Source organism: Microcoleus sp. F10-B2 (genome assembly GCF_036704965.1).
GTDB lineage: Bacteria > Cyanobacteriota > Cyanobacteriia > Cyanobacteriales > Microcoleaceae > Microcoleus.
In genome coordinates, this window is record NZ_JAUBTB010000022.1 from 1 (window position 1) to 57,671 (window position 57,671).

At 46.0% G+C, this 57,671-nt stretch carries 57 protein-coding genes (1 of these 57 running past the window's edge); 32 read left to right on the forward strand and 25 right to left on the reverse strand.

The window, feature by feature from the left end; translation table 11 throughout:
- Nucleotides 1-155 precede the first annotated feature (155 nt).
- From QUA99_RS10950 to QUA99_RS10990, 9 genes are all read right to left on the reverse strand, one after another.
- The gene (locus tag QUA99_RS10950; RefSeq protein ID WP_333235372.1) at nt 156-1,169 is read right to left on the reverse strand and encodes a glycosyltransferase family 2 protein; all 1,014 of its coding nucleotides are present in this window, start codon (nt 1,167-1,169) and stop codon (nt 156-158) included.
- Nucleotides 1,170-1,198: 29 nt separating this feature from the next.
- Nucleotides 1,199-1,780 carry a serine acetyltransferase gene (locus QUA99_RS10955; protein ID WP_333235263.1) on the reverse strand — a complete coding sequence of 194 codons (582 nt, stop codon included), beginning with the start codon at nt 1,778-1,780 and terminating at the stop codon, nt 1,199-1,201.
- Nucleotides 1,781-1,975: 195 nt separating this feature from the next.
- Nucleotides 1,976-2,986 carry a glycosyltransferase family 2 protein gene (locus tag QUA99_RS10960; RefSeq protein ID WP_333235264.1) on the reverse strand — a complete coding sequence of 337 codons (1,011 nt, stop codon included), beginning with the start codon at nt 2,984-2,986 and terminating at the stop codon, nt 1,976-1,978.
- Nucleotides 2,987-3,225: 239 nt separating this feature from the next.
- On the reverse strand, nt 3,226-3,453 hold the full coding sequence (locus tag QUA99_RS10965; RefSeq protein WP_333235265.1) for a hypothetical protein: 228 nt from the start codon (nt 3,451-3,453) through the stop codon (nt 3,226-3,228).
- A gap of 157 nt (nt 3,454-3,610) precedes the next feature.
- Nucleotides 3,611-4,024: a hypothetical protein gene (locus QUA99_RS10970; RefSeq protein ID WP_333235266.1), complete on the reverse strand. Its 414-nt coding sequence runs from the start codon at nt 4,022-4,024 to the stop codon at nt 3,611-3,613.
- Between the two features lie 8 nt (nt 4,025-4,032).
- A complete protein-coding gene (locus tag QUA99_RS10975; protein WP_333235267.1) occupies nt 4,033-4,242 on the reverse strand; it encodes a hypothetical protein in 210 nt (69 codons plus the stop codon).
- 190 nt (nt 4,243-4,432) lie between these two features.
- Entirely contained in the window at nt 4,433-4,672 is a 240-nt protein-coding gene (locus tag QUA99_RS10980) for a hypothetical protein (protein ID WP_333235269.1), read from the reverse strand.
- 62 nt (nt 4,673-4,734) lie between these two features.
- Complete coding sequence (locus QUA99_RS10985) at nt 4,735-5,112, reverse strand: hypothetical protein (protein WP_333235270.1); 378 nt, start codon at nt 5,110-5,112, stop codon at nt 4,735-4,737.
- 5 nt (nt 5,113-5,117) lie between these two features.
- Nucleotides 5,118-5,717, reverse strand: coding sequence for a hypothetical protein (locus tag QUA99_RS10990; protein ID WP_333235272.1), 600 nt, complete (start codon nt 5,715-5,717; stop codon nt 5,118-5,120).
- A gap of 128 nt (nt 5,718-5,845) precedes the next feature.
- Here QUA99_RS10990 and QUA99_RS10995 point away from each other — a divergent pair, with 128 nt between their 5' ends.
- The 7 genes from QUA99_RS10995 to QUA99_RS11025 all read left to right on the forward strand — a co-directional run bounded on the left by QUA99_RS10995 (nt 5,846) and on the right by QUA99_RS11025 (nt 12,476).
- Nucleotides 5,846-6,331 (forward strand): hypothetical protein, encoded by a 486-nt coding sequence (locus tag QUA99_RS10995; RefSeq protein WP_333235273.1) that lies wholly within the window; start codon nt 5,846-5,848, stop codon nt 6,329-6,331.
- 3 nt (nt 6,332-6,334) lie between these two features.
- Nucleotides 6,335-7,747: a hypothetical protein gene (locus tag QUA99_RS11000; RefSeq protein WP_333235274.1), complete on the forward strand. Its 1,413-nt coding sequence runs from the start codon at nt 6,335-6,337 to the stop codon at nt 7,745-7,747.
- A gap of 14 nt (nt 7,748-7,761) precedes the next feature.
- Complete coding sequence (locus tag QUA99_RS11005; RefSeq protein WP_333235275.1) at nt 7,762-9,453, forward strand: hypothetical protein; 1,692 nt, start codon at nt 7,762-7,764, stop codon at nt 9,451-9,453.
- 1 nt (nt 9,454) lies between these two features.
- Nucleotides 9,455-9,724, forward strand: coding sequence for a hypothetical protein (locus QUA99_RS11010; RefSeq protein ID WP_333235276.1), 270 nt, complete (start codon nt 9,455-9,457; stop codon nt 9,722-9,724).
- Nucleotides 9,725-9,726: 2 nt separating this feature from the next.
- Nucleotides 9,727-10,671 (forward strand): hypothetical protein, encoded by a 945-nt coding sequence (locus QUA99_RS11015; RefSeq protein ID WP_333235277.1) that lies wholly within the window; start codon nt 9,727-9,729, stop codon nt 10,669-10,671.
- Nucleotides 10,671-11,558, forward strand: a complete 888-nt coding sequence (locus tag QUA99_RS11020; RefSeq protein ID WP_333235278.1) for a hypothetical protein — start codon at nt 10,671-10,673, stop codon at nt 11,556-11,558. The genes QUA99_RS11015 and QUA99_RS11020 overlap by 1 nt, the downstream gene beginning before the upstream one ends.
- Nucleotides 11,559-11,888: 330 nt before the next feature.
- Nucleotides 11,889-12,476, forward strand: coding sequence for a recombinase family protein (locus QUA99_RS11025; RefSeq protein ID WP_333235279.1), 588 nt, complete (start codon nt 11,889-11,891; stop codon nt 12,474-12,476).
- Here the strand turns inward: QUA99_RS11025 and QUA99_RS11030 are convergent.
- The 8 genes from QUA99_RS11030 to QUA99_RS11065 form a co-directional block, all read right to left on the reverse strand.
- A complete protein-coding gene (locus tag QUA99_RS11030) occupies nt 12,427-13,050 on the reverse strand; it encodes a hypothetical protein (RefSeq protein ID WP_333235280.1) in 624 nt (207 codons plus the stop codon). The two genes, QUA99_RS11025 and QUA99_RS11030, sit on opposite strands and share 50 nt — an antisense overlap.
- Nucleotides 13,043-13,405 (reverse strand): hypothetical protein, encoded by a 363-nt coding sequence (locus QUA99_RS11035; RefSeq protein ID WP_333235282.1) that lies wholly within the window; start codon nt 13,403-13,405, stop codon nt 13,043-13,045. The genes QUA99_RS11030 and QUA99_RS11035 overlap by 8 nt, the downstream gene beginning before the upstream one ends.
- Nucleotides 13,406-13,507: 102 nt before the next feature.
- Nucleotides 13,508-13,765 (reverse strand): hypothetical protein, encoded by a 258-nt coding sequence (locus QUA99_RS11040; protein WP_333235283.1) that lies wholly within the window; start codon nt 13,763-13,765, stop codon nt 13,508-13,510.
- 19 nt (nt 13,766-13,784) lie between these two features.
- Nucleotides 13,785-14,102, reverse strand: a complete 318-nt coding sequence (locus QUA99_RS11045; RefSeq protein ID WP_333235284.1) for a hypothetical protein — start codon at nt 14,100-14,102, stop codon at nt 13,785-13,787.
- Nucleotides 14,103-14,167: 65 nt separating this feature from the next.
- Entirely contained in the window at nt 14,168-14,647 is a 480-nt protein-coding gene (locus tag QUA99_RS11050) for a hypothetical protein (protein ID WP_333235285.1), read from the reverse strand.
- Between the two features lie 91 nt (nt 14,648-14,738).
- Nucleotides 14,739-15,041: an HU family DNA-binding protein gene (locus QUA99_RS11055; RefSeq protein ID WP_333235286.1), complete on the reverse strand. Its 303-nt coding sequence runs from the start codon at nt 15,039-15,041 to the stop codon at nt 14,739-14,741.
- A gap of 47 nt (nt 15,042-15,088) precedes the next feature.
- The gene (locus tag QUA99_RS11060; protein ID WP_333235288.1) at nt 15,089-15,997 is read right to left on the reverse strand and encodes a hypothetical protein; all 909 of its coding nucleotides are present in this window, start codon (nt 15,995-15,997) and stop codon (nt 15,089-15,091) included.
- Between the two features lie 105 nt (nt 15,998-16,102).
- Nucleotides 16,103-16,585, reverse strand: coding sequence for a hypothetical protein (locus tag QUA99_RS11065; RefSeq protein ID WP_333235290.1), 483 nt, complete (start codon nt 16,583-16,585; stop codon nt 16,103-16,105).
- A gap of 148 nt (nt 16,586-16,733) precedes the next feature.
- Between QUA99_RS11065 and QUA99_RS11070 the strand changes: the two genes are divergently transcribed.
- From QUA99_RS11070 to QUA99_RS11110, 9 genes are all read left to right on the forward strand, one after another.
- Complete coding sequence (locus tag QUA99_RS11070) at nt 16,734-18,185, forward strand: hypothetical protein (protein ID WP_333235291.1); 1,452 nt, start codon at nt 16,734-16,736, stop codon at nt 18,183-18,185.
- Between the two features lie 163 nt (nt 18,186-18,348).
- Nucleotides 18,349-18,750 carry a hypothetical protein gene (locus tag QUA99_RS11075; RefSeq protein WP_333235293.1) on the forward strand — a complete coding sequence of 134 codons (402 nt, stop codon included), beginning with the start codon at nt 18,349-18,351 and terminating at the stop codon, nt 18,748-18,750.
- A 5-nt stretch (nt 18,751-18,755) separates the two neighbouring features.
- A complete protein-coding gene (locus tag QUA99_RS11080; RefSeq protein WP_333235294.1) occupies nt 18,756-19,571 on the forward strand; it encodes a hypothetical protein in 816 nt (271 codons plus the stop codon).
- 10 nt (nt 19,572-19,581) lie between these two features.
- Entirely contained in the window at nt 19,582-20,067 is a 486-nt protein-coding gene (locus tag QUA99_RS11085) for a hypothetical protein (RefSeq protein WP_333235295.1), read from the forward strand.
- Between the two features lie 104 nt (nt 20,068-20,171).
- Entirely contained in the window at nt 20,172-20,567 is a 396-nt protein-coding gene (locus QUA99_RS11090; protein WP_333235296.1) for a hypothetical protein, read from the forward strand.
- Nucleotides 20,564-21,076, forward strand: a complete 513-nt coding sequence (locus QUA99_RS11095; RefSeq protein ID WP_333235297.1) for a hypothetical protein — start codon at nt 20,564-20,566, stop codon at nt 21,074-21,076. Before QUA99_RS11090 ends, QUA99_RS11095 begins: the two co-directional genes overlap by 4 nt.
- Complete coding sequence (locus QUA99_RS11100; protein WP_333235298.1) at nt 21,077-21,340, forward strand: hypothetical protein; 264 nt, start codon at nt 21,077-21,079, stop codon at nt 21,338-21,340. It begins immediately after the preceding gene.
- Nucleotides 21,331-21,882: a hypothetical protein gene (locus QUA99_RS11105; RefSeq protein WP_333235299.1), complete on the forward strand. Its 552-nt coding sequence runs from the start codon at nt 21,331-21,333 to the stop codon at nt 21,880-21,882. Before QUA99_RS11100 ends, QUA99_RS11105 begins: the two co-directional genes overlap by 10 nt.
- A gap of 252 nt (nt 21,883-22,134) precedes the next feature.
- A complete protein-coding gene (locus tag QUA99_RS11110) occupies nt 22,135-23,373 on the forward strand; it encodes an IS110 family transposase (RefSeq protein WP_333235300.1) in 1,239 nt (412 codons plus the stop codon).
- Between the two features lie 70 nt (nt 23,374-23,443).
- Here QUA99_RS11110 and QUA99_RS11115 read toward each other — a convergent pair whose 3' ends face one another.
- The 3 genes from QUA99_RS11115 to QUA99_RS11125 form a co-directional block, all read right to left on the reverse strand.
- Nucleotides 23,444-23,764 (reverse strand): glycosyltransferase family 4 protein, encoded by a 321-nt coding sequence (locus QUA99_RS11115; protein ID WP_333235301.1) that lies wholly within the window; start codon nt 23,762-23,764, stop codon nt 23,444-23,446.
- Between the two features lie 93 nt (nt 23,765-23,857).
- Entirely contained in the window at nt 23,858-24,133 is a 276-nt protein-coding gene (locus QUA99_RS11120) for a hypothetical protein (protein WP_333441857.1), read from the reverse strand.
- A gap of 1,316 nt (nt 24,134-25,449) precedes the next feature.
- On the reverse strand, nt 25,450-26,367 hold the full coding sequence (locus tag QUA99_RS11125) for a histone deacetylase (protein ID WP_333235304.1): 918 nt from the start codon (nt 26,365-26,367) through the stop codon (nt 25,450-25,452).
- 77 nt (nt 26,368-26,444) lie between these two features.
- Here QUA99_RS11125 and QUA99_RS11130 point away from each other — a divergent pair, with 77 nt between their 5' ends.
- The 5 genes from QUA99_RS11130 (at nt 26,445) to QUA99_RS11150 (ending at nt 35,517) form a co-directional block, all read left to right on the forward strand.
- Nucleotides 26,445-26,954, forward strand: coding sequence for a hypothetical protein (locus QUA99_RS11130; RefSeq protein ID WP_333235305.1), 510 nt, complete (start codon nt 26,445-26,447; stop codon nt 26,952-26,954).
- A 703-nt stretch (nt 26,955-27,657) separates the two neighbouring features.
- Nucleotides 27,658-32,379, forward strand: a complete 4,722-nt coding sequence (locus tag QUA99_RS11135) for a PAS domain S-box protein (RefSeq protein ID WP_333235306.1) — start codon at nt 27,658-27,660, stop codon at nt 32,377-32,379.
- A complete protein-coding gene (locus QUA99_RS11140; RefSeq protein ID WP_333235307.1) occupies nt 32,327-34,354 on the forward strand; it encodes an adenylate/guanylate cyclase domain-containing protein in 2,028 nt (675 codons plus the stop codon). The genes QUA99_RS11135 and QUA99_RS11140 overlap by 53 nt, the downstream gene beginning before the upstream one ends.
- Nucleotides 34,333-34,536: a hypothetical protein gene (locus QUA99_RS11145; protein ID WP_333235308.1), complete on the forward strand. Its 204-nt coding sequence runs from the start codon at nt 34,333-34,335 to the stop codon at nt 34,534-34,536. Before QUA99_RS11140 ends, QUA99_RS11145 begins: the two co-directional genes overlap by 22 nt.
- A gap of 90 nt (nt 34,537-34,626) precedes the next feature.
- Nucleotides 34,627-35,517 carry an alpha/beta fold hydrolase gene (locus QUA99_RS11150; RefSeq protein ID WP_333235311.1) on the forward strand — a complete coding sequence of 297 codons (891 nt, stop codon included), beginning with the start codon at nt 34,627-34,629 and terminating at the stop codon, nt 35,515-35,517.
- Between the two features lie 307 nt (nt 35,518-35,824).
- Here QUA99_RS11150 and QUA99_RS11155 read toward each other — a convergent pair whose 3' ends face one another.
- The gene (locus QUA99_RS11155; RefSeq protein WP_333235312.1) at nt 35,825-36,706 is read right to left on the reverse strand and encodes a Cof-type HAD-IIB family hydrolase; all 882 of its coding nucleotides are present in this window, start codon (nt 36,704-36,706) and stop codon (nt 35,825-35,827) included.
- A 456-nt stretch (nt 36,707-37,162) separates the two neighbouring features.
- On the opposite strand from QUA99_RS11155, the gene QUA99_RS11160 reads away from it, so the two are divergent.
- The 5 genes from QUA99_RS11160 to clpP all read left to right on the forward strand — a co-directional run bounded on the left by QUA99_RS11160 (nt 37,163) and on the right by clpP (nt 46,851).
- Nucleotides 37,163-42,682: an ATP-binding sensor histidine kinase gene (locus tag QUA99_RS11160; RefSeq protein WP_333235313.1), complete on the forward strand. Its 5,520-nt coding sequence runs from the start codon at nt 37,163-37,165 to the stop codon at nt 42,680-42,682.
- A 60-nt stretch (nt 42,683-42,742) separates the two neighbouring features.
- Nucleotides 42,743-44,155: an adenylate/guanylate cyclase domain-containing protein gene (locus QUA99_RS11165; RefSeq protein WP_333235315.1), complete on the forward strand. Its 1,413-nt coding sequence runs from the start codon at nt 42,743-42,745 to the stop codon at nt 44,153-44,155.
- A gap of 163 nt (nt 44,156-44,318) precedes the next feature.
- Complete coding sequence (locus QUA99_RS11170; RefSeq protein ID WP_333235317.1) at nt 44,319-45,539, forward strand: heparan-alpha-glucosaminide N-acetyltransferase domain-containing protein; 1,221 nt, start codon at nt 44,319-44,321, stop codon at nt 45,537-45,539.
- A gap of 106 nt (nt 45,540-45,645) precedes the next feature.
- A complete protein-coding gene (locus tag QUA99_RS11175; protein WP_333235320.1) occupies nt 45,646-46,032 on the forward strand; it encodes a DUF433 domain-containing protein in 387 nt (128 codons plus the stop codon).
- Between the two features lie 204 nt (nt 46,033-46,236).
- Nucleotides 46,237-46,851, forward strand: a complete 615-nt coding sequence (gene clpP, locus QUA99_RS11180; RefSeq protein ID WP_333235373.1) for an ATP-dependent Clp endopeptidase proteolytic subunit ClpP — start codon at nt 46,237-46,239, stop codon at nt 46,849-46,851.
- A gap of 214 nt (nt 46,852-47,065) precedes the next feature.
- Here clpP and QUA99_RS11185 read toward each other — a convergent pair whose 3' ends face one another.
- Entirely contained in the window at nt 47,066-48,013 is a 948-nt protein-coding gene (locus QUA99_RS11185; protein WP_333235322.1) for a hypothetical protein, read from the reverse strand.
- Between the two features lie 886 nt (nt 48,014-48,899).
- Between QUA99_RS11185 and QUA99_RS11190 the strand changes: the two genes are divergently transcribed.
- The 4 genes from QUA99_RS11190 (at nt 48,900) to QUA99_RS11205 (ending at nt 53,822) form a co-directional block, all read left to right on the forward strand.
- Nucleotides 48,900-51,266 carry a ribonuclease R family protein gene (locus QUA99_RS11190; protein WP_333235375.1) on the forward strand — a complete coding sequence of 789 codons (2,367 nt, stop codon included), beginning with the start codon at nt 48,900-48,902 and terminating at the stop codon, nt 51,264-51,266.
- Between the two features lie 403 nt (nt 51,267-51,669).
- Nucleotides 51,670-52,287: a flavin prenyltransferase UbiX gene (locus QUA99_RS11195; protein ID WP_333235323.1), complete on the forward strand. Its 618-nt coding sequence runs from the start codon at nt 51,670-51,672 to the stop codon at nt 52,285-52,287.
- A gap of 70 nt (nt 52,288-52,357) precedes the next feature.
- Nucleotides 52,358-53,248, forward strand: coding sequence for a LapA family protein (locus QUA99_RS11200; protein ID WP_333235325.1), 891 nt, complete (start codon nt 52,358-52,360; stop codon nt 53,246-53,248).
- A 22-nt stretch (nt 53,249-53,270) separates the two neighbouring features.
- A complete protein-coding gene (locus QUA99_RS11205; RefSeq protein WP_333235326.1) occupies nt 53,271-53,822 on the forward strand; it encodes a shikimate kinase in 552 nt (183 codons plus the stop codon).
- A 542-nt stretch (nt 53,823-54,364) separates the two neighbouring features.
- Here the strand turns inward: QUA99_RS11205 and QUA99_RS11210 are convergent.
- From QUA99_RS11210 to QUA99_RS11220, 3 genes are all read right to left on the reverse strand, one after another.
- Nucleotides 54,365-54,607 carry a hypothetical protein gene (locus QUA99_RS11210; RefSeq protein WP_333235328.1) on the reverse strand — a complete coding sequence of 81 codons (243 nt, stop codon included), beginning with the start codon at nt 54,605-54,607 and terminating at the stop codon, nt 54,365-54,367.
- Between the two features lie 122 nt (nt 54,608-54,729).
- Nucleotides 54,730-55,173 (reverse strand): hypothetical protein, encoded by a 444-nt coding sequence (locus tag QUA99_RS11215; protein WP_333235329.1) that lies wholly within the window; start codon nt 55,171-55,173, stop codon nt 54,730-54,732.
- Between the two features lie 66 nt (nt 55,174-55,239).
- On the reverse strand, nt 55,240-55,644 hold the full coding sequence (locus QUA99_RS11220; RefSeq protein ID WP_006635751.1) for an NIL domain-containing protein: 405 nt from the start codon (nt 55,642-55,644) through the stop codon (nt 55,240-55,242).
- 178 nt (nt 55,645-55,822) lie between these two features.
- Here QUA99_RS11220 and QUA99_RS11225 point away from each other — a divergent pair, with 178 nt between their 5' ends.
- Both QUA99_RS11225 and QUA99_RS11230 read left to right on the forward strand, forming a co-directional pair.
- Nucleotides 55,823-56,425 carry a thioredoxin family protein gene (locus QUA99_RS11225; protein ID WP_333235330.1) on the forward strand — a complete coding sequence of 201 codons (603 nt, stop codon included), beginning with the start codon at nt 55,823-55,825 and terminating at the stop codon, nt 56,423-56,425.
- A 565-nt stretch (nt 56,426-56,990) separates the two neighbouring features.
- Nucleotides 56,991-57,671, forward strand: partial view of an efflux RND transporter permease subunit gene (locus tag QUA99_RS11230; RefSeq protein WP_333235332.1) — the start only. Its footprint extends 2,544 nt past the window's final position; 681 of the gene's 3,225 nt are visible here — the first part of the coding sequence; it begins with the start codon at nt 56,991-56,993; the stop codon falls past the right edge of the window.

The following is a 57,671-nucleotide window of genomic DNA, read 5'->3' on the forward strand; positions in this document are numbered from 1 at the left end:
TGTCGCTCATTTTTCTGTGTAAAAAAAGGTCTCTTATGTTCTTTTACCACATAATGTTACTATTTTGGAGATGTCTAATTAGTAAAACTTTTAATTTTCGATCGCTCATTTGTTTGCTGCTCAGGGGTGGACTTTCTGGGACGTTAGCTGTAATTCTAGCTGGCTGAATTAATAGAGTTGGTGGTTTTGTATTCGATCAGCTTGCTCTGCTGCCCCAGCAATCGGCGCTGGTGAAACTGGATTTGACCTTGTAGCTGGGGAAATTTGGCTAATACACATGACAAAGCGTAGATGGCTGCGTCTTTAGTTGTGAGATGCCGATGCTTTGTGTAATAGTTATAGGTGCGATAGGTTGCTAAGGGGTAGCCACTCAATAGTAACAAGCTCCAGCCTTTTGTCGGCCATGTCATTGCCAAGGCTAAGGCTGGCAAGACTAAGCCCCAAAACCAGGTGCTGCGCGTTTCTTTGACCCAATGGCGCTCTGGTTCGCTGCCGTGCATCCAGGAACCTTCGGCGTAGGCGTAACCCGCTCTTTGAGCCCGCTTCCACCACTGAACAAAAGTGGTCATTTGCGCGTCGTGCAGGGTCATTTCTGCGTCTAAGCGAAAAATTTTCCAACCTTTTTGGCGAAGTCGCAAGCACAGTTCGGGTTCTTCGCCGGCTATTAGTGCGGGATTGAAACCTTCGACTTGCTGAAATGCGGTGGCGCGCATCATGGAGTCGCCACCGCAGGCTTTGGTTTCGCCGATGGGGGTATCCCACTCGATGTCGCACAATTGGTTGTAAATGGTTGCTTTGGGGTATCGTTCGCGCCTCCGCCCGCATACTGCTGCTAAGTCGGGTTTGGCTGCCAGTTCGCTGTAGGCTCGATCGATCCATCCATCAACTACTTCGCAGTCACCGTCCACAAATTGGACAAATTCGATGTCTGGCGCTAGTTCCAGCAAGCGGGCAAAGCCTTCGTTTCTGGCGCGTGCTGCGGTAAACGGTATAGATAAGTCTAGTTCTACTGTATCGGCTCCGATCGATCTGGCTAATTCCAAGCTACCGTCTGTTGAGCCAGAATCGACATAAACCACCAGAGCTACTTGGACTTTCGCTGATAGCAAGCACGATCGGAGGCGATCGCCTTCATTGCGTCCGATCGCCACCAATCCAACTTTGTGCAATTGAGACATAATCAATGCTATCTAATAATTTAAGTATTTTTGTCTTGAATTTTTTTGGTTGCAATCATCTTCGCCGGAATGCCAACGGCAGTTTGACCTGCAGGAATGTCTGATAAAACTACGGCGTTTGCTCCGATATTTACGTCGTCTCCCAGGTGTACTTTTCCGAGGATTTTTGCACCAGCGCCGACGTTAACCCGATCGCCCAATTGAGGAGATTCTAGTGGCTTGTCCAAGTAGCGATTTCCCAGGGTTACGCCTTGGCGGATAATGCAGTCGTCGCCGATCGTGCAATATCCGTGAATAATAATAGCACCTTGATGTTCGATCACCACGCGGCGACCGAGCTTTACAGTGTAAGGCAAATCTATGCCGTAGGTGTTGCGAACTTTTCGGTATAGCGATCTGTAAAGAATGCTCAAAGGAGCGCGAAGTAATTTCGGTTCAACTTGCATTCTCCACACACCAAAGCGCTGAACAGCTACCGCCCTAAATCCCGGCTTCGTCCAATCGCGACCGTGAGCGATCCAATCTTCTTGAATCTGTTGCCACAATCCTAGTGCAGGAGATTCTACTTGATTTTCACTTATTAAGTCCGTCTGCGTTACCATAAGCTTTACTCAACACTCTGTCTGGTTTTATCTGTTTGTTGATACCAACAATAATCTGCTGTTTTTGAGATTTTCAATGTCGGATGCACCTAGTTTATTTTATGAGGAATACCCAGCTTTTTGCTCTTTCAGGGAATGATTTACTGACCGTATTTAACACGGTTGAGCGAGCTGAGACTTGTTTGCAAAAATCCTTTAAAAATTTTTCGATTCTTCTATCGAACCTCCTTTGAAAAATACACTATTGAGCAAGAAATCCTGGAGGTAGTTTGGCGGGTCGTTGTCTGGCTTGCTTTGTACGGCGCGGCGCACCCGGAACGCAGCAAAACCCGAAGCCCAGCAGAGATCGGTTAAGGCGGCGTAGAGAAAGCCATAGTTTTTGATAAAGTAGCGCCGCCGAGAATCAAACCAATACTGGGGCATTCGCTTGCGGGCGGCTTTGGTGTCGGTGACGCCCGAGCTTTGACCGACTAAGTGGACAACGCGACTTTCAGGTACATACCAGCAACTCCAGCCAGCTTTGTTTGCTTGCAGGCAAAAGTCCATTTCTTCGCAGTACATGAAATAAGCTTCATCCATCAAGCCAACCTCTTCAAATACTTCGCGGCGGACGATCATGCTGGCTCCAGCCACCCAATCAGTTTGGCAGATTTCTTGAGAAATCGGAGGGACGGCGACCCTGTTTTTCAATAACTTCGACACAGGGCCAAGACGCCAGCCGAAATCGAGTTCGGTCAAAATGTTGTGAAACCGAAAAGCTGACTCTTGGGGCGTGCCGTCGGGGTTCTCTAAACGGCTGCCGGCGATTCCTGCTTCGGGATGAGAGTCCATGAAATCGACAAGAGCTTTCAATGCGCCGGGGCGAACTACAGTGTCTGGGTTGAGCAGCAGGAAGTAAGGGGGGGGATCGGCCGATTGCAGTACGGGACGGATCAAGGCATTGTTGCCGAAGGCGAAGCCGCCGTTGCGGTCTAGGGGCACGAAGGATGCCCATTCGCTCCAGCCTTCTGCGGCGATGGCTCCGGCAATGTCTGCGACTGAGGTATCGCCTGAAGCGTTGTCGGCAATTGCAACGCGGGTATTTGGGAGCGATCTAATTTCGCCTACTAGAGAGTGCAAGCAGTCGATTGTCAGGCGGGGCGTCCTGTAATTAACAATGACTACGAGTAAGGAGTACGGCTGACTAGACGCACTTGCATTGGACATAAGGGCAATACTCTTTATGAACTTTTTTAGCTCAGCTTGTGGTTTTTGACAAGTCTAGGGCGATCGCTATTTTTATCTCCGCCTCCTACTTTAGCACCAGTCAAGGGACGTGCAGTAGATTTTGCAGTGGAGCATCAAAATTTTCGGCACGGACTGGAACACCCGGCCACCAACCGAACCCTCAACAAGATACAAAAACTAAAATTGAAAGTTGCACTCCCCAAAGCCACGAGCTAAATTCAAACTTTGGATGACTGCAACATCTTCAATAAAAGCTGCCACCGCGAACGGTGCATTTCTTGGTGCGTCATGCTGTGAGCCTGCTGGAGAGATGCCTTGCCCATACTTTGAAGCTGAGGCAAGTTTTGCCCCGACCATTCGATCGAATCTGCTAAGGCTACAGGGTCGTTAGAATGAATCCCCAGAGATAATGCTATTATTTTGGTGGCTGGGAATAAGCGCTGCATACTGCGCGCGGGCTACCAGCCGCCCAGCGTTTCCCTATCAGGGATTGAAAAAAGGGCAGTCTCGCACGCTGGTGCTAATCTTAAAACCCTATCAGGGATTAACAACGCCATATGTAATGTCAATGAAGCTGGATTGTGACACTACATATAGCGCATTTCAATATTTTACAGTTAGCGGCAACGACTTGACGCCCAAATTTGCGATCGACGCGAGCCGATCGCACAAACGCCGCCATCCGAATTCGCGAACAACACCTATGCACCCGGCTGTGCCGGGTACATTAGCATCAAAGTGAATGCCGAGTTCTGCGCGAACGCCTTTATCCGAAACCACAGGATCGGGCGAAATGTGGAAAAAATCGCCCTCCACGCCCCTTGTCTCTAAATAGTAAGGTTCGCTTGGAATTTGATATTTGCCCGCAGGTATCGGCCCTTTCCCCCTTACCCACTCGTCGCCGGGGCGTTGCCAGTCGGCGCAGCCGGAAGTTGCTACGTAGTCAATCGCCTCTCCGGTCGGGTAGAGCAGTTGCAAATTTCCGTAAATGAGCTCTGAAGATTGAGCTAAATTCATTGTAAAAATTAGTTGATGCATTCTATTTTCTGTTTAATTTGTTCAATTAAGCTTTGAATTTCCGAGAGCGATTTTTGACCCGATGCAAAATCTCTAAATTGGGCTAGCATCATCCCTTCGATGTATCCATACTCTTTGCATAAATTTTCAAGGCAATTTAACAATTGAAATTGTGTTGCTTCTTCATTTAAAAGCAAACTAGCTTCGCGGATGGTCATTTTGTGTTACCGATTGTTTTGGGGGCGAAACTAACAAACCTCCTAGTAATGTTAAAATTGGAGCCAAAAAAGGAATAAGCGGCACGGGATTTTCTTTTCCAAAAAGCAAGATTACTCCAGCGCCAACTAGCATGATCACAGATATGTTGAGCGACGCAACAGTGAACCGATAAGAGTATTTGTCCACCTTTTAAAACCCCGTGTTTTCATTGTTGTATTCTTTCAATAAATCCTCTTGAATGTCGTGAATTCCTCCTCTTACGTGATAGCCGTGATGCGTTTTAAGATAATTTTGAATGTCTCTCACTTCGGCGCGTTGGCTTATGTAAAGGCTCCGAAGTACAGTAAGCTTGCGCTGAATATTAGCCAAAAGAGTGAGAACTCCCCGCGTTACGTTCCAAAGGACAATTAAACTAATAATTGATGTCAAGATAGTCCCTAAGAGGGATGCTACGTCAGCAAAATTTTTCACGGCATTAAAATTGTCCTAATTCAATCAATTTGTCCGCTATATTCCCATATAGCTAAATTCCCCGTATCAGCTATATACGTATACAAATCAAAAGAAAGACTGTAAGTAGTTTTTACGTTAAAAATATGCAATTGTGGTTCTCCAATAATGAGCTTTTTGGGAAAACTTACAATTGCATCTTGACCACCGCCAATTACAAGCCCAGTGCTAATTTTTTGTACTAACTGCCCCCCAGATTTTCCCAAATGAAAACCGCTAGGAAAATTTAAAAAGCACAAAATAATTGGGGAACTAAGTAATACTGGACAAATCTGCCGTGGAAATGGATCTAAAGTTTTTGGAATAGATACAAACCAGACTTGATTCCACAAATTAGAGTTAGCTTGTAGTTGGATCATTAAAATTAAGTGGTTACAGTTTTTTTGGCAATCACTCGATTGTTATACAGTAATTCCGCGTAATTGCCTTTTCTTGAACCTAATAGTCCTGTCATCGTGGCATTAGCCATTGCAGTAGCAAAAGCAGTTTTTGCACCTTTTAAAGAAGCATCACTGTTTCCACCAAAAGGTACAGTAACACTGTCGTCAATGTGGTCTACTACTCTTGTTCCCCAAGCAGTTACTTTAACTGTAGGCGTAGCCTTTAATCGTGTAAACCGGATGCGCAAAACTTTGTCGTGATTTCCTTTGAAATCTACCAAACTAGAATTTGCTACTGCTGTAGCTGCCGCAAGGTCTAATCCTAAAATAGGGGCTGGATCGGTAACAAGTGCGCCCGCTTTAGCAGGAATAGGCATTAGCACAAAAAGATTTTCGTCTTCGATGCTTCTGAAATAAGCTTTACCGCCCGGATCTTCTGCTTTATAAGGTTTGGGAGTGGCGGCCAACTTAGTCGCTTCTCGTGCCGCTTCCCGTCGCTTGGCAATTTCAGCTAATCGGTTGAGTTCAAAATAGGTGCGCGGTCTACTCATGTGTTTATTGGATAAAAAATTTTTGTCTGTCAAATCCTACATTATTGTTTTTTCCTTTATTTTGGTAGGGTTTTGCTCGCAATTTAAAATTACAACCCTATAGGGTTGTAGAAATTTTATGTTATGTTGAAAACACCTTACCGCAAAGCTTTTAAGCTATTATGACTACTGTTACAGTTGGAACAAATAGCACTATTAAAGGTGTTACCGCTGAAAAGCAATTTTGTCAGTTGATTGAATATTTCCAAGAATTAGAACTAGCCAACGGCAATACTACTAGCTACGTTAGCGGCAATTACGACAGCGACACTTTGATATTTACAGGCGATTTTACGATGCCTGTTAAATTCACTGGAACGGGTTTGAGTTTTGTCGGGAAAACCGAAAGCTTTTTATCGGGAGCTTTCAATCCTGGGGCGGGCGGTACTTTTACAGCTACCAACGCCTTAGATTATTTCTTGCAGGTACTGGCGCTGATTTTGAACTACCAAAACAGCGACGTTAAAAACCCTAACAAAATCAAAAATGTCAGCGCTTCTATTAACGCTAGCAGCGGCACTGTCAGCGGTAGTTTCACAATGCCTTTTGCGCGAGTTATTACCGATACGGGCGTGACTCTTACACCAGCCGAATATTTACTAACTTAAAAAATGCCCGGTTATACTTTTCCTATTTTGTTTGAACCGCTAAAGGCAAATAATTCGATTCAAACAATCTTTGACACCAATACTTTAGTTGCCCCCATTAAAACTGCGATAGCTGGTTACATCGCGACACTGGATTTGCCTACCGCTGAAACCGCTCATTTATCTTGGGAGAATTGCGGGGCAGAGATTTATCTTGAGCAATTGGTTGCCACTTACCATTTACCTAGTTTGGGGGTGCAGACACCCGCACCGGCTCTCAAACGAAGTAGCACGCTTGCTGACAAAGTTGCCGAAATTTCCTCGCTTAACGGGCAATATCCTAAATGCCAGTTGATGCTTTACGTGCGAAATAGCGCCGCCGACCCGTGGGTTTGGAAGAACACCGAAGTGATTCAAAACTACGGAAACCGCGCAAACACGCTCGATTTAATCCCGTATTTAAGCCAGGGAACATTAGATATTTTTGGCAAAGCAACTCAAGTTGGCATCCAATTTATTAGCGACCCCGTTTTCAAAACTACGCTGCCGGTTGTTGGCGATCGCCTTTCAATCAAGGGAGCGCTGCGGGTTGAAGTCAGCCAGTTTGATTCAAAAAAAAATGATGTGATCCAGCAGTTGCTCGATCGCATAGCAATGCTGGAATTAGCTGTTAACGGACGGCTGATTGATCTGCCGCCAAATACGTTAATTGGTCGAAATACGGGCACTGGTGTTGCCGAAATCATTTCCGCAAATCAATTTGCTACACCAGCAATGATTGAACAAGCCATAACTGATTGGATAGGCACAGCACCTGCAAATTTGAATACTTTAATAGAATTTGCTGCGGCGATTAACAACGACGCTAGTTTTGCTAGCACGGTAACGACAGCTTTGGCAGCCAAAGTAAATATAGCTGGAGACGTAACAATTAACGGCAACAAAACATTTACCAGTATTCCTAGAATTCAAGGCATAACGCCCGGATTCTGGCTGGACGAAACTGACGGGGGAAAAGGTGTTTTTGTTGTGCTTGACGGAGGGTTGTTGCAAATACAGCGAAGGGCTTCTAATTTTGGTGTTTTTGAAGCTACGCTCGGCAGTTTTAATGTAGCAAGCGGCGACTTAAATTTAAACGGATTTACTTCGCTAGGAGGAAGTACCGCTATAAAAACGAAATATGTAACAGGAACAACGGCAAGCACTGGCGGCACGGCTATTGAACTTGTTCACGGATTGAATCCTTCCAAAATAATTTCAGTTGAAACATTAGTTGAATATGTGCCAAATAATTTTATATCTAAAGGATATACGCTTTCTCCGGGATACGAATACGACGTAATCGTAGGCGCGGCAATTAGCGTTCGGTTAACAGCGGACAATTCCGCAAGTATTTTAAGCAAACCGGTGCGCGCTTTTATCATTTACTCTGCATAGATATTGATGTTGACATGAGCAAAATTAGCAACGGGATAACACAAGCAACTGTATCAGCATCAGCGGAGGGCGTCATTTCCGCAGAGGGCAATATTGGAAAAAATAAAAGCAGCGGCTCTATTGATAGCGAAGGAATTTGGGATTTAGGAATCGATTTTAAAGTAGGGGGATTGGGAATTACCAACGATTACGGCGGTGCAATTACCGTGAGCATCGCCGGCCAAAGCATCACTTGGGGTAGGGAAGGGAGAAAGATTCACTACGATTTAGGTGGTTTTGAAGTAATCGTAGAAGCTCGGGATTGCGTGGTTACGGAAACTAAAAAAATTATGGGGATGATAGTCGCTTCGCATACTTATCCAGACCCGGGATGCAAACTGCCAGAGCCGCCAGGATTACCAGAACCTCCAAAATTGCCAGGTCCTATTAATCCGGACGGAATGACAAGTAACAAACTTGCTTATGTACTTATTGAAGGAAACCTTTCAATAATAAGTCCGACGGGATACGCAAATAGCACAAAAAGTAGCACAATTCAAAAAAGTAATACAGTTGCCGAAGAAGTACCGGAAAATGTGCCAGTTTTTACAAATTACCTTCCATTTACAGTCAAATCATTAAAAAGTTTTGAGAACACAAGAGAAGTTTATACGAACGGCGTGTGGCTCCCGGGTACGGCTTCAGGTACTCAATTGCATGGAGTTAATTATTCAAGGCAAAGTCAATTTTTCTGGGCTGATAATATAATCAAAGTTTTTCCCATTAACAATGTTTTAGATTTGGGGATACCTGTTATAACGGGTAACGGCGAACTCGTTCCTTTAGACGTAACTGCGGTTGTGTATTACGGTAAAGAAAATGTGATTGCAAGTTATATTAAATATCGAAATAACGATCCAAACAAAAATTACTCATCAGCCTACACTACGTCGTCCGATCAAGCGATAGTTTCTAAAATAATATACGTTGGCAAGCAACCAAAGCCACAACCATTTTTACAACCGGGAGTACCCCCACACATGAACAACTGCTGCGAAGAAATCCTCGACACGCTTGAGGATTTGAAAGACGTTTTGCACGTTGATTTTTTCAAAAAGAAGAAATTTCCCGTACCCACTTATTTGCTAGCACCGGGCTGCGAGCCGGGCAAAACAACAGACGCCGAAAATTACTATCACCTCTTTCAAAAAATGTTTCAGGCTATCGCCCACAACACGATTGTTAGCCCGCAAATTGATATTCAAGATGCGGATGCCGTTAAAGAAGGCGACCAAAGAATCAATGAGAGATATCTTTCGGCAACTGGCTGGGCAGAAGCCGTAACCAAAATTCTCTACGAAATTCTGGATGATGGAAACATCGGAACAAACATGGATATTCGCACGGGTGTCACCGTGACCCAGTTATTGGTAGCAGTTGCTGATTTATCCTATAAAGTTGATTGCATAATTGACTGCATCGGCGTGACTACCAAACGCACCAAAGGGGAAGTTGAAACATCTTACAATTTAGTAATTGAAGGAGAAAACACTAAGGGTTTTGACCCCAAAAAATCAAATCAACAACTTGATTTGAATAGTGACATTAGTACCGAAAAACTATTGTCTGGGCTGCTGCGGACTCGGAAAAATCCAATAGTAAAAGAGGAAATACACCCTAAATCGCCCACTTTGTTTGAACTTTTGCAAGATTTAAAAAATAAATAATATGGCAATTAATTTGGCAAAACCTAATCAAGCACTTATTAAAGCCGCCATAAAAATGAAAGTGCTGGAAACGGTTGAAAATATGCGAGTCGAGCGCGCGCTTGAACGCGAGAACATCAACCGCGCTGTCGGTGTTGGGAATTTCAAAAACTTTGAGAAAGAATACAACTCCGAGTACGAGCAAAGTCGAAACGGTGTCAAAGACCCTGTTCCGAGCAAGCGGAAATTGAAAAAAGTTTCGAGCAATTTAAACCTTAAAAAATTGATGTAGTTATGGCAACACAAAAACAAGAACAACCGGGAATCACTTTAAATAATACGAGTTTGGCAGTCAAACTTGGTTTGCCTTTAGGTGATTTTTTCAGCGATATCGGTTCCAGCATGAAAGCTTGGCTCGAAAAGGGATTAATTAATCTCAAAAATTTAGCCAAAAACATGATTGAAGGCGCGAAAGAATTAGCCAAAGCTATTTTGCGCGGCGATTGGAACTTATTTAAAAGTTGGTTGAAGGAAAATCCAGTTGCCGTCGCTGCGGGGATGGGTGCGGTGATTTTAATTGGCGGTGTAGTTGTCGGCGGCGTTGTCGCGGGCATTGGTGCAATTGCCGGAGCGATCGGAGTCGGCGGCGCTACTCTTGCAGCCGTTGGCAGCACGGTTCTCGGCGCGGCCGTGAGCTTCGGCACTCAAGTTTGGAATTTCGATTTTAACAAAACTGACGCCGCCATTCTTGCAGAAATTAATGCAGCTTTTGGCGGCTTGGCTAATGTGGCCGGGGAAGCGCTGGGCCGATCGCTTGCGGGGTTCATAGTCAACCGCAAGGAAACCCCGAAATTAAAAATCAACATCAAAGCGACCGCAACGATGTTCTTAGAACTTGACGACAACGGCGACAACGACATTGCAGAGGAAATTTTGGAAAACTTATCGTCTCTTGGGTGGGCTTTTTACCGGTTTGCTCAAAAGGCGTTGTTCGCCCAGGGATACATGAACTTTCGCCGCTGGGCAAAACAGAACGTAAAATCGGGGATTCCCTGGATTGACAGGATGATTGCAAGCTGGGGCGAAGAAGGCGGCAAACCCTGGGTGATCAGCCAGCAAGTCAACGAAGTTGTCGAAGCGATCGAGAAGGAGAATGACGCGCTGGGCAAATTTTTGGAAGGCACGATCGAAGGCTTCGGCGACGGTTTCAAGGAATTTTTAGTATTTGAGTACCGATAATGAGCGCCGAAAGCAAGGTTCGCAACCGACTCAAAAGAGTCAATCCGCCGACTAGAATCGCCGGACAATCAGAACAGAAGATTTCCGAGCACAACTACTTTGCCGTTTACGATCTGGAATTCACGGAGCCAAGCGAGGCCGAACTGAAAGCCGCCGCCGAGAAAGCCGCGCAAGCTAAAAAGAGAAACGGGAAGGAAACTCTCGACACTTTAACGCTGACAATCAGCGGCAACGACTTCGCGATCGCCCTGCAAGCTTCTCTGCTGGATGCTATCCGCGATTTGATTCGCTACGAACTCAAGAAAATTAAGGGCGGCGATTCGGAGGAGGAAAGCGGCAAGCAAGGGGTAGAGCGGGCCGGTCATCCAGAGGTCAAGCTGTGGTTTTTTGAAAAAGCCGCTGACGTAACGCCGGGATATACTCGCCTAAAAGGGGAGATTAGTTTTGATTTGATGAATTTTGTCGATAGTTCAAATCTGGCAAAACAGGGTAAAAGTCAATTGATTAAAGAATCTGACATCAAGAAGCTTTCAGCCCAAATCAAGACTATTTTTACTGAGGCTTTCAAGTGGGAGCGCGGAGAAAAAATGGTTGTGTACCACGACTGGGAACGTGGCTATTCATTGCAGATTTTATGTCCGACAGAAGCCGAAGGGGTGCGAATTGTTAAAGAAGTGTTAAAAATTCAAGGGCATGAATTGCGATCGCAATTCCTAAAACTAAATTTACCCATTGGAACTCCGAAGCCTACAATTCCCATTCCGAAAGATGAAGAGGTACTTGGAAAGAAGCGCAAGCACAAGCGATACCGCCCAAAAAGCACGGTTTACTATTCCTACGCAACGCTGCATTTACCGAGTTACGGGCAGAAAATTGCACTGGCGTAGAAATGCTTATTACCACTATGCTTAAAGGAATAGGCTAAAATGTGAGTAAGTTTACTGGTAACTTTAATGATTGATGATAATGCGACCATTACTGATGATACTGTTATTAACAACGGCGTGAAACTTCAGACAGAAGTTAACGCAAACACTAAGAATTATTTAAGACATGAAGCTATACGCAAGGGTTTGACGATGGGGCAACTGTTAGATGAAATCATAAAAATGTTTTGTCTTGACGTACCAAAAAGCACTTCTTAATTGACACGGCAAATTATTGGAAATTGACCTCGATTTAATCAGGGTTTTAGCAGCCCTGGGCGGGAGGGTTTTTTGATACGGGCGATTATTTACTGTCGGGTTTCGACGGACGATCAGAATTGCGATCGGCAAGAGCGAGATTTGAGAGAATTTGCCGATCGCGCCGGGTATGAGGTTGTGGAAGTTTATCGCGAGACTGCCAGCGGTGTCGCATCCGATCGCCCGGAGCGCAAAAAAATTATGGCGGCGGCTCAGGCAAGAAAGGTTTCGGCGGTGCTCGTGACCGAGGCCTCGCGGTGGAGCCGGAGCACGATCGACTTGCTGGGAACTTTGCAGAGTTTAAATGCTTGGGGAATCAGTCTCGTTACTTTGTCCGGCATCAGCTTAGACCTGAATACGCCGCAGGGCAAACTGATGGCGGCCATACTTTCAGCGATTGCTGAGTTTGAGCGAGATTTGATTCGCGAGCGGGTAAAGAGTGGAATTGCAGCGGCGCGGGCGAAGGGGCGGAAGTTTGGCAGACCGCGAGTGCCGGAAAGTGCGATCGCCTTCGTGCATCAGTTGCGGTCGCAGGGCAAAAGTTACTCGCAAATTGCAGCGGCTTCTGGAGTCAGTCGCACGAAGGTATCGGAGCTTTGCCGCCAGAGTTCCGAAGCATAGTGGCAATTTCGGCGGGGGGGATTCCGGCCGCTAAGAGCGATCGCACTTCGGCAACTTTCGCCTGAGAAATTGGCGAATCGGTATTACCCCCGCGAATGTGAATGTGCCGCATTCGGGAACCATCGCGGTACGAGAATCGGAAATACTCACCGCTGCGGGCCGTCCCGCGAGGGGAGTAAGCCGAGATGGCTCGTGATACAGAATCAATGTCAACAGGCTCGACAGTGTATTCTGTATCAACAGGCTCGACAGTGTATTCTGTATCAGCAAGTGTAGAGGCTGGTGATACAGAATCAACGTTGAGGGGTGGCGGCGCTTCTTCTGTTACGGGCGGGGCGGGTGCTAGTTTAACTTCGTCGGGATAAAGAAAGTCCCACTCGTTTGTAAAAGGATTCCAAAATTGCAGCGAGCCGTCGATCGGGTGTACCCGATTAACCTTGTAAACTTCCCCCCGCTTCACCCATGCAGCGATTGCTGGCTTCCTTCGCAGCATCACGTAGTCACCGGCTTTATAGAGGCTTCCCACTTCAGTCGCGGCGGTGTCAAAGAGTGAAAGTTGAGTGCTGCTAATCATTGGTTTTTTCTACTTCAACAAGTTGCAAGTTCGGAAATATGCAGCGCAGTTTGTTATTGATGTAAGCCAATTCCCAGTCCTCTATCTGGAGTTTCGGCTCACCGGGACAATGAACGCTCGTTTTAGTAAAATCGACTCCCCGCTGCTTGAGGTTTCTCTCGCAAATTTTGATGTATTCGTTAATCAGGCCGGTAAATTCAATAAATGTGTGGCAGTTGGTGGCGATCGCCTCGCGATAGTAGTTGTGCGAGGCAATCTCCATTGCCTCCAATATCTCCTCTGGGGTTTGGGGAGAGTCTGGGAGCTCTTTCCTAGCTCCTCCCAATAGAGCTACTGCTTCTTCCTTGGTCAACATTAATTTTCCTCTAAGTAGTGTCTACGGTTTGTCTACGACCTGTCTACAATTGATTCGCCGCTGCTTCCATCCGGTCTAGGGTTTCTTCTGCTGTTAGTGTCGTTATAGGTCTTGTTGGTTGGGAGGGTCGGCAAGTTCTTCTGTCAATTCCCAGCCCTCCCCTAAAAACTCGCGAGCCAGCGGTGAATCTAGCGATTCACAAAGCTTTTTTGCGGCTGTTTCGGCTATTTTGTCAACGCGGGGAAACCTCTGGATGGCTTTTAAAGATTGAGCGGCAACGATTAGGCAATATATGTCTAGACCGCTCAATGTTACTTGTACGGCTTCAATCTTTTGGAGTTCGGCGAGAGCACATTTCACGTCGCGTTTTTTCACAATTTCAAAGCGAGAAATTTTCAGGAGGGGATGTCTCAAGAGGGAAGCCTTCAGGGGGGAAGTTTTTACTGCTGCTCAACCCCCAGCCGCGCTCAATGGCCGAAAATGTAACGGGGCAATGAACAAACAATCTTTGCAGTTTGAGGGCCGCAATTTTAGCGCAACACAGCAGCGGGGCTAATTCCTCGCAGTTTAGGCTGGAGCCGTGCAACGCTTGCACCGCTAGGATAAGAGCGTTCGCCTCGTGGCCGTCAAAAGAAATTTGCAAGTTCTTAAGGTTTTCTAGCTCGCGTGAAACTTCATCTACGTCAAAATATTCCATGTCTATTTACTGTCTAGTGGTTGTCTAGCAGCCGATCGCCCGAAAGCGACCGATCGGCAAATTGTCTACATATCGAACACTTCAAAACCTTCAGCCTCAAACAATTTTTTTACCTTCTCAAACATGGCGGCGCCGCTGGCAAGAACTTCAGGAGGAATGTCCTCGCCGCTAACAATTTCCGCGACTTTGTAACCGGTGCAGCGGCAGCCAAGATTTTGAAGAAATCTCTCGCAAAATTTTTCGCACTGTTGCCAAGGCTCTTCTTCAGTTCCCTCTGGTACGAGAATGTCGGCTTCTGGATTCCAGCCAAGTTCCAGCACTTTGTACGTTTCTGAATCCGGATTGAATAGATTTTGCAATTGCCGTGCAGTGTTGATCGCAATCTTGGTAAAATCGTCGTCCACAGTACCTGGATGACGAGTTGCCAGTTGGATATGGCTAATAATTGCGATCGCAGCCAGCGGTGGAAGCTCTACGGTCGCTGGCGGCAAATCCTGCATCGCGTTCATTTCGTCGGCGTATTTCTTAAGGTCGGGGTGTTTCATTATTTCTTGTCTAGTGGTTGTATAGCCGATCGCCCTTCACGACCGATCGGCAAACTGTCTACAAACTGCCTACAAACTGTCTACAAATTGTCTACGCCGCGCTTTCCCTGCTTTCCCGGCTTAGAGCAACAGCATCTTTGAATCCCTTGCCTGCTGAAAATGCCGGAACTACAGTCGCCGGGATATCCATCGTCTCTCCGGTTTTGGGGTTGCGGCCCTCGCGAGCTTGTCGGTCGCGGGCTTCAAAAGTTCCGAAACCGACTAAAGTTACTTTTTCGCCGCTGGCTACACCTTCGACGATTGAGTCGAGGAAGGCGCGGATTACTAAAGCCGCTTGCTTCTTGGTGGTTACAGCTTTGTGCGCTGCTGCGTTTTCCAGGTCTCCTAGGTTCATAAGTGCGATCGCCTTTTAGTAATTAGTTATTAGTCATTAGTAGCGCATCAGCACCCAGTCAGGTAAGCGTGCCGCCCCTTGATTGTCAGTCCTAGTAATTTCGCTAACTTCGCCGATCGAGCGTGTATCAATTCGCCTCTTAAGAAAATGGAAATTTTTTTTAATTCTGCTTTGGATCTCTTGTAGTCAGATAGAGGGATTTTTTCATTCTCAGCAGACGGATAATGATTCCAGCAGCCGCTGGCGTGTTTGACAGCTATCATCAATTCCCCTCTGTGTTCTATAGAATCACCTACATCTTTCCCTTTGTAAATCATCAGAGATTTTCCAGCATAAATAACATTGTTGTTTCCAAAAGCGAGCCCTATTTCTATCGTTGTTTCTCCCATCGCCATGATGGGCTGCTTTTCTTCATGAGAGAACAAGGTCAAACTGTCCTTAAGGGAGAGGGAGTGGGCGAGTTTTTCTACAACAAATAAGGTTATGCCTTTTAAGCGGCGCAACCAAGAATGCACTAGAGGGTCTGCAAGATTTACTCGACCTAATATAGGTTGTGCCATACTCCAGTGATTGTCCCATAATTCCTTCGCTTCTGCTCTGGAGATAGTACGGGTTTCGATCTCGTTAGCAAAATTACTCATGCTCGCCCAGAGCAGAAAAAGCCCTTGAGATTTCTCTAGAGTTTCAAGAAACTTGTGATTAAAAATCGGAACGAATTGACTACACAGCTCAACTGCTTCATAAGGCGACTTTCCGTGATGGTTGATTAGGATATTTGTGGTTTGTACCGCTTCCTCGGATAAGAAACAAGTAAAATCTTCTCCCAATGACGGCACCGGCATACCTAATTGCTGAAGCTCTCCTTCTAGTTCCTGAATGGTGGTGAGTCTGTTTGAAGTTCGGGGCATCGACCCAAAATAGGGGTCGAGCTGCTTCCTGCGTTTGGCTTCACCCATGATTTCTCCTTCTTTGTGCGATCGCCTTTTAGTAATTAGTCATTAGTCATTAGTCATTAGTAACGCAAAACCAGCACCCGACGGCGATGCTGGCTTCTGTTGCGGTTATTCTGCGAGGTTTTCCCCGCTGTGGCTGGATGATTCTCGTTGTTGCTGCTCTATTAACTGCTGCTGCTGCGCTAACTGCTGCTGTATTAACTGCTGTTGCTGTAGCAGCATCTCTTGCTGGCGCCGCATCTCTTGGTACTGTTCTTCCTGCTGTTCTTTGAGCTTAATTAAGTTCTTGAGCTTCTCTTCATACTCTTTGACCTCCTCCCGATACCAGACGATGCACTCGTTCGATTTGACCAACTGCTTGCGAGTGTCATCTATTAGTTGGTCAAGAACTCCCCCAAAGGGGTGGCAATCTCCACCTCGCGCCGCGCTATCTTCTCGATTAAGTCCGATGAACTCACTCCGAACTCCTCCGCTATCTGCCGAAAGAGTTTCGCCGCTGTCGGCGTGATAGTGAAAGTCCTGCTCGTTCTCAGTTCCCCGTACTCTAAGTGTTTCGCCTTTCTGGATTTGACCATGCTCTTGGTGATTCATAACGTCTTCCTTAAAAGATTACCAAAATCACACTTGTGATGTTGGCAATATTACAAGTGTGATTCTATGATAGGCGAAAGTTCACACTTGTAAAAGAGTGCACTGCATACCCTTAATGTTGCCGGGTGGGATTCCACCCTTTCCCCCTATGCACTACACGCTCGAAGAACTGAAACAGAAGAGTTTGACGGAATTGAAGGAAATCGGGCATCAGCTCAGCGTGTTCCCCGACAGCGACAGGCGGTACCGGCAAAACTGGATCGATGCCATTGCCGGCACCCAACCCCCGCTGCTGCAACTGCTGGAAGCTTCCCCGGTGGAAGTGGAACCAGTCCAGGAGGCGATCGAAGTTCAAGCCACCGAGCCGATCGAAGTTCAACGCCAGGAGACACGTTTCAACCTTGATATCTGTTGGGTAGTGGACGCTGAGGATCGCTTTGTTGGTTTTCTCCCGGTTCCCGCTGATGAGTATCTCAGTGGGCGTAGAAGTTTTGCGGCTAGACCTGGCGATCGAGTTGTCGAGCCTGGCTCAGTGATTATCAAGCCGATCGAAGTTCAAGCCACCGAGCCGATCGAAACTCCCCCCGGTGTCGAGTCCAAATTCGGCCGCATCGTTTATCCCAAAGTGACCGTTAAGCCGATCGCACAAAATGCAGAAACTAGACCCGAACTCGCCAGAACAGAAAGTGCTGATGTATGTAACGGGCGCTCTCATCCCGCCGAATCAGTTCGAGATAGCAATAGCGCTGAAACTGAAGCACTGGGAAGCGAAAAAGGCGATCGAGTTCTGGCAGTGGCAGGGAATCATCAAGCAGGTCGAGGGGGAGTTTTACTCCATCAGCCAACTGAACTAGCGGCCTTCAACGATGAAAAACCTCCGAACCGTGGCGACGGTAAAGGGCGGCTCGAAAGTGAGCCAAGAATGAGCCAAAGTGCGATCGCACAAGCGGCCGAAAATTCCCCCGGTGTCAAAGTTGATCGGAATCCGATCTTGACCGGCATCGCTCTGTCTGATAGGTTTCTCGCCACCTACCCGCCCTACTTCGGCGAAATTCACTACAAGGCAGAGGCAGACACCGGGCAACTGAATTTGCTCGAACCGGACATCGCAGACGAACCGCCAGACCCGGATGATTTTGAATCCCTCGATGCGTTCCGCGAGGCGATGGCTTGCTGGGACGCAGAAAACCCTGAACCGCTTACTGTATCTATGGATTCGATGTGCGAGTGGGCACCGTGCTCCGACGACTGGTACGAGCCGGAAGCCGGAATTATGCCGATAAAAGCTTCCTCCATGCGAGAAAGTTCCAGCACTTTGGAATTTTCTATTCCCACATTTGACGCTTGGTGCGATCGCGCAAACCGACAAAACGACCGCGACGAACCGCCCGACACAGGGAATTTTGCCCGATTGCCGGGGCCCAAACCGCCCAAATTTCCTCCAAGGGCGATCGGGTCGGCGGACACTGCCAAAAAGTGCTTAAACGCAAACCGGCATACTACATCCACCACAATTGCAGCCCAAACGCCTATTACCTGCACAGTCGCCGCTGGCAGCAGTCGGCTAGGGCGAGATCCTCCAGGAGGTGATGCCATGTAATCAGCTATTTGCTTTGTGCAAGCGTTTTTCCATATCACCCCTTCTGAATCTGAACAGCGCGATCGTCTTAGGAGACGTTAGGGCGATCGCTTCCTCACTCCCTCTTTATGTCACCGTCATGTGACTGAACTTTTTAAAACATCAACTAACAGGTATCAAATCAATGACTACTCTCAAGATTTCTATTCCCGTTTACAAAAAAAACGAGTGGGACAACCTCTCCAAAAAAGGAAAAGTTGAAGTTTTCAGTGAAGTAGACAATCTTTCCGAAGGCTACGAATCATTGAAAGTTCAGATTGACGAACTGCTCGCCGAACTCAATGCCCAAAACCGTTTAGCAGAAAGTGCGCGCGCCTTAGAAGTAGAAATAGAGCACCAGAGTTACAAATTGAAGTCGCTGCTCAAAGATATTGAAAAAGCAACCGAACATTACGAAAGTTTGAAGCTTTTTTTGCAAGCGCTAGGAGTCGATCCGATCGCACAGAGACTGACGTTTGACAAGCGTTTTTTACCGCAAGAATCTTCTTTAGCTGAAGTCAAAGTTATCAGTCAATCCGAGTTTTAATTACCATGCAACTCACTCTAAACTCTGATTTCTCAGACGAGTGGTGCGAACCCCCAGAAGCGGAATTTCAGCCGCTTCTGGACTTCGAGAACGAAATTCTCAACCAAGCACCCCACAACGATATTTCACTCCTCACCCAACGCATCAAACGCAGCTTTCTCGACTACGTGCGGCAAGGAATCATGCTGGAAACCGTGCGCCGCTACCGCTTGTACAAACGGCAATACGCCGACTTTGCCGAATACTGCAAGCTCGCACTCGGGCGATCGCCGTCTTACTGCCATCGCATAATTCAAGCGGCCCAAGTCTGCATCCACCTGATCAAATCCAAATTCAAAATTCTCCCGACCTCAGTTGCCCAAGCCTCGCCGCTGGTGAAATTCGCTCAAGTAGACGAGTACGGGCAAACCCAATTAGAAGAAAAATGGCAGACCGTACTCGACGGACTCCCGCCCCACTCGATCACAGCGGCAAAAATTGCCGAAGCCCTGGACGAGAATCCAGAAGATAGGGCCAAGCAAGTCCGCATCGGCGGACAATCCTACCGACTGCTGCTGCAGAAAGCAGCAGCGGCCGGCATGGCAGTCAGTAAGTATCTTGAAATGTTGATCGGCGGCGGCATCGAACCGCCCGACGACGAGGAACCCGACGACGAGGAACCGACAGAGCTCACACCCGAACAAGGGGAAATTTGCGATCGGGCCGAAGCTTACGCCAAAGCCAAGCCTGCTGGTGGATTTGCTATCAAAACGCCATCAGAATGCCATCAAAAAGCTATCAACTTACCCGGTAGATCCGGCAAAGTGTCGGACTCATCCTAGGAGACTAACCATGCACAACACTTTTACTTACAGGCACGCTGACTTGCCCCCAGTTCGACCTGAAATCAAAGCCGAAATTGTTGCTTTGGGCATTCACGTTGACGATTTAATTCTGAAAAGCCAGGGTAATTTTCGCGAACTAGAGGAGCTAGCGGAAACACTAGACAACGGTCTAGACAGTTGCCAACTCAATCTCAACTCGATCCGAATAGTTGCCGACGACTCGCAGCCATCTATCAGCATGAGAGATTTGCCGATGGCAGAGAAACAAATCATTTTCTCGACAGCCCTCACGTCTTCCATCGCGATCGAGACTTTATCTTCAATTTTTGGCAAAAGCCCTCAGCAAATAGCTAGCGAGCTTTCAGAAAAAGCACAAGATTTTAGCGAAACCGTTACAAGCGGGCAAGTAAACGCAGTGATTGAAGAGTTGCTGCAAATCTGGCAAAAAAAACCGGGTCAAACGGTTTACAGAATTGAGGTTGAGGCTAATTAGCCCTCCCAACCCAGGACACGCCTAAAAATAGAAACGGTTAACCGCATTAACCGCTTCTATCAGGCGGATAAAACTGCCTTGCTATTCCTCTACCTTCATAACACATGACCGCAACCAAACCTACTGGCAGTCAGCGCCGGATCGACCAGCTTAAAGCGATCGCAATCGAGCGCGGCTTCACGAACGAAGACGCCAAACCGTTCGGCAAACTTTCTAAAACTTCCACGTGGGAAGCCCTGTTAAAACTGCACGCCGTCGAGACTGCAGACAGTGCAGACACCGTTGACTGGACTAACGACGGCTCGTTTCCTGTCTGCGGATTTACCAAGCAAAACCCGCCCATCAACTTTTTAGACTGGGTTGATTTTTCCCAACTTGTCGCATTTGCGATCGCATCGGCGGGAGCGTTCGTGCTGGCAATCTCCCTCTGGCCACAACTCGGCCCCTTAAATCTTTTCCCTCCAGTCCGCATCAACATTCAAATCGGAGCAAAGTTATGAGCTTACAATTACGCCTTTTCGGTGGCGGCCGGTCCGATGCTGGAAAACTTACTGCCAGCAATGACGGCAACCACGTGATCGACAAATCAAAAGTTTTGGCAGCTACCGATGCCGGAGTCATAACTCCCACTAATCCCGGCAACTTTTCCAGCATCCGATCGGTTCCCGTTGTCCCTAACCCTCGCTACTTCGATCGGGAACAAGCCGATCGCTTGAAGGATTTGGCAAAGGAGAAAACCGACGGAGCCCGACAATCCAAACGCGCATATAAAGCCTTGACCAAGATTGAGGAAGCCGACAAAACCGTACATAAGGAGCACAGGAAATACGAGGGTGCTGTCGCCGAAAACGAGCTTGGCAAGTTACGCGCTAACGCTGGGCTAGCCAAAAAATTGCACAATTTGCGACCCGGCTATGCACGACTGGGCTTAGGGATTGACAAGGCTGACAGCGATGCCCGCACTCGGATTGACGCCATAAAAGCCAGACTGACGGGAGGAACTAACTAAATGAAAGCGATGTATCTGGCAAATTACTTCGTTGCTGGGTGCGTCGCTTTCTCCCTTCTGGGGTGGATAGCGAGTTTGCATCCAACGGCAATGAAAATTGTTTTATTTTTGTTAGCAGCAATTGCGATTGCTTGGGGGCTGAGTTGGTTGCTTGACTACTCCCTAAGCAAGTTGCTCAAGATTTCAGTTGCTGACTTGCAAGCACTTTTAATCGGCGGTTTAGCGATGCTGCTGATTGGTTTGGGGGTGTTTTTATGCAGCTAAAACTGTTTGCGTTGAGTGCTTCTGCGGTGGTATTGTGGCTGACTCCACTGACAGCGCTCAACAAGCGCATCGGCTGGCACAAATCAGTGCAAGGTTTGAGCCTCTGCGCTGCTATTGCTTGCGCCGTGCAAGCGGGGAACATTGCCCGCCAACTGTCGGCAGAAAAGGAAATTGAGACAATTAAAACGCGCGCAATTACTGCCGACGTGATTGATGAAATCTCGACAAGTGCGTATATTTCCCAGCAAGAAAGGCAGAACGAAGCGGAACGAATTTTGAACGGCGCGCCGGAACGTTCCGATGAAGTGGAACGGTTAGAACGTTTGATGGCATTAACTTGTGACGAGCCGGAACGGCTAGAACGTTCCGAGCAAACTTCATTAATGAAGGAGGATTCTGAACGCTTAGAACAGATTTTGCAGTTAAAGGCGCGCGGTTACGGCAAGGCAAAAATTATCCTCGAATTGTGGGGAGTAAATAAAGGCGGCTCGGCTAAATACAAAGCCGCCGAAGCTGAATACAATCGCCTAGTTAACGAATAAACCGCCTGATGATGGCCGCATGACTCAGCGGCCGAAACTCCCCTTAACAAGGGAGTCGCGGGATGAGTCGCAAGGCAAGTGGCGCTTTAAGAATGAAATTAGCTTGATTGCTATCAGTTGTTCGTAAGCGCCAGCCCGCACAAACACAAATAGGACAAAATAAACGAGCCTTAATCAGTGAAGTAAGCTTAATTGCTTTTGGGAGATTCGTAGGCTCCTTTGTCCTTTCAACCCTTTCTCTCCCAAAATTAGATGAAATATTTAATCGTAGGCATTGACGTTTCTCGGTCGTCGATTGCCGCGTGTTTCCTGCTGGAAAAACCCAGTATTCCCCGTGATGACTACTTTGATGCCGATATCGAAGTGTTTCACTCGAACATTGAAAACTTGAATAAATTAAGGGCCAAAATTGAAAGCTTCAAAGCAAATAAAGTTGTAGCCATTTGCGAGCCAACCGGAATAAATTACGCGCGATTGTGGATGAACAAGCTAGCTGACTGGGGCTGCGAAATTCGCATGATCTCAAACAGCAAATTACCCAACTACAGAGCGGAACTGATGGGAAAAGAAGGCAAAAGCGGGGCAAAGACTGACGACATTGACGCTTTTGCGATCGCCTGCTGGTACTTCGACAAGCCAGAAACCAGCTACCTCAAAATTCGCGATCCCTTGGTCAGCCAAGTTAAAAGCATCTGTTTGCGACTCGAGCACCTCAACCGGGTGCAGAGTCCAATCGTCAACAGAATGAGGCAAGAGCTAGCGTGGCAGTGTCCCGAAATTGCTTTAGTGCGATCGGCAAAACTGCAAGAGGAATTGCCACCGCTGCTGTGGGGCTGGCTGGCTGGTCGCCGAAAATCCAAAAAATACGATCGCATCTTGGAGGCAACAATCGGCTCCGGTATCGAGCTTCAAACTCAGTGGGCTGCCAAGCAATACTGCGAGATTGAAGAGGAAATCTTCAAACTCAAAAAGCAGTTGGTGCAACTCATCGACAGTCCGCAGTTTACGGAGTATCGCCAAATTTTTACCAAGTTCGGGTTTGGCTATCAACTTCAGGGCTACTTGCTCGGAGCGATCTATCCGATCGAAGATTTCCTCAAAGACGGTCAGCCAGAAGTCAAGCTTCGCAAGAACCGCCAAACCGGGAAAGAATCCAAGCTTAAACTCTCAGAGCGCCGCTTCATGCGAGCCGTCGGCATGGGTGTCGTGCGGGAAGATAGCGGCCAAAAGAAGAAGGGCAAACAGTCCGGCAGCGCGCTTTGTAGAAAAGCGTTGTGGCAATGGTGTTTCACTCGCCTAGAAGTAGCTAAGAACAACCCGCCGCTAAGATTTACTTACGGTCAGGGCAAGGATGCAGAGGAAATGTCGCCGGCCGAAAACCTCAAGCGTCGCAAAAAAGGTGGTACCCCGATCAAGCTAGCCCGTCAGCGAGTGATTGCCCGGTGCATTCGGGAATTATTTAAGGAGCTGTGCAGCATTGTCAAAATCTAAAATCTAAAATCTAAAATCTAAAATCTAAAAAACCCACGGGAATAATCTGTCCGTGGGCTTTTTAATTCACTCAAAAATGTTTACAGTGAACAATTACACCAGTTTTATGGTTGTGGATGCAGTCGCGCAGTCCGTCTGTGTTACTTGCGAGTATCGGTACTGCTTGGGAATAAGCATCGTAAACTATCCGGGGCTGCTCCTCTGAAAGACTGGGAACTACAATAGCGTGATATTCTTGCAGCAACCGAAATAATTCTTTACCGCAAGCAACCGTTCCCAAAATTTGGATGTTAACCGATTTTTGCAGTTGATTGCTAAGTCTTTTGCATTCGATTAACAGTGCGCCATTGCCGAGTATATCGAGATTGACAGCAATGTTTTTCTTGTCCAAAAGTTTTATTGCTTATAACAGAACTAACACGCCTTTACTGGACTCCACTCTGCCAGCAAATAGAAGGCTGTTTGGGGAGGGAAGGTCGATGAATTAAACGTTAGAAAACGATGGTTCGCGGGTGACGATAATTGCATTTCCTGGGGCTGTTTCTTGTTGGCAGGGACTTGCTAAGGTGAAGTTTTTAAGATACCTGAAGTCTTCTGTTAGGTCTTTTGCCCACATCAGATCGACGAGAGACCTGTCACCTTTTTCATCGCAGGTGGATCTGACGTTAACGACCATCAAATAACGCTTGGTAATAGGTTCTATAAACTCGAAATCCTGTGTTTTTCCTAGTTGTTCTGAGTTGTTAGAATTAACTTGCATGCGTGACATCCTATTTATTGATTAAACGCTAGTCTATAATAAACCATAAATTGTCTGGCTCCAAAATTTGTGCGAGCGCTCGCGCTGTCTGCCGTTCATTTATGTGGTATTATACCAATTTACTAAAATAGTGCTACAGTTAGTAGGTATACCTTTTATGAATTAGTACCCAAATATAAGGAATAAAAATGTCAGTCCTGTGTCAAGATTGAAATTCTGGAAACAGAATCAGAACAGAAAGCTCTTCTGAGGAAAGAGAAAGATGCGACTCGCTACGAAAAACTGCAAGTCCTGTATTGGCTCAAGACGCAAACGGTAGAAACCGTATTATCGGCTGCTGTGCGGTTAGGAAAGCATCGTACCACAATACAAAGAGGGTTGTCTAGCTACCCTGGCGGGGGGAATAGAAAAATTATTATTCCAGAAACCCCGTTCGGGAAGACCAAAAATAATGAATCCCGAAACTCTAGAGAGATTGTCAAACCAATTGCAAGAGCCAGAAGGATTCAGTAGCTACAAAGAAGTAGATCAATGGTTGACAAGCTGCTGTGAAGTAAAAGCGGCATATCGGACAGTATATCAGTGGGCAACATATAGGCGATGGAGGAAAATAAAAAGTCTCGCGTCCCGTGAGTTAAAAACAGAAAAGTTGCGGGCAGTAGAATAATTTTAAAAAAAATGTCATCTCTAATTAAAATCAGTCTGAGCAAGAGTGATATCTTTTTAAAACAGTGGTAAAAAGTGCGATATTGGAGTGAAGATGAAAGTCGAATGGGGTTGCATACAATTCAAAGAATAAATTTGGCTGGGATCGGAATAAAACCGCAACTAAAAGTGCAAAGTATTTTTTTTTGTGGTTATAGGTCGCAGTAGAGCCGCTAACAGGAGAGGGATTTTTTTACGAGTTTACACATCTAGATACAGCGTGCTTTGAGAAATTCTTATAGCTATTTGTCAGTAAGTATCCTCTGGATTTACATATAATACAAGTAGATAATGTCGGGTTTGATAACTGTTTAAATCTGAGTATCCCATCTTAAAGTGATTTTATTGTTTCAACCTGCCTACAGCCCGGAAGTAAACCCAATAGAAAGACTCTGGGGCTAGATAAAAGAACAATTGAAATGGTTGAGATTTGAACAAATAGAAGAGTTGAGAGCGACACTGCAAAAAGAGTTAAAAAAGTTGACGTTGGAAGTCATTGCTTCTTTAACGGGATGGCAATTTATTTTAGAAACCATATCTGTAGCACGACTTTAGGAAACTGATATTAACTAAATTTATCTAGATTTTTGTCGCCGCATAATTTACAAATCTTAAAGTTTATATTGCCTGTAGGCTTGACTTGCGGCTCGGTGCAGCAGCGAATGCCGGTAAACTAACCCATTCATGTCGTCGGAATAGCCACCGCCAATCACGCAGGCAACGGGATAGCCACCAGCCAAACACGCCATCAAAACTTGCATTTCCCGGCGAAATAACCCCGTATCAGTTAAAGCTAATTTCCCCAGTTTGTCGCCGTGATGAGGGTCTACTCCTGCATCGTACAAAACTAAATCAGGCTTGACATTTGAAAGCAAACCTGGTAAAAAATTATCCAATGTTTGTAAATATTCGTCGTCCTCCATGCCGACAGGCAAAGGTACATCTAAATCACCCTTTTGTTTAGTGCCGGGAAAATTGACTTCGCAGTGCATCGAGAAAGTAAAAACGCTGCTGTCATCTTGGAAAATTACTGCGGTTCCGTCTCCTTGATGTACATCTAAATCGACAATTAAAACTTTGCGAACTAAACCCAATTGTTGGAGGACGCGGGAGGCGATCGCCAAATCATTAAAAATACAAAAACCAGACCCAAAAGCAGGGAAGGCGTGATGAGTTCCGCCTGCTGTATTGCAAGCCAAACCGCACTCTAAGGCGAGCTTTGCAGTTAGTACCGTCCCTGCAACAGCAGTGCAAGTGCGGTTAGCCAGGGCCAAACTCCAAGGCAGACCAATTCGCCTCAGAGCTTTGTTCTCAAGCGTGCCGTTGCAGTAAGCTTGAACGTAGCGTTGGTCGTGGACTAATTCAATCCATTCTTGAGGGGGAAGTTCGGGAGCGTGAAATTGCGATTTATCTGCTACCCCGTCCGCCAGCAGCATCTGGTAAAGCATCCGGAACTTTGCCATCGGGAAGCGGTGATCCGGCGGCAGGGGTGCAACGTAATTTTCGTGGTAGATAATTGGTAAGTCCATTAAAATTATTGTATAACGAATGAATCTTCCATTGAAAGCCTGCAATTTCAAATTTCAAGTCGCTGGAGAACCTGTATATGCAACAACTAAAAACAGTCTGGCAGTCCGGCAGCACCGACCCCGAAAATGCTGACAATCTCGATAATATCAGTCAGTGGTGGGGAAACCTCAACGGCAAAGAAATTAGCTGGGTAGAGCGACTGATTCCGCAAATCGGCGGTCTGAGCGAAATTCACTGGCACCCCCAGCGTTTTGACGAAACATTTGTGATAGTCAATCCCCAAATTCGTGAGGATACTCTCTATTGGTACAAACGCGGTTCTCCTGTCCAACGTCACAACACTGTTCAAAAATTAGAACTAGACAACTTGCAACAGTACTTGTACATATATCCTCAGTTGGAATCGGAACTTGTAATTCGCATAGGAAGTGCCAAAGTCAAATATCAAACACTTGAATTAAACAATCCAGAAATCGCTTTGGGAGAAGATAATATGCTTCTGCTGTGGGAGGCTGACCAAGAACTAGAAATTAAAATTAACTTCAGCAATGAAAATATTGCTAAGCTTAAGGAATTGCTGCGTTAGAAAATACTGGAAAAAGAGTTGAGATGGCAGGCTTTGGGTGCGGGATGAGCGATCTATACTCGTTAGTTACCTATCAAGATATTAAGACTTATGCGCGGGTGCGTCAAAACCAGATTTTTTTCACGAAAAGACGCGTTGCAGCCCGGGGCAACAGTAAACAACCCGGTGGTTGAGCGCAGCCAAAGCCCAGTTTATTCGCCTTGGGTCGCGTCCAGGTGTATATTTCTGCTAAAACCCTTTGAAGGTAGCAGCATAATGTCAAGAAGCTTGCGTTATCCTCCTGGGACTTTTAATGCTAAAGTCAAGCAAAAAACTGTCTCGGGTGCATCAACCGGGTTGTACGAAAATACTTCGTGGCAGCCTTGGAACAGAGGTAAAAAAACCGGTTTGTTTGGTCGGGATTGCCTAAGTCATGATATTTTTGGCAGACTAAATTTTTACATTTTTACCGTAAATAAGGGGATTTTTTACATTCATAAAAATTGGCTAACAGCGGTTAATTTGAGTTGCTAACTTATAAAAAAAATCGAAATAAAGAAATGAATAGAAGGTGCGTTATTCGCGAGCTAATATCTAAAATCAATCCTCTTTCTGGTGAGCTTAATTTTTTTAATGAAGAATTTTTGCTGGAAGACAAGTGCTAGATTTATTAAACCATTTATCTGCTGTTAACACTATAAAATTGAGAAGGGCAATACAAAAGATGGTGATCGAAAAAGAAAATATTCACATTTTAATTATTGATAACCAGCCCAACCACCTCCGGTTTCTATCAAATGTCTTGACGAAAGAAGGGTATAAAGTTCAGCGGGCAATTTCGGGAGAAATGGCGGTCAATGCTAAGTTTACTGTTCTCCCAGATTTGATTTTGCTAGATATTGCCATGCCCAAAATGAACGGCTACGAAGTCTGTGAAAGACTGAAAGCTAACAAAAAGACTCGGGAAATTCCGGTGATTTTCTTAAGCATTTTTAATGAAACTTTTCACAAAGTCAGAGCTTTTGAAGTCGGTGGTGTTGACTACATTACTAAACCTTTTCAAGTAGAAGAAGTTTTAGTGCGTATCGAAAGTCAATTGACTATCCAACAGCTATCGAAACAATTAAAACAGCAGAATACCCAACTGCAACGAGAGGTAGAATTTCGGAAGGAGACAGAAAAAGCACTCCGGGAAAGCAAAGAGCAGTTGCAAAAATTAGCGCTAAATATACCAGGAGTTATTTATCAATTTGTGAATAGGTCAGAGGGGACTTTTCAATTTGAATATATCAGTTATGCTTGTCGGGATATTTACGAATTAGAGAGTGAGGAGATTTTGAAAAATCCTGACTTGTGCTTCGCTCAAAATCATCCGGATGACCAACACTATCTGGTCAAACAAATTGCTACTAGCGCTAAAACTTTAGAACCTTTTGCCTTTGAATGGCGGATTGTTACACCGTCGGGGAAACTCAAATGGTTGCAATCTAATTCTCGACCAGAAATGCGTAATAATGGCGATATTGTTTGGTATGGCGTACTTTTTGATATCAGCGATCGCAAGCAAGCAGAAATAGAAATGACAGGAGCTAAAGCTGCTTTAGAACGGCAAGTGCAGCGAGAACTGCTGATTGCAAAAATAACTCAAGAAATTCGATCGAGCTTGCAGCCCGAACAAATATTTCAAATAGCTGCAACTCAAATCGGTTTGGCATTCTGCGTCAATCGCTGTTTGATTCATACTTACGTTACTACCCCCCAAGTCGATATTCCTCTGGCGGCCGAGTATTGCGAACCCGAGTGCGAATCTATTCGGAACGTACCCATTCCAATTTGGGGCAATCCTCACGTGGTACAAATGATGATACAAGATCTGGCGATCGCCTCCAACAATGTTTACTCAGACCCTCTTTTGCAAGCGGTTCAACCGATTTGTCACAAGGTTGGGTTGAAATCGATGCTGGCAATTCGCACTTCCTACCAAGGCAGGGCAAACGGCGCTATCTGCTTGCACCAGTGCGATCGCTACCGGGAATGGACGTGCGATGAAATCGACTTGTTAGAAGCTGTGGCGGCTCAAGTAGGGATTGCGATGGCTCAAGCTAAACTGATCGATCGAGAAAAAAACCGGCTTGTGCAGCTCGATCGGCAAAATAAACTGCTGCAAGCAGAAATTCGCACCCGCATCTGCGCTGAGCAAGCTCTGCAAGAATCTGAAGCAGAATTACGGGCTATTTTTGCCGCCATGACTGACACAGTTTTAGTGAGAAATGCAGAAGGGCGCTGCATCAAAATCGCCCCGACAGCAACGGCAAATTTGGTGAAACCTCCAAGCGAAATGATTAACAGAACTGCTCACGAAGTCTTGCCGGAACCTGTGGCAGATTTGGTATTAAATGCCATCCAACAAGTTCTAAAAACGAAGCAAAGTATCAATGTTGAATATAGCTTTACAGTCGGAGATCGCGAAGTTTGCCTCGACGCTAAAGTTTCTCCGCTTTCTCCTGAATCAGTGATTATCGTAGCGCGAGATATTAGCGACCGCAAACAAACAGAATCTGCACTCCGAGAAAGCCAGCACTTCATTCAGGCGATCGCCGATTCCAATCCCAACCTATTGTACGTTTACGATTTAATTGAACAGCGGAATGTCTACACCAACAGACAAATTGCGGCGATACTAGGGTACAGCGCCCAAGAAATACAAGATATGGGTATAGCAATGATGCCAACGCTGCTCAACCCCGACGATTTGCCAGAGTATTTTCAAAGCGTCCAAAAAGTGGAGCGAGCCAAAGACGGCGATGTCATTGAATGCCAATACCGGATGAGGCACAAAAACGGTGAATGGCGCTGGATGCACAGTTGGGATACAGTATTTCTCAGAACAAGTGATGGTAAACCCAAACAAGTTCTCGGCACCGCTAATGACATCACAGACCGCAAATTAGCCGAAGAGAAACTGCTAGCATCGCAGCAAAGAATCTCATTTTTATTGCAGCAAACGCCGATCGCAGTTATCGAGTTAAACCTCAATTTAGAAATTATCACTTGGAATCCCGCGGCCGTTGCTATTTTTGGCTACAGCGAGCAAGAAGCGAAAGGGAGAGTCGCCTCCGATTTGATCGTACCTGAAAGCTACCACGAGCAAGTATCTGAGATTTTCAATCACGGCTGGAACGCCAAATCCAGCGTCACTTCCAAAAATCTGACCAAAGACGGCAGAATTATCATCTGCGAGTGGTACAATACTCAGCTAATTGACGATAACGGTACAGCGATCGGCATTGCTTTAATGGCTCTAGATATTACCGAACGCAAGCAAGCAGAAACCGAACTGCAAGAAAGTGCTTTACGACAAAGAGCGATCGCCCGCATCATTGAAAGCATGCGGCAGACTTTAGATATCCGAGAAATTTTTCACGCCACAACCCGAGAATTGCGCGAAACCATGAAGTGCGATCGAGTCGCCATTTACCGTTTCAATCCAGACTGGAGCGGCGAATTTGTAGCCGAATCCCTTGACTGCAAATGGGTTTCTTTCATCCAATCACAAGAACTCGATTCTAAGCTTACTGAAGACGCTTTAGATAGCGAACTTTGCCTCGTCCAAAAGTTAGATAGCACTTCACAAGAAGTCCACGATACCTATTTGCAAGAAACCCAAGGCGGAGCCTACAGCCGAGGTAGAACTTACCTTTGTGTCCCAGATATTTACAAGCAAGGCTTCGATAATTGTTACATCCAATTGCTAGAAAAATTTCAAGCTAAATCCTACATTATTGTGCCTATTTTCTGCGGCAAAAAGCTCTGGGGGCTACTAGCATCCTATCAAAATTCAGCTCCCCGCCAGTGGAGCGAATCTGAAATCAACGTTGCAGTTGATGTAGGCACTCAGCTAGGAGTAGCATTGCAGCAAGCCGAATTGCTCGCCCGGACTCAAAGGCAGTCAATGGAACTTATTAAAGCCAAAGAAAACGCCGAAGTTGCTAACCGCGCCAAAAGTCAATTTCTCGCTTCCATGAGCCACGAACTCCGCACACCTCTCAACGCGATACTCGGTTTTTCCCAAGTTATGGCTCGCAACAGTTCCATAACAGAAGAACAAAAAGAATACATAAAAATTATCAACCGCAGCGGCGAACATTTGCTGGATCTCATCAATGATGTTTTGTCCATGTCTAAAATAGAAGCAGGTCAAATTACCATCAATAAAAGCCGCTTCAACCTATACAACCTTCTCAACAGCATCAAAGAAATGCTGCAACTAAAAGCCAACTCAAAAGGCTTGCACCTAATCTTTGAACATACTGGCGAGTTGCCGCATTATATTCAAACAGACGAAGCTAAATTGCGGCAAGTTTTAATTAACCTGCTCGGGAATGCGATTAAATTTACTCAAAAAGGAACAGTTACTTTGCGTGTCAGCAGCCAAGTAGAAAATAACACCACAGTCGTAGAAAAAAAATCCCAATTATATTTTGAAATTATCGACACAGGCCCCGGCATTTCTCCGTCGGAAATTTCCACATTATTCAAGCCCTTCGTTCAAACCGAAACAGGTCTGAAATCAATGCAGGGAACTGGTCTCGGATTGCCGATCAGTCAACAGTTTGTCCGGATTATGGGAGGTGATATTGCTGTTAAAAGTCAACTCGGTCAAGGCACAACTTTCACCTTTAGTATCCACGTTAACTTAGTAACAGAAAGTGACGAACAACAAAAAACGGCGGTCAAACAAGTTATTGGTTTAGAAGCCGGACAACAAACTTATCGGATATTAATAGTTGAAGATGTAGCGGAAAATCGCCAACTGCTGCTTCAGCTCCTTGTACCGCTGGGATTTGAAGTCCGCGAAGCAACTAACGGTCAAGAAGGAATTGCTTTGCATTCAACTTGGAAGCCGCACCTGATCTTAATGGATATGCTAATGCCAGTGATGGACGGGTACGAAGCGACAAGACTGATCAAGCAAACTCCAGAAGGTCAAAAAACAATAATTATTGCTCTGACTGCCAGTGCCTTTGACGAGCAGCGGCAGATGATTTTGTCTGCTGGTTGTAACGATTTGATTTGTAAACCATTTCGGGAAGATGTACTCTTTAAAAAGATAGCGGATTATCTGAACGTGCGTTATATTTATCAGGAAGAAAACTCATCTACTTCTTTTTCAGCACCGACACTGCTCGAAAGTTTGACTACCGAGGATTTGAGTGTAATGCCCACAGACTGGGTGGTAGAATTGTACCGAGCAGCACTTTGCGTTGACGACAAGCGCATCCTCGAACTCATTGAGGAAATTCCCGAAACTGAGGCAAATCTCGCTAAGGCTTTAACAGATTTAGTCGATAATTTTCGGATAGATATCATTATCGATTTAACTCAATTATATTATGATGAACGACCATCCATTACCAGCAAATCCCAGAGACATTCTGATTGTTGATGATATGCCGGACAACTTGCGACTTTTAGCCACTATGCTGACATCTTACGGCTATCAAGTCAGGAAAGCTATTAACGGACAACTGGCTCTGCAAGGGGCGCAAATATCTCCTCCGGATCTAATTTTACTAGATATTAATATGCCGAAAATGAACGGATATGAAGTTTGTGAGAATTTAAAGTTAAGTGAAAAAACTAAAGATATTCCGGTAATTTTTATTAGCGCGCTAGATGACGTGCTGGAGAAAGTTAAAGCTTTTCAAGTAGGAGGAGTAGATTATATTACTAAGCCGTTTCAAGTAGAAGAAGTCTTGGCCCGCGTCGAAAACCAACTTTCCCTTCGTTCGCTGCAATCGAAACTGGAACAGCAAGCTAGAGAACTGCACGATCGCAATTCTAGATTGCAGGAAGAAATCGCAGAACGGCAGCGGGCTGAAGAATCAATCCGGTTTTTGCTGGAAACTACGCGGGCGATCGGCGAAGCTGCAGACTTCCACTCAGCTTTAGAAGTAATTCTGCACCAAGTTGGCGAAACAATCGGATGGGATGTAGGAGAAGCTTGGATTCCCGATGCAGAAGGAACTGTCCTGCAATCTGCCCGGGGCTGGTATGCCAGCAACCCCAGCATGGAATCGTTCCGCCGCCAAAGCGAACAACTGACATTTGCCAGGAATATAGGGCTGCCGGGACGAGTTTGGACATCCAAGCAACCGGAATGGGTAGAAGATATTTCCCGGGGCTACCCGCATTTTCTCCGAAGTCAAATAGCACTAGAACTCGGATTCAAAGCGGGTTTTGGAATACCGATTTTGATAGGCGATGAAGTATTAGCAGTGCTAGTTTTCTTTAAAATTTCATCTTGTCGCAAAGACGCGCGATTTATAGACGTTTTTAATGCTGTCGGCACTCAATTAGGTTCTTTAATTCAGCGCAAACAAGCCGAAGAATTGCTGCGGATTGCTGAAGAAAGATATCACAGCATTGTAGAAAATGCGATGGAAGGCATTTTTCAAAGCACGCCTTCAGGAGGCTATCTCAGCGCTAATCCAGCTTTGGCAAAATTGTACGGTTACGACTCGCCAGAAGCACTGATGTCCGAGATTAAAAATATTGCTCAGCAACTGTACGTTGACCCGGAACGCCGCCTCGAATTTGTGGCTGCTATGGAGGCGGAAAATGCCGTTTTGGGGTTTGAATCTATGGTATGTCGCAAAGACGGGCGCCGGATTTGGGTGTCAGAAAATGTTCGGGCTGTTCGAGATTCAAAAGGTGATCTGCTCTACTATGAGGGTACTGTTTCTGACATTACAGAGCGCAAATTAGCGCAAGAAGCGCTAAAAGTTCAACAAGAACAAAGCGAGAAGTTGCTGTTAAATATTTTACCCAAACCAATCGCAGAACGGTTGAAGGCGGAGCAAAGCACGATCGCCGACAGTTTTGCCGAAGTAAGTGTTTTATTTGCTGATATTGTTGGCTTTACTGAACTGTCTGCTAGAATGTCTCCCAGGGAGTTGGTAAAGCGCTTGAACGTGATTTTTTCCCACTTCGACCAGTTAGCTGAAAAGTACGGTGTGGAGAAAATTAAGACTATTGGCGATGCTTACATGGTAGTCGGGGGATTGCCTACGCCGAGACATGACCACGCCGAGGCGATCGCCCAAATGGCCCTGGGAATGCAGGCAAAAATAGCAAAGTTGTCCGCCGAGACAGGAGAAAAACTGGCAATTCGCGTCGGCATCAATTCCGGGCCGGTAGTTGCGGGAGTAATTGGTGTGAGCAAGTTCACCTATGATTTGTGGGGAGATACGGTGAATGTAGCAGCGAGGATGGAAGCTACGGGTTTTGCAGGCAGCATTCAAGTTACTGATGTTACTTATAAGCTTTTGAAAAATAAGTATCTGTTTGAGAGGCGAGGCGTGATTCCAGTAAAAGGTAAGGGGGATATGATGACTTATTGGTTGCTGCAAAACAAGTAAAAATTGGAAATTGGGATTTGAAGGAAGAAGGAAGAAGGAAGTTCGGCAACGAGCAATGTACGGGATGTAACGGATGTAACGGATGTCAGTCCGATGTCCGTCGGAAGAAGGAAAAAGGGGAAGAAAGAAGGAAGTATGTTTATGTATTTAACCTGATATCTTCCATCCTTTTCAAAAGTTGAATGTTCTTGTGGGGCGTTGCTCCGACGCCGCCGAGAGAGGGATTGTGCTGGTATGATGAAATAAGTTAACGAAAATTTACATTTAGAGTCGTGACAGCACAACAGCTAGTATCTGCAACGAGTTTTGAAAAGCTAATTTGGACTTGGAAAGGTCACAAAATCCAATATACCGTCCAAGGAACCGGTCGCCCTCTGATCTTGATTCACGGATTTGGGGCTTCGATCGGACATTGGCGGCAAAATATCCCCGTACTCGCGGCGGGCGGCTATCGTGTATTTGCTTTGGACTTGCTGGGATTCGGTGCTTCCGCCAAACCAGCCCTAGATTACACTCTGGAATTGTGGGAAGAATTGCTGACAGATTTCTCGGCCGATATGGTACAGGAACCGGCTGTATTTGTCGGGAATTCGATCGGCGCTTTGCTGAGTTTGATGGTAGTCGCCAACCATCCAGAAATATCAGCAGGCGGAGTCTTAATCAACTGTGCCGGCGGGCTCAACCACCGGCCCGACGAACTGAATTTCCCGCTGCGAATAGTGATGGGGACTTTTACTAAATTAGTTCGATCGCCCCTGATCGGCCCGTTTGTTTTCAACAACATCCGCCAAAAACACCGCATCCGCAACACCCTGCGCCAAGTCTACAGAAACCCCGAAGCCATCACCGACGAACTCGTAGAACTCCTCCACGCCCCCTCCTGCGAGCCCGGAGCTCAACAGGTGTTTGCCTCGATTCTCACGGCCCCAGCAGGCCCTCAACCGTCAGAATTGCTGCCCAAAGTCGATCGTCCGTTATTGGTACTTTGGGGCGCAGACGACCCCTGGACGCCAATCGCCGGCAGCCAAATTTATCAACAATTGGCCGCCAACGGTAAACCAGTGAAATTTGTGTCAATTCCCAACACGGGCCACTGTCCCCACGACGAGCGCCCGAGTGAAGTCAACGCTCTGATTTTGGACTGGCTGCTGGAATTGAAGTAAAATTTTTCTGCTCGATCCAATCGGGGGCGATCCATCAAAACTCTTACATTGCAAAGGTTCTGCCTCGCTCCACCCCACCGACACCCCCGCAGCAGCCGACTCAAAAAACAATTTTTGGAAAAAGTATTGACACAATTTACTGAGTCAGCTATATTGATGGACGTGTGAGGAGCGAACCAGTAAGAGCACCGAGACGAAACACGGCCAGTCGTCGGTGCTCTTTCTGTTGAAAGGCATTTTTAAAATTGTAGGGACACGGCACTGCCGTGTCCCTATAATTTTGGGAAAATTATTATTGCTACAAATATCAACGATCGCCCAAAACAAATTGTTCGATCGCCGCCGCCACCCCGTCTTCCTCCACATCCGGTGCCACCCAATCAGCAGCAGCCTTCACCCCATCAGGAGCATTGCCCATCGCCACGCCCACACCCGCGTAGGCAATCATTTCTAGATCGTTAAAATTGTCGCCGATCGCCATCACATTCGCCGCCTGCAAACCCAAAAGTTCCTCCGCTAAATACTGCACGGCATCTCCCTTATTCGCCGAAGGATGCGTAGCTTCAAAAAAAGTAGCAACAGATCGAGTCAAATAAAGCTCCGCAGGCGTGTAGCGCTGCTTCATACTGCTGAGCAAGCCGTCGAGTACCCCCGGATTCTTGCACAAAGCCAAAACTTTCGTCGGTTCCCCCGGAATATCTCTTCGCAAATCTTTAAGCGCCATCGGTTGAATCCCGGCTCGTTCGGCATAAATTCGGGTAGCTTCGGTAATTTCCGGCACGTAAAGTTGGTCGTCTATGTAGAAATGGATCGAAAGGAGCGATCGCAAATGCGCTTCTTCAAAATAATCTAACAGTTGCAGAGCAGTTTGTTTCGACAGTGGCAAGTGGCGCAGCCGTTTTTCACTAGCCGGATCTTGAATCCACGCGCCCTGGTAGCAAATCAGCGGCAATGTTGAGCCGATGTCGCGGTGAAAACGCAAAGCTGAGCTGTACATTCTGCCCGTAGCGACGGCCACTTTTACTCCCCGCGACGAGGCCGCCAAAATTGCCTGCTTGACTGGTTCTCGGATGGTATTTGACAAACCTGCGATCGTGCCGTCTATATCCACTACCAGCAATTGAATGTCTGCGGTGCCAAAAGCGCGATCGGTCGCCTTAGCTGGATTTGAGGCAGTTATATTCTGCATGATTGTTTTTAGATTTTAGCTGTTGAGTTGCACGCACCAGTTTATTTTGGCACTGGCGCGATGATAGCAAAGTGCGACTTCTGATTTTTTGAATACTAAAATATAGATAAATAAGCGCCAAAAAAAGTATCTAGGAGGAGCATTTAGAGACTGGTTTAGCTCAGCTATATAATATAGCAATCCTAAATCATTTGTGCATTTCTTACTCCCTCCCCTTGCTAAGGGGAGGGTTGGGGTGGGGTAAAAAATTTACGACTCCTGCAAGGATTGCTATAGCAGCCAGTTTACTGTCGTAAAAATCCCCCTCGACCTGCGATCGGTATTTCCACTTACTGAATAATACCAGTTGCCAAAAAAATGCAACTCTAGGCAATATCCAAAGCTTTATATCATCAATCATTCCCAATCTCAAATCTAAACTCGTATAACCGCACTTTTCAAACCACCCCAAACAGCATGATTACCATTCCGGGATACCGCATTGACGCAGAACTTTATACAAACTCTCACACAGTTATTTATCGAGGGATACAGCTTGAGGAACAAAAAGCCGTTATCCTCAAAACTCTCACGTCGCCATACCCTACGCCAGCGCAAATAGCCCAACTATTGCACGAATCAGAAATTCTTAAAAATTTGAATTTGCCAGGAATAGTCAAGCTTTACAAGTTAGAACAATACAATCACTTTCCTGTTTTAATTTTAGAAGATTTTGGCGGCATTTCCCTAAAAAAAATTCTCAGTAACAACCAGTTAGAGTTACACCAATTTCTGCAAATTGGCATAAAACTAGCAGAAACTCTCGGTCAACTCCACGAACACCAGATCGTTCACAAAGATATTAAACCGAGCAATATTATTGTCAATATCGAGACGGGGGATGTCAAGATTGCTGATTTTGCGATCGCCTCCCTGCTACCACGCGAAAGCCCCACCCTCAGCCATCCTCATTTACTCGAAGGCACCCTCGCCTATATGTCTCCTGAACAAACGGGACGCATGAATCGGGCGATCGACTACCGCACCGATTTTTATTCTTTAGGCGTCACCTTTTATGAGATGCTTTGTGGCGAATTGCCTTTTCAGGCGATCGATCCGATGGAATTAGTCCACTGCCATATTGCCAAAACGCCACTTTCTCCTTGTGAAAGCAGAAAACAAAAAGTAGAAAGCAGAACCATCGAAGGCAGAATCAATCAAGCAGAAACCGAGGAGATTCCTCAAGTCGTTTCCGATCTGGTCATGAAACTCTTAGCAAAAACTGCCGAAGACAGGTATCAAAGTGCTTTCGGACTTTTGTACGATTTAGAAAGCTGTCTGGCTCAACTGCAAACAACAGGCGAAATTTGCCACATAACCCTCGGCGAGCAAGATCGGTCAAGTCACCTGCAAATTTCCCCAAAATTTTACGGGCGAGAAGCAGAAGTTAATATGGTTCTCAGTACCTTCGATCGGATGAGGCGGGGCAATACAGAAATTGTGCTGATTTCCGGTTCTGCAGGTCTGGGCAAATCGTGGTTAGTATATGAAATTTACAAGCCGATTCGGCGGGAAAACGGGTATTTTATTGACAGCAAATTTGAGCAATTTAAGCGCGATATTCCCTACGCTTTTTTCCTAGAAGCTTTTCGAGATTTATTGCGGCAAATATGCACCGAGAATGCCGCCCAAGTCAATGTTTGGAAACAAAAAATTTTAAATGCTATCGGTGGCAACTGTCAATTAATTATTGAAGTTATTCCCGAAGTTGAACTGATTGTCGGGCCACAGCCCCCCGTGCCAGATTTAGGAACAAATGAATCTCAAAATCGGTTTAATTTAGTATTTCAAAACTTCATCCGCGTCTTTACTCAAAAAGAACACCCCCTGGTAATTTTCCTCGACGACTTCCAGTGGATCGATTCAGCATCTCTCAAGTTAATACAACTGCTAGCAACTGACCTGAAAACTCAATATTTATTAATAATTGGAGCTTATAGAGAACAGGAAGTAGATGCTAATCATCCCGTAATGCTGACCGCCGAAGCAATTAGAAAAGCAGGCGGCACTGTGAGCGCGATCGCCCTTCTGCCCTTAGATATTAGCAGCGTCAACCAATTCATTGCTGATACTCTCAACTGCTCACCAGAAAAGACCCTAACTTTAGCAGAATTGCTTTTTCACAAAACCGCAGGAAATCCGTTTTTTTTAACTCAATTGCTAAAATCTCTGTACTCAAAAAAATTGTTACAGTTTAAATTTATACCAGCAGCTAATAGGGACGACAAAGGTGAAAATAACCTTTCTGACTTAGGCCAACAAATTCCAGAGCGAATTGTGAAAAAATGCCAAATCAAAGGCGAGTGGCAGTGGGATATCGAACAAATACAAGAAATGGGAATAACTGACAATGTTGTAGAATTAATGATAGACAACATTCAGAAACTTTCAGAGAATACGCAGGAACTACTCAAATTAGCCGCTTGTATCGGCAACAGATTTGCTTTAGAAATTCTCTCGACAATCGCCGAAAAACCTCTGGCGTCAGCAGCAGCAGACCTCGGAGAGGCTCTTCAGTCCGGTCTGCTTCTGCCCGTGAATAACGCCTACAAAATTCCGCTCGCACTAGCAGCAAGCACAGAAGTAACAGACACAATATCTAGAGACTTTACAGATGAATTTTCCCTACCAGTTGCTGATGCTGCTAGGGCGACGTACAAATTTTTGCACGAACGAGTGCAGCAAGCAGCTTATGCTTTAATATCAGATTATCAGAAACAAGAAACGCATCTCAAAATCGGCAGATTTTTGCTGAAAAACGCGCCTCCAGAGCAATTAGAATATCATGTTTTTGATATTGTTAACCAACTAAATTTCGCGAAAACAATCCTTAGCAGCGAATTAGAAAAGTTTCAATTATGTCAATTAAATTTAATTGCAGGCCGCAAAGCAAAAGCAAGTGCAGCTTACGAACTCGCCCTCAAATATTTAACTGTGGGTATTGAACTGCTGCCCCCGGAAAGTTGGCAAACTGACTACGACTTGACTCTTGCACTCTACGAGTCAGCGGCAGAAGCAGCTTACCTCAATACCGAGTTTGAATCAATGGAAAAATTGGCCCAAGTTGTCCTGCAACACGCCAAAAATGAACTAGACACAATCAAAGTTTTTGAAATCAGAATCATAGCTTGTGCGATGCAAACCAAACTCCAAGAATCGGTAAAAATTGGTCGGGAAGCACTAAAAATGTTAGGAATAAACTTTCCGCAATCGCCGATACCCCTCCACATTCAGCAAGCACTTGCTAAAACCGCCGCTTATTTAACCGGAAGGAAAATAGAAGATTTAATGAATTTGCCTGCCATGACAAATCCGCACAAATTAGCAACTATGCGCGTGCTTTCCAGTATGTTTTCAGCTACGTTTATAGTTGAACCTGTGCTGCTGCCGCTGATTGTGTGCGAGCAAGTTAATTTATCTATCAACTACGGAAATTCGGCTTTTTCTGCATTTGGCTATGCTAATTATGGAGCAATTTTAAAAGCAATAGTTAGAGATATTGAATCCGGCGAACGCTTCGGTCAATTAGCTTTAAATTTGATCGACAGATTAAATGTTTTGGAATTCAAAAGCAAAACACTTAATTTAGTAGCATTCATTTTGATGAACGGCAAGCATCACGTTAAAGACTCTTTACCATTGTTAGAGGAAGCCTATCAAAGCGCGCTAGAGAATGGAGATTTAGAATGTGTCGGATATTCGGCAGTAAATATTTGTCAGTCTTTGTATTTCATCGGTCAAGAATTGCCAAAACTGGAACGAAAAATGGTAATTTACAACCATTTGCTGTTTCAACTCAAGCAAGAAACTGTATTGACTTGGAATCAAATATATCGGCAAACTGTTTTGCAATTGATGGGAAAATTGGAAAGTCCCGACCTTGTATTAGGTGAAGTTGACAGCGAAGAAACATTGTTGTCGCTGCTGTTGAAAGCTAACGATAGAGTGGGACTCCAGCACTTTTATTTGCAGCAATTAATACGAGCGTATTTATTTGCAGATACCGACCTAGCACTAGAAAATGCAGCTAAAGCCGAAGTTTATTTAGACGGATTAGCAGGCTTTATTAATGTTTCTGAATACCAGTTTTACGATTCTCTAGCCCGACTATCCGCATATCCATCTGCAACAAAGGACAAACAAGAAGAACATCTTTTTTACGCAACCAGTAACAGGAAAAAGCTGCAAAAAAAAGCGCTTTATGCCCCGATGAACCTTCAGCACAAATGCGACTTAATTACTGCCGAAAAAGCACGCATTTTGGGCAATATTGTGAGAGCAATGGAATATTACGATCGCGCAATTGAAGGAGCACAACAAAACGGATACATCCACGTACAAGCACTAGCTGGAGAATTGGCAGGAGCATTTTATGTATCCATAGGACGAGAAAAAATTGCTAAAACTTACTTGACAGAAGCGCGTTATTGCTATCAGCGCTGGGGAGCAACAGCCAAAGTAGCGCATTTAGAATCAAAATACTCGCGGTTGCTAACTTCAGCCTCGATTTCAACTAATATCGAAACTCACAAATCTACCAGCAGCGCTTCCACTACGAGCGACAGTGCCGGCGTGCTAGACTTGACCACAGCAGTTAAAGCATCGCAAACCTTAGCCGGGGAAATAGTTCTAGACAAACTGCTCGCAAAAATGATGAAAATTGTTATTGAAAATGCCGGGGGTCAAAGAGGATTTTTAATACTAGAAAAAGACGGTCAATGGGTGATTGAAGCATCAGGCTCTGTAGATGTCGAGCGCTTCAGTGTCATGCAATCAATTCCTATAGATTTTGTAGAAGAGGATGGAGAACTAAATTTACTGGCAGTTGCCGTCGTCAACTACGTCGCCCGTACCCAGGAAAGTATAGTTTTAAACGATGCCACCCGCGAAGGACAATTTACTCGCACACCCTATATAATGACCGTTCAACCTAAATCAATTCTTTGCACTCCTTTAATCAATCAAGGCCAACTCACCGGCATTCTATATTTAGAAAACAATCTGACTACAGGTGCTTTTACGCCAGACAGATTAGAAATATTAAAACTGCTGTCTTCTCAAATTTCTATCTCCATCGTAAACGCCCAACTTTACGCCAACTTGCAGCAATTTAATCATAATCTCGAAGAGTTAGTACAGCAGCGTACCTCCGAGCTGTCCCAAACTTTAGAAGACCTAAAATCAGCCCAAAATAAACTTGTAGAATCGGAAAAAATGGCAGCCTTGGGAGGGTTGGTTGCAGGTGTTGCGCACGAAATCAATACTCCCATCGGTATCGGCATCACTGCGGCCTCCTTGCTAGCTGAAAAAGTCACAAAATTTTTTGAGCTTTATAGCAACGGTCAAATTAAACGATCCGAGTTAGAAAAGTTTCTGGATACCGCGATGCAAAGCAGTAATATGATCTTATCCAACCTCACGCGGGCCGCCGACTTGATTCACAGTTTTAAAGAAGTGGCAGTAGATCAGTCAAGCGAGTTAAAACGCAAGTTTAATGTTAAAAACTATCTCGAGGAAATTTTGACATCCTTAACCGCAAAACTAAAAAGAACTAAGCACAAAATAAAAATTAAGTGCGATGAAAATATTGTAGTGGACAGTTACCCGGGGGCGTTGTGTCAAATTGTGACAAATCTGGTGTTGAATTCGCTAATTCACGCTTACGATGGAGAAGACGAAGGAATTCTGGCTTTTGATTTCAAACTAGAGGGCGATCGGCTAATATTTGAATATGCTGATAACGGCAAAGGAATTACCCCAGAAAATCTCAGTAAAATTTTTGAACCATTTTTTACAACCAAAAGAGGTCACGGCGGCACAGGATTGGGACTGCACATTATTTACAACCTCGTCACTCAAAAACTAAAAGGCACAATTCACTGCGAAAGTCAAGTAGAGAAAGGCACAAGATTTATGATTGAATTCCCCGCTAACTAAAATTAGCAATTAGTTATTATACGGGCAGTTTTAATATAATTCTATTTAGGAGGAGTATAAATGTCAGAAGCTAGTAAAAACCTGTTCGCTGCCGGCAATGACGAATTAATAGCTGCGGGCGACGACGAATTAATATTTGCAGAAGAAGACGAAGCGGAAGAAAAGCCAATACAAGCCAGTTGGAAAATATTAATTGTAGACGATGAAATAGAAATTCACAATATTACCAAACTTGCCTTAAATGAATTTACATTTGAAAACCAACTCATCACCTTTATCAGCGCTTACTCAGGCAAAGAAGCCAAAGAAATGATCCAGGCTCATCCAGATATAGCATTGATTTTACTCGATGTAGTTATGGAAACAGAAGAGGCAGGATTGGAAGTAGTCAAATACATCCGCGATATTTTAGACAATAAAGTAGTGCGGATTATTTTGCGCACCGGACAACCGGGACAAGTGCCAGAAGATGTAGTAATTGTCAGCTACGATATTAACGATTACAAAACTAAAACAGAACTGACAAACAAAAAGTTATTTACCACGGTAGTAACCGCACTGAGAGCATTTCGTGCCCTAACTCAAATCGAAGCCAGCAAAAGCGAACTAGAAAAAATTGCAGCAGCTTCCGCCCGTTTTGTCCCTCGCGAATTTTTAAGATTTCTCAAAATTGAAAGCATTGTTGATGCCAGATTAGGAGACTCTGTACAGGCAGAAATGACGATTATGTTTGCCGATATTCGCTCATTTACAAGTCTGTCAGAAAGTATGTCTCCCCGAGAAAATTTTGAATTTCTTAACTCTTACTTAAGCCGAGTTGGCCCGGTTATCCGCCAGTACAATGGTTTTATAGATAAATACATTGGTGACGGGATTATGGCTTTGTTTCCTAACAAGCCTGAAGATGCTGTGCAAGCAGCAATTGAGATGCAGCAGCAAGTGAAAATTTATAACAGACACAGGCAAAACAGCGGATATCAACCTATTTCGATAGGGATTGGCTTGCATACTGGAACTTTAATGTTGGGTACTATTGGCGAAGCGGAACGGATGGAAAGTACGGTAATTTCCGATGCTGTCAATTTAGCGGCCCGGGTGGAAGGATTGACAAAGCTTTACGGAGTTGGTATTGTAGCTAGCGTTCAAACTTTGTGCCGGATCGACGATCCTCAAAATTACAAGTGCCGATTTCTCGATCGCGTTCAAGTAAAAGGAAAACAGACACCTGTTGCTGTATTTGAAATTTACGATGGCGACTCGGATACCATGATCGAACTAAAAGCACAAACCCAAACTTATTTTGAACAGGGAATTTTTTTTCACTACCAGCAGCAATTCGCCCAAGCAAGGCAAATGTTTTTGCGCGTCTTGCAAATCAACAAGTATGATAAGGCAGCAGCTTTTTATGCAGAACGCTGCGATATGTTAATGAAGAATGCAGTCATTATGACTCTGGAAGGTATTGAAATTTAGCGAATGGGTAATGGGTAATTGGGAATTGGGAATTGGAAATCGGTAATTGGGAATCGGTAATTGGGAATTGGGAATTGGGAATTGGGTCGAAAATAATTAGGAAATGGGCATCAGCTAAGATAGTGAACAGTGAACAGTGAACGGTGAACAAATAACTTAATTTATGCGCTTAAAATCCCTTGATGTTTTTCGCGGAATTGCGATCGCCTCCATGATTCTAGTCAACAACCCCGGCAGTTGGAAACAGGTGTATCCACCGCTAGAACACGCAGAATGGCACGGCTGCACCCTAACAGATTTAGTATTTCCATTTTTCTTGTTCATCGTTGGCTGCGCGATGTCTTTCTCGCTGTCTAAATATATTCAAAATTATCCAAAAACCGGAATAGAAACCTCAAAAATTACACAAACAAAGGAAAAATCAGAATCAGACAAAAACCCTCTTCCTTCTTCCTTCTTCCTTCTTCCTTCTTCAAATATTTACTGGCGAATTGCGCGTCGCGCCGCGATTCTATTTATATTAGGATTGCTGCTAAATACATCTTCGATCGCCCTTGACGTACTTCTCAACAGCGCCCCGCTTGAAAACTTCGGTAAAATCCGCATCATGGGAGTATTGCAGCGCATCGGCTTAGCTTATTTCATCAGTGCGATCGCCGTTCTCAACCTTTCCCCGCGCAATCAAAAACTGCTCGCGGTTGCCGTGCTTTTGGGGTATTGGGCTGCATTAACCGTAGTGCCTGTAGGGGGGTACACTGCCGGCGAACTCACGCCAGAAGGAAATTTAGGGGGATATGTCGATCGGCTAATTCTCGGCAGCCAACACCTGTACAAAGGCGGCCCCTTCGACCCCGAAGGATTATTGAGCACCTTACCCGCAGTTGTAACAGTCCTGATCGGCTACTTTACAGGAGAATGGCTGCGCGTGCAGCCAGTCAAAACCCGCACCAGTGTAAACTTAGCAATCTGCGGCCTCAGTTGCGTAGTAATCGGCCGTTTGTGGGGATTTTTATTTCCACTCAACAAACAACTTTGGACAAGTTCTTATGTAGTTTTTACTGCTGGTTGGGCTTTGCTATTGCTAGCAGCTTGCTACGAAACAATTGAAGTGCGGGATTGGAAATGGGGAAGGCCGTTTGAAATCATGGGATTGAATGCAATTTTCCTGTTTGTTGCTTCCGGTATCGTCGCCAGAATACTGTTAAAAACCCATATCGGTACTGGTGAAAATGCTCTAACAACTTACACTTGGATTTATGAAAACTGGTTTGTGCCGTGGGCGGGGGCGCTGAATGGTTCTCTGGCATTTGCCGTGACTGCGGTATTATTTTGGTGGTTAATTTTGTATGGAATGTACCGCCGTGGTTGGGCGATAAAAATTTGAGTAGTTCCGTCTGTAGTGGATATAACTCTTCTAATGATATGAGAAAAGGGCTATCTTCCGATCGGGACGCCTGTTTAGGTTAAATTTCAAGGCAGGATGATGTATTATGCCGACTACCGCTCAGGAAATCTATATCCAAGTTGTCCGCACTTTGTCACTAACAGAGCGGCTGCGCTTGGCAACTCTTATGCTCAACGAGTTATCACAGCCAAATCTCGCTGTAGTCGAGCTAAGTGATACCTGGACTGAAGAAGATTGTCTTGATGTCACAACCTTTTCTTTGCAATACGCAGCTACTATCGTTCATAGCGACCCCGAAATTTTAGAGGGAAATCCTGTCTTTATCGCCACTCGCGTCCCGATGCAGACTCTGCTTGATTGTATCGAAGCTGGTGATTGGCTCAATGAGTTTCTAGACCATTTTCCTAGTGTCAGCGGCGATCGAGCGATGGAAGTTCTCGCAATGATACGATCGCCACATAACAACATTTAACGTTTATTGATGTCCGCTTCCTCAACATCGATCGCCTGCGGGATCGGAAATCCGATCGCACCCCCGCCACAATTTCCCCAAATGACCGCCCCAATCCCTTCCAACTAAAGGATTTTGCCGATTTCTAGATCGCCCGCCACCGATCGCTAACTATAACTGAGCCCTAATCGCTAAAATTAAAAAAAGATACGTAATAGGCAGGCCCTGTCAATGATCCCAACCGTTATAGAACAATCCGGTCGCGGCGAACGCGCCTTTGACATCTACTCGCGACTCCTGCGCGATCGCATCGTCTTCTTGGGCCAACAGGTTGACTCAGACTTGGCTAACCTGATCGTTGCCCAATTGCTATTTTTAGACGCCGAAGACCCCGAGAAAGATATTTACCTGTATCTCAACTCCCCTGGGGGTTCGGTGACAGCAGGTATGGGCATTTTTGACACGATGAACCACATCCGCCCCGATGTTTGCACTATTTGTCTCGGTTTGGCAGCCAGCATGGGCGCTTTTCTGTTGAGTGCCGGCGCTAAAGGCAAGCGGATGAGTTTGCCTCACTCCCGGATTATGATCCACCAACCTCTAGGCGGTGCTCAAGGACAAGCAACCGATATTGAAATTCAGGCAAAAGAGATTTTGTACCACAAACGCCGCCTGAACGAACATCTTGCCAACCATACCGGTCAGCCGCTTTCCCGCATTGAAGAAGATACCGAACGGGATTTCTTCATGTCCGCTGAAGAAGCAAAGGACTACGGATTAGTCGATCAAGTGATCGATCGCCGTCCTTCCGCCAGCCGCCCGATCGCCGCTGTAGTCTAAATGAAAAGTTAAAAATCAAAAATGAAGAATATTTCCTCATTTTTGATTTTTAATTTTTAACAGTCATATAGCTGTTTTCATTTGAGTGAATTACAGATGCTGGGGCGCATGATACGGCGTCACAGTTAAGTCCTTACTGTATTTCATACAAGTGAAAACTGCTATATGTAGCTTTTTATAAAAAAACCTCACACCTATAAACCCTACAGAATTACTAAGGCAAAGATTCGAGATATTGCAGGAAGTCGAGCAATTCTACTTGATTTAAGAAATGGCGCGCTTCTTTGCCGTAACCTTGTTTGAGATAATCTTTTCCTTGGTTGGCAGTCCAGCCCAGCCGCTGGATTTCCTCAGTGGTTCTGCTATAGATTTCTAGATATTCTAGGAAATCTACTAACTCTTCGCTAGAAAGCTCTCTCTGCGACGACTTGCCGTAATTGTGTTCCAGACACTGGGTTTCCTGTGGTTTTTTCCATCGCAGCCGTTTGAGGAGGGCGTCTATTTGGGCGATCGTATCAGAATTATCCTCGATCGCATCGCTCGGAATTCCCACTGCGATCGGTTGCAATTCCCTGACTTCGGCCGCACCCTGTAGCAGTTCACTTTGGCTAGCAGTCGGCACATCCAGTTCCGCGATCGGTTCGCCGTAGCTAGAAGAAAGCCAAGCGTCCGAGTCTAACTGCTTCGGTACAAATCCAGTAGCCTCCGCCCGATCGACCGTTGGCGGCAGCGGTTCCGGTACAGGTGCGATCGGCTCTTCATCTAATTTCGCTTCACTATTGACAAAATTGCTTTGATGTGGTAATGACAATTTGTCGGAAACAGGCATTTCTAGAACAGGAAGAGGAACACTTGTCGGCTGCACGGGAACCGGAGCAGCAGCAGGAGGGGAAACAACTGGAACAGCAGCAACCGGAGCAACCGGAGCGGGAGAAACACGGTCGATCGCACGATCGGGCGCAGCAAATCCGAGGACAGCGAGCGATCGCAACCGGGCGAGGTCTTCAGCACCCTCAACAGACTCAGCAGCCGACATACCCGTAGCGAGAGTTTTGCCGTCAACCTGAACCAGACAGCGAACAACAAACTTACCGTGATGAACAGTCAGCAACTCACAGATTAACTGTCCAGCGGGATAAAGGGCACGAAATTCAGCAAACATAATTTTTTGACCCTGAAACCAGAAGGGGCTGATGACTTAAGTTTAATACACCCCAGCGAAAACAATTTTCTGAAAGCACATATTCAACATACAATAAATGAAAGGTGAGTCATCCGCGCAACCTTTCACGCCACTAAACCCTATCCCACATCCGGCCGTTTAAGCTAATAAGCACCGGGCGTCATTTCTACCTATAGGAGATGACACAGCAAGTAGGCAAAAGTAGTAAAAGTCTCCGGTTTTGTGTACCTTGCACTTTCTACAGCACAGATTGCTCCCGACCCGCTCGTTGCACCTCTGTCCGCAAAGGCCGATCGCGTGCAAAAAACAGCGGTACTGCAGCGGTTAGCTACTAGCAATTTTGTCTTGAGCCGGTACATCCTTTGCTAAAACAAGAGGCAAGAGGCACTTCAAAAGGAAGAAGAAAGAAGGAAAAAAGCAGAAGGAAACAGGTAGAAGGAAGAAATGCAAATTTTCTCCCTCTCTATCCCTCCATCGGCTCATCCTCGACTCAAGCCGTCGCTTTCAGCATCGAGCCATCTTCTAAGAACCGACAGGGGCTTTCTAATTCGCCAAGTGTTCGGCGCTGCTGCTGAAATAAAAGCAAACAAACCAACGCTAAAAAATTGTATTGGGGAATAGGGTGCGGGACAGTTTTCTGCACCGTCAGCAGTCAGTTCAAGACAGACAGCAGACAATTAGCACGAAGCCGATGTCGGGAGAGAATCTCAAAAAATCCTCGCGATCGAACAAGGTGGCTGTGCTGGCGTCTCCACCTATTAACCCGCGCATTTGTTGGGAAGCAGGCACAGCGAGGGCCCGAAGGGGCGCGGCTGATTTCGCCAAAATAAGACTAATTGCTGGAAACAAGAGGATCGATCGCTACATGGAATTTTCTATCGCTGCACTGCTGGCAAATTTTACAGAAGACAAATTAGTGGCCCCTAAAGCATTGGAGAAAAAACTCGACTGCAACGACGCCACCAGTCAACTCAAACTTCAAATCGCATTAGAAGCTCTCGAGAAAATTGGCATATTAGTCAAGGACAAAGGCCGCTATCGCCGAGTAGCTGAAGACGACGTAGTAGAAGCAAAACTGCGCTGTTCGAGCAAAGGATTTTGCTTTGCAATTCAAGACGCCGAAGGCTCAGAAGACGTTTACGTGCGGGAAAGTCACCTCTCGACAGCTTGGAACGGCGATCGAGTCTTAGTCAAAATCATCAAAGAAGGCAGCCGCCGCCGCTCGCCCGAAGGCGAAGTCATGCTCATCCTCGAACGCGCCAACCCCTCGGTACTGGCGCGAGTCAAGCAAACCTCCACTCCCACCGGCCGCCTCAGCTACAGAGCAATTCCCCTGGACGATCGCCTGCTGTTTGAACTAGACTTGCTGGCAAACGGCACAAATCTCCAAGAGGCGATCGACCACCTAGTACACGTCGAAGTCAAACGCTACCCCCTCGGCACCCACCGCCCCGTCGGCAAAGTAGTACAGGTACTAGGTTCCGACGCCGAAGCCGCTGACGACCTCGACATCGTATGCTGCAAGCACGACTTGCCGCGATCGTTCCCCGCCGCCGTCATCAAAGCAGCGGAAAATTTGCCCAGCAAAGTCAAAAAAACCGACATCAAAAAACGCCTTGATTTGCGTAACATTCTGACTGTTAGCTTCAGCAAAAACGAACCGGGAACAACCAACAGCGAAAACGATGCCCCTCAAGTTGAGGAGAAAAATCTCTCCGAAGGAGGAGGCGAAAACGAGTTCGATCCGACATCATTCCTCTCCGATCCGCCAGTAGAACGCGCTTTGTCGATCGAAACCCTGAAGCCCGGCCGCTGGCAAATAGGAATCCACATCAGCGACGCCGCCGAGTACGTGCAGCCAGAAACCCCCCTAGACCGCGAAGCCCGCAAGCGAGGCACCGCCGCCCATCTGGGAGAAAAAATCATCGCCGTACTGCCAGAAACCCTCAACGAGCGCTGCTCCCTGCTGCCAGACACCGAACGGCTGGCATTCAGCATACTGCTGACCCTAGACGAATCAGGAGAACTCCTAGAATACGAAATTCAAACCAGCGTCATTCAAGTTGACTACCACCTCACCTACGAGCAAGCTCAAGCAATTCTCGAACCAGGCGATGCCGAAGAGCACCCTTTATCCTCCGCCCTCCGTCCTTTCCTAGATCAAATCTCGGCAGCCTCACAGGCTGCCAGACAGACAAGGCTCAAGCGGGGAGCTTTTGAACTAAATTTGCCCGACGCTAACTCTCACTTCGACGACGAAGGCGAATTAGGAGCCTTTGCAGTCGCTCCCCTCGCCCAGTCGGCTGTCTCCGAATTGGTGGTACTCGCCAACCAAGCCGTAGCCACTCACCTGCAAGCCTTGGGAGTCCCAGCAATCTACCGCGTCCAGCCGATGCCAGACCCGGCAGACATTCAAGAGTTCATCAAACTCTCCAACAACCTCGGAGGCGAACTGTATCTAGAAACCGAAGAAGAAGTTTTGCCCTTGGACTTTCAGCGATTTACCCAGCAGTTTGCCGATCTTAAGTCCGAAAGAGTTCTCACCTACCTGCTAGAAGACACCATGAAGCCCGCTGTTTACAGCACCACTCCCAAGCCGCACTTCGGTTTGGCGCTGTCAGAGGGTTACACGCGCTGCACTTCGCCGCTTTCCCGCTACGCCGATTTGCTGGTGCTGCGGGTGTTGCAAGCGGTGTTCGAGCAAGGCCGCAGCAGCCGCACAACACGGGCTAAGGAAAAAGTAGACTTGCACCATTCCTCCTGTCACGGTCAAATTACTTGGAACGTTCTCCCCCCAGATTTGCACCACGAATTTGAGACAGAGTTTGCATCGGCCGTGGTACACCTGACGGAACGCGAAAGAGTTGCTGAAGATGCCGAAAGCGATTTGCAGGGATTGAAGAAAACCGGATTGATGAAAGAACGCACCGGTCAAACTTTTCAGGGTTTGATTACAGGCGTGCAGTCTTACGGTTTCTTTGTGGAAATTGAGGTGCGGCCGCCCGAGAGCGACATCCTGCGAGTTGAAGGACTGGTGCACGTTTCTTCGCTCAAGGATGACTGGTACGAATATCGATCGCGCCAGCAAACTCTAGTAGGCCGCAAAAACCGCAATCAGTACCGTTTGGGCGATCGGGTAGAAGTTCAAGTCAAGAGTGTTGACTACTACCGCCAGCAAATTGATTTAGTTGCAGTTGGCGGCGGCAGTCAAGCTTTTGATGATGATGAATAATCAATTGACAGTTGACAGTTGACTGTTGATTTTCCTCAATACTTAGTTGTCATTGTCTAGCAACTAAGTATTAAGAACTCTGCTGCCCACTATACTCAGCAATCATCAATAAATAATTAATGACTAATATCAAATCCGGTAGGAACGTCGGGCGACAAATCCAGTCAAAACTCAACAATTACGGACGGTGCAACTGGATTAGATCTAATTTATCTGCGTGAATCTGTGTTAATCTGCCCTCATCTGCGGTTAAAAAAAGAGAATTTGTTAACCGCCCCGGACAAGGGATAGACGCAGACATACGCAGATGAAGAGAATATAGATCGGAATAATTTCAATGCTAAAAAGTTCGTTATAACCACTAATTACTAACAACAGTAAACCGTAAACTAACAAATAACTAATGACGAATAACTACCCCCTCATTGTAGGAGTTACCGGTGCATCGGGACTGATTTATGCGGTGCGAACTCTAAAGTTTCTGTTGGAAGCCGATCGCGCGATCGAACTCGTGGCTTCCAAATCTACTTACATGGTTTGGCAAAGCGAACAGAACATCCGAATGCCGGCAGAACCGACTCTGCAAGAAGAATTCTGGCGGGAACAAGCAGGAGTACCCACAATGGGTAAACTCCGGTGCCATCCTTGGCAAGATGTCGGTGCTAACATTGCTAGCGGCTCGTTTCGTACCCAAGGGATGATGATTATTCCCTGTAGCATGAGTACACTAGGAAAATTGGCGGCTGGCTTGAGCTCGGATTTGCTCGAAAGAGCAGCCGACGTTCAGCTCAAGGAAGGGAGAAAATTGGTACTCGTGCCTCGGGAAACGCCTTTTAGCTTGATTCACCTGCGGAATTTGACTACCTTGGCAGAAGCTGGAGCTAGAATTGTACCAGCGATTCCCGCTTGGTATCACAATCCGCAAACTATTGAAGATTTGGTAGACTTTGTGGTGGCTCGCGCTTTAGACCAGTTGGGGATTGACTGCGTTCCTCTCAAACGCTGGAAGGAAGAAGAGTAGTCATTAGTCATTAGTCATTAGTTATTAGTCATTTACAAATTACCAATTCCCAATTACCAATATTTTTAATATGCGACCTGTATTTTTGCTAGTAATTGTGGCGGGGCTAACTATTTTTGCCCTGCAAAATGTGGAGCCGGCATTATCGCTGGTATTTTTGGGAGTTCGATCGCCTGCTTTGCCCTTATCTATTTGGATTTTGCTCAGCATGGCGGCAGGAGTTGTCACCTCTTTATTGATTTCTGGTTTGCTCGCTTTTTCAAATTACTTATCTCAAACGCGAGACCGCACCGGCCGCGACAGTCGCAGCCGTCCCGATACTTTCCCAGAGGACGGGAGAACACCTTACACGCCGCCTCCCCCTCCTAGAAAACAGGAAATTGACCCTTATCTGAATTCGGAAAATAGCCAAAATCGGGCTGCTGCTTCCTACCGAACTGAGTACGGTACGCCGGCGGGTTACAGTGCCCGGACTTTCCAGCAAGAAACTCCAAACCCTGCTGCGGCCAAGGATTACCCTCAACCGGGGACTTATGCAGCAGCGGCAGACGATGAGGATGATTGGGTCTCAGATGGCTCAAAATCCGGCTCTCAAGGCAGCGATGACGATTGGGGGGAGGATCGCGATTTTTCCGATCGACCGCAGGTAAATGACGTTGCAAGGGCAAATCCGAGGGATTACGAAGCTAAACAGGAACCGAAAAGCAAGTCTTGGGCTGGCTCGGTATACTCTTACGGGTATCGAGATCCGAGCCAGTCTGGGGTGGGGCAAACTGAGTCTGTCTACGATGCCGAGTATCGGGTGCTGGTTCCCCCGCAAGATGCGATACCTAAGTCAGGTGGCGGGGAAGTACCGAACAATCCTAGTGTAGAAGCAGAGGATGATTGGGGATTGGATGAGGATGATGAGTTTGAGGACGACGAACCGCCCAGTGGCGGGCGGATTGACTTGAAAAAATAGCAAAATATCGGAGGATTTGGCAGTGGATTGTTTGAGGGGAGTGAATATCTATCTCGTCGGGATGATGGGTGCGGGAAAAACAACGGTGGGGCGGATTTTGGCAAGAAAATTAAAATACCGTTTTTTTGATACTGATGAACTAATTGTTCGAGTTGCTAATCAGTCAATTGCTGAGATTTTTGAGCGAGAAGGGGAAGAGGCATTTCGGGAACTAGAAACTAAAGTGCTCGGCGAATTGTCTGCTTATAAAAATTCGGTCGTGGCTACGGGCGGCGGTATTGTTGCCCGATCGATGAATTGGAGTTATTTGCACTACGGTATAGTGGTTTGGCTGGATGTGCCTGTAGATCAACTGTACGATCGATTGCGTTCGGACACCGCTCGACCCCTACTGCGGGAGGGCGAGCTCAAATCTAAGCTGCAAAGCCTTTTGAACGAGCGAGAGCGTTTCTACACTCAAGCAGATGTCCGAGTCTGTACAGGTTTGGGCGAAAGGCCTGAAGCAGCCGCGGCTAGGGCGATCGAGGAAATCCAAAAAGTTATCAAACCAGAAACCGGGCATGATATAAATTAATACACTCAGAAACCGGGTTTCTGGGAAAATAACAGGTTTATGAGGACTTTTGATACCAGCTCAAAAAAATAATGCAACAGTACGCAAGCTCCAAACCACCAGCTTCATCAGTTATTCCCAAATCTCAAATCTCAAATCTCAACTGGTATGACTTCGGTAAAAATACTGATTTTTGCCTTAGTGTATCTGTTTAACTGTCTAATGTTTGGGAATCAACCGGGTTTGAGTAGATGCGATGCGTAAGTTTTATAAGTATGAAAATGTGGCGATGCGGAGATTGTATGCAAAAACTGATGGCAGACTCGTCGAGGCGTTAAAGTCGGCTATTGAGTTCTCCCTAAAAATAAAATGGCCCCACCGCTGAAGGGCTGTAGGGCGCAAGGACAGTTAAACGCTAACTTGATTGTCGGGAAATTTAGCATCAATGCTATCCTCCTATGTGACGATTTTACGATCGTCCATTCACTCATCAATTTTCCCGTATCAAAAAATGTAACCCAGCACCGATCGAATTTAAGCTGTTTTATTCTAAAAACAATACCTCATGCATTCTGACGAGCAGCTTCCTCAAGCTGCTTTTTTATTGCGATCGAGTTTTTGGCTGCCGGAGTTGCGGGATCTTGGGAATAACATTTTGAGCGACAGTCGCTACATCTCAATACTGGCATAGCGGTTTTCAGTTGCACTCCAGGTTCGTCGGTAATAGGTAATAGGTAATTGGGAATAGGCAACGGTAAACGGGGAATCGGTAATTGAGAAGCTGTATCTCGCGAGGGTTGAAACACGCATTAATCCAGGTGGGTATTGAAAAAAATGACCTGTATTTATTGATTGGCAATCCGATCGTTGTCGGCTAAATATCTGTTGCGAGTTGGAGAATTTGCTTGGGTAAATTTTCTCGGCTCAGTTAATATAATACGAGCCTCCCTGTTTTTAACAAAAACTCTATCGCTCCGCCCAACCCCACACCTGTGAAAGAAATAGTAGCTAATACCGCAAAAGCCCGCCAATTCTTCCAACCAGACATTTGAAGATCGAGTCTTGCCAAAGCTCCGGCTGAAATCAAGAGCAAACAAGTAGCAAAAAGGTGCATCCAGGCAAAAACTACCACTGCCACCAAAGCTCCTGCAATAATAGAAATAAAAGCACCCAGATCGCTCGAAAACCACTGCAAAATTAAGGCTTTTATGTCTTTCAGAGGAAACGACAAGGCGACAGCCAACACTAAAATTGAAGCTATGGCTAGAAACCAAGTCAGGTGCGGCGGAACATCAAACTCAGATAATTTCCAGCCAAAAGTGAAATAAGTAACAAAAAGTAGAGTTAGGGAAACCCAAGAGTTTTTTTTCATCCAATGGCACAATTAGGAGAACCAGGCAAAAAAAAAGATCGTGCTCCCGATGAGTTTGTACAAGACCTAGAGGTTAGTAGAAATAGCTTGTACCGGACAGGTAGGGATGCACTGCTCGCAAACGATACACCGCGATCGAGCAAAACTCAGTTTAAAGCTTTCGGGGTCAAGGGTCAAGGCTTCTGTCGGGCAAACTCCCGTACACAAACCGCAGTGAACGCAGATATCTTCGTCTATGAGTATTTCCCGGCTGGCTAGGGAAACGCCGATGTTTTGCGATCGCATCCAGTCGATCGCCGCTTCTAGTTGGTCGATGTCCCCTGATAACTCTAGCACCAGTTTGCCCACTTGATTCGGAGCCACCTGAGCGCGGATAATGTTGGCTGCAACATTAAAATCCTTGGCTAGTCGATAGGTGACAGGCATTTGGATCGATCGTTGCGGAAACGTCAGCGTCACCCGTTTTTTCACCCTGCAAGTCCTCGGTAATTTACAAACAATCTTGGTTATCTTCTGTTTTAGCGCGCTTGGTCTAATTACTGCCTTTAGCACAAATTTTTATGAGATGGGTCTGATTATCTCAAAATGTGCTAGAATCTGAATCTATTATTTAAAATAAAAACATAGAAATCAAAGCGCAATTTATTTTATGACTCAGAATTCGCCCAAGTCAACAGTCGTCCCCGCCGCCAAAAATCCCGAAACAAAAGTCGCCACGCGCATCAGAAACTTAGCGGTTGCGCTAGCAGCGATCGCCCTTTCAACATCCATCTTCTTAGGGCTGCAAACCCAAACACCGTCAAGCAGTCTCACCGACATGGCAAAAGCTTCAACGCCATTAGAAACGGCTTTGGTAAACGGCAAACCGACACTCATGGAATTTTATGCTAATTGGTGCGGTAGCTGTCAGGCAATGGCTAAGGATCTGAGCGAAATCAAACAGCAATATGCCGAACCGATGAATTTTGTGATGCTGAATGTAGACAATGACAAATGGCTGCCAGAAATCACCAAATATCGAGTAGACGGCATTCCGCACTTTGTCTATTTGAACGATAAAGGCAGCGCGGTTGCTGAAACGATCGGCGAAATGCCGCGCACTTTTATGGAAGCTAACTTAGAAGCTTTAATAGCAGGAAAACCTCTGCCACACGTCCAAGCAGGCGGTCAAGTTTCTAATTTTACTCCCCCCACAGGGCCTGTGAAAACAAGTAGCTCCGACCCCCGCGCCCACGGCTCTCAAGTACAGTAAAAGAAGGAAGAGGAAAGAAGGAAAAGGGAAGAATACTTTAGGAACAGGCCCGAAAGCCTGTTCCTGATTGCGATAACTTACAGAGATTTAAAAGCCCCTCGCAACTGATGTCAATTGCTGTTTTGGGCGGTCGACTACCTCTAAAGGAATATTATAAAAAACATTTGTGACAAGTTATTAAAATTTATTATACTTGTCAGGTGCGGAGTCTAAATAGCCTCTCACTCCTTATACAAAATAAAGCCTGACCGAAAACAATTTGGTCGCCAGCCCCGCGATTCATTCCTTTGCAGGCTGACTGACAGGGCTGTTTCATTCTCACCAAAAAACTCATCCTTATGAGGAGATGGGGGGAGAGGGGGATGGGGAGAAGGGCAGTATAAGGGATGACTCAAAAGCTCAAAAATTAATCACTCTCTTGAAGAGGGCTTTTCTCCCCATCTCCCCCTCTCCCCATCTCCCCCTCTCCCCATCGGACCATCTCCCCATCAACCGAGAATGAAACAGCCCTGGGCTGACTGATTGGGTAAACTTTTCAATTCAAAAATCTAAAATCTAAAATCAAATGACCCCCGACAAAACCGGATTCAGTATTAGCGGGACCGCTATCCGCCGCCACATCGGCACTCTGATGCTGACACTTGCTATTATAATCGTGGGCTTTTTTTACATCACCCAACTGCCCGTTGACTTGCTGCCCTCCATCACCTATCCCCGCATCGGCGTGCGCTTAAACGCCCCCGGAGTCTCCCCAGAAGTAGCAGTTGACGAAGTTACCCGCCCCCTCGAACAAGGACTTTCCGCCACTGAAGGCGTCATGCAAGTTTTCTCCCGAACTCGCGAAGGACAAGTCAGCGTCGATTTATTCTTCAAACCCGGGGGCAACATCGACCAGGCCCTCAACGACGCCACCGCCGCTGTCAACCGCATCCGCAACCGACTTCCCGACACAGTTGAATCGCCCACTCTCTCCAAAGTTGACCCTTCCCAACAGCCGATTTACGAATTTGCCCTCACTTCCAACTCGTTGCAAGGAGTTGATTTGCGCGTATTTGCCGACGAAGAATTATCCAGGGAACTCAACGTAATTCCAGGAATAGCAGCAATTGACGTTGCCGGCGGCGTACAAGAAGAAATTCAAGTAAATATTGACTTAAATCGCTTGCAATCTTTAGGCGTCAGTATTTCAGACGTTTTATCAGCCCTCGAATCCCGCAACCTCGACACTTCCGGCGGGCGGCTGCGG

What these genes read in the sequence shown, in the direction of transcription:
- QUA99_RS10955 (WP_333235263.1), bottom strand. Translation starts at nt 1,780, where the DNA reads ATGGTAACGCAGACGGACTTAATAAGTGAAAATCAAGTAGAATCTCCT.
- QUA99_RS10960 (WP_333235264.1), bottom strand. Translation starts at nt 2,986, where the DNA reads ATGTCCAATGCAAGTGCGTCTAGTCAGCCGTACTCCTTACTCGTAGTC.
- QUA99_RS10965 (WP_333235265.1), bottom strand. Translation starts at nt 3,453, where the DNA reads ATGCAGCGCTTATTCCCAGCCACCAAAATAATAGCATTATCTCTGGGG.
- QUA99_RS10970 (WP_333235266.1), bottom strand. Translation starts at nt 4,024, where the DNA reads ATGAATTTAGCTCAATCTTCAGAGCTCATTTACGGAAATTTGCAACTG.
- QUA99_RS10975 (WP_333235267.1), bottom strand. Translation starts at nt 4,242, where the DNA reads ATGACCATCCGCGAAGCTAGTTTGCTTTTAAATGAAGAAGCAACACAA.
- QUA99_RS10985 (WP_333235270.1), bottom strand. Translation starts at nt 5,112, where the DNA reads ATGATCCAACTACAAGCTAACTCTAATTTGTGGAATCAAGTCTGGTTT.
- QUA99_RS10995 (WP_333235273.1), top strand. Translation starts at nt 5,846, where the DNA reads ATGACTACTGTTACAGTTGGAACAAATAGCACTATTAAAGGTGTTACC.
- QUA99_RS11000 (WP_333235274.1), top strand. Translation starts at nt 6,335, where the DNA reads ATGCCCGGTTATACTTTTCCTATTTTGTTTGAACCGCTAAAGGCAAAT.
- QUA99_RS11005 (WP_333235275.1), top strand. Translation starts at nt 7,762, where the DNA reads ATGAGCAAAATTAGCAACGGGATAACACAAGCAACTGTATCAGCATCA.
- QUA99_RS11010 (WP_333235276.1), top strand. Translation starts at nt 9,455, where the DNA reads ATGGCAATTAATTTGGCAAAACCTAATCAAGCACTTATTAAAGCCGCC.
- QUA99_RS11015 (WP_333235277.1), top strand. Translation starts at nt 9,727, where the DNA reads ATGGCAACACAAAAACAAGAACAACCGGGAATCACTTTAAATAATACG.
- QUA99_RS11020 (WP_333235278.1), top strand. Translation starts at nt 10,671, where the DNA reads ATGAGCGCCGAAAGCAAGGTTCGCAACCGACTCAAAAGAGTCAATCCG.
- QUA99_RS11030 (WP_333235280.1), bottom strand. Translation starts at nt 13,050, where the DNA reads ATGATTAGCAGCACTCAACTTTCACTCTTTGACACCGCCGCGACTGAA.
- QUA99_RS11035 (WP_333235282.1), bottom strand. Translation starts at nt 13,405, where the DNA reads ATGTTGACCAAGGAAGAAGCAGTAGCTCTATTGGGAGGAGCTAGGAAA.
- QUA99_RS11045 (WP_333235284.1), bottom strand. Translation starts at nt 14,102, where the DNA reads ATGGAATATTTTGACGTAGATGAAGTTTCACGCGAGCTAGAAAACCTT.
- QUA99_RS11050 (WP_333235285.1), bottom strand. Translation starts at nt 14,647, where the DNA reads ATGAAACACCCCGACCTTAAGAAATACGCCGACGAAATGAACGCGATG.
- QUA99_RS11055 (WP_333235286.1), bottom strand. Translation starts at nt 15,041, where the DNA reads ATGAACCTAGGAGACCTGGAAAACGCAGCAGCGCACAAAGCTGTAACC.
- QUA99_RS11060 (WP_333235288.1), bottom strand. Translation starts at nt 15,997, where the DNA reads ATGGGTGAAGCCAAACGCAGGAAGCAGCTCGACCCCTATTTTGGGTCG.
- QUA99_RS11065 (WP_333235290.1), bottom strand. Translation starts at nt 16,585, where the DNA reads ATGAATCACCAAGAGCATGGTCAAATCCAGAAAGGCGAAACACTTAGA.
- QUA99_RS11070 (WP_333235291.1), top strand. Translation starts at nt 16,734, where the DNA reads ATGCACTACACGCTCGAAGAACTGAAACAGAAGAGTTTGACGGAATTG.
- QUA99_RS11075 (WP_333235293.1), top strand. Translation starts at nt 18,349, where the DNA reads ATGACTACTCTCAAGATTTCTATTCCCGTTTACAAAAAAAACGAGTGG.
- QUA99_RS11080 (WP_333235294.1), top strand. Translation starts at nt 18,756, where the DNA reads ATGCAACTCACTCTAAACTCTGATTTCTCAGACGAGTGGTGCGAACCC.
- QUA99_RS11085 (WP_333235295.1), top strand. Translation starts at nt 19,582, where the DNA reads ATGCACAACACTTTTACTTACAGGCACGCTGACTTGCCCCCAGTTCGA.
- QUA99_RS11090 (WP_333235296.1), top strand. Translation starts at nt 20,172, where the DNA reads ATGACCGCAACCAAACCTACTGGCAGTCAGCGCCGGATCGACCAGCTT.
- QUA99_RS11095 (WP_333235297.1), top strand. Translation starts at nt 20,564, where the DNA reads ATGAGCTTACAATTACGCCTTTTCGGTGGCGGCCGGTCCGATGCTGGA.
- QUA99_RS11100 (WP_333235298.1), top strand. Translation starts at nt 21,077, where the DNA reads ATGAAAGCGATGTATCTGGCAAATTACTTCGTTGCTGGGTGCGTCGCT.
- QUA99_RS11105 (WP_333235299.1), top strand. Translation starts at nt 21,331, where the DNA reads ATGCAGCTAAAACTGTTTGCGTTGAGTGCTTCTGCGGTGGTATTGTGG.
- QUA99_RS11110 (WP_333235300.1), top strand. Translation starts at nt 22,135, where the DNA reads ATGAAATATTTAATCGTAGGCATTGACGTTTCTCGGTCGTCGATTGCC.
- QUA99_RS11120 (WP_333441857.1), bottom strand. Translation starts at nt 24,133, where the DNA reads ATGCAAGTTAATTCTAACAACTCAGAACAACTAGGAAAAACACAGGAT.
- QUA99_RS11125 (WP_333235304.1), bottom strand. Translation starts at nt 26,367, where the DNA reads ATGGACTTACCAATTATCTACCACGAAAATTACGTTGCACCCCTGCCG.
- QUA99_RS11130 (WP_333235305.1), top strand. Translation starts at nt 26,445, where the DNA reads ATGCAACAACTAAAAACAGTCTGGCAGTCCGGCAGCACCGACCCCGAA.
- QUA99_RS11135 (WP_333235306.1), top strand. Translation starts at nt 27,658, where the DNA reads ATGGTGATCGAAAAAGAAAATATTCACATTTTAATTATTGATAACCAG.
- QUA99_RS11140 (WP_333235307.1), top strand. Translation starts at nt 32,327, where the DNA reads ATGATGAACGACCATCCATTACCAGCAAATCCCAGAGACATTCTGATT.
- QUA99_RS11155 (WP_333235312.1), bottom strand. Translation starts at nt 36,706, where the DNA reads ATGCAGAATATAACTGCCTCAAATCCAGCTAAGGCGACCGATCGCGCT.
- QUA99_RS11160 (WP_333235313.1), top strand. Translation starts at nt 37,163, where the DNA reads ATGATTACCATTCCGGGATACCGCATTGACGCAGAACTTTATACAAAC.
- QUA99_RS11165 (WP_333235315.1), top strand. Translation starts at nt 42,743, where the DNA reads ATGTCAGAAGCTAGTAAAAACCTGTTCGCTGCCGGCAATGACGAATTA.
- QUA99_RS11170 (WP_333235317.1), top strand. Translation starts at nt 44,319, where the DNA reads ATGCGCTTAAAATCCCTTGATGTTTTTCGCGGAATTGCGATCGCCTCC.
- QUA99_RS11175 (WP_333235320.1), top strand. Translation starts at nt 45,646, where the DNA reads ATGCCGACTACCGCTCAGGAAATCTATATCCAAGTTGTCCGCACTTTG.
- QUA99_RS11185 (WP_333235322.1), bottom strand. Translation starts at nt 48,013, where the DNA reads ATGTTTGCTGAATTTCGTGCCCTTTATCCCGCTGGACAGTTAATCTGT.
- QUA99_RS11190 (WP_333235375.1), top strand. Translation starts at nt 48,900, where the DNA reads ATGGAATTTTCTATCGCTGCACTGCTGGCAAATTTTACAGAAGACAAA.
- QUA99_RS11195 (WP_333235323.1), top strand. Translation starts at nt 51,670, where the DNA reads ATGACGAATAACTACCCCCTCATTGTAGGAGTTACCGGTGCATCGGGA.
- QUA99_RS11200 (WP_333235325.1), top strand. Translation starts at nt 52,358, where the DNA reads ATGCGACCTGTATTTTTGCTAGTAATTGTGGCGGGGCTAACTATTTTT.
- QUA99_RS11215 (WP_333235329.1), bottom strand. Translation starts at nt 55,173, where the DNA reads ATGAAAAAAAACTCTTGGGTTTCCCTAACTCTACTTTTTGTTACTTAT.
- QUA99_RS11225 (WP_333235330.1), top strand. Translation starts at nt 55,823, where the DNA reads ATGACTCAGAATTCGCCCAAGTCAACAGTCGTCCCCGCCGCCAAAAAT.